The sequence below is a fragment of the Oscillospiraceae bacterium genome (assembly GCA_035380125.1).
Taxonomy (GTDB): domain Bacteria; phylum Bacillota; class Clostridia; order Oscillospirales; family JAKOTC01; genus DAOPZJ01.
Window position 1 is genome coordinate 1 of the sequence record DAOSWV010000009.1, and the last position, 57,671, is coordinate 57,671.

44 protein-coding genes and 1 tRNA gene (1 of these 45 running past the window's edge) are annotated in these 57,671 nt (G+C 50.8%); 27 read left to right on the forward strand and 18 right to left on the reverse strand.

Going from position 1 to position 57,671, the window contains the following annotated elements; genetic code table 11:
- Nucleotides 1–415: 415 nt before the first annotated feature.
- The 5 genes from PK629_04550 to PK629_04570 all read right to left on the reverse strand — a co-directional run bounded on the left by PK629_04550 (nucleotide 416) and on the right by PK629_04570 (nucleotide 6,956).
- Nucleotides 416–1,396, reverse strand: a complete 981-nt coding sequence (locus PK629_04550; GenBank protein HOP10740.1) for a metallophosphoesterase — start codon at nucleotides 1,394–1,396, stop codon at nucleotides 416–418.
- Nucleotides 1,397–1,416: 20 nt separating this feature from the next.
- Nucleotides 1,417–2,985, reverse strand: coding sequence for a hypothetical protein (locus PK629_04555; GenBank protein ID HOP10741.1), 1,569 nt, complete (start codon nucleotides 2,983–2,985; stop codon nucleotides 1,417–1,419).
- 72 nt (nucleotides 2,986–3,057) lie between these two features.
- Nucleotides 3,058–3,360, reverse strand: coding sequence for an MGMT family protein (locus PK629_04560; GenBank protein HOP10742.1), 303 nt, complete (start codon nucleotides 3,358–3,360; stop codon nucleotides 3,058–3,060).
- Entirely contained in the window at nucleotides 3,357–4,304 is a 948-nt protein-coding gene (locus tag PK629_04565) for a glycosyltransferase family 2 protein (protein HOP10743.1), read from the reverse strand. The genes PK629_04560 and PK629_04565 overlap by 4 nt, the downstream gene beginning before the upstream one ends.
- Before the next feature lie 30 nt (nucleotides 4,305–4,334).
- On the reverse strand, nucleotides 4,335–6,956 hold the full coding sequence (locus PK629_04570) for a YfhO family protein (protein ID HOP10744.1): 2,622 nt from the start codon (nucleotides 6,954–6,956) through the stop codon (nucleotides 4,335–4,337).
- A gap of 202 nt (nucleotides 6,957–7,158) precedes the next feature.
- Between PK629_04570 and PK629_04575 the strand changes: the two genes are divergently transcribed.
- Both PK629_04575 and ispF read left to right on the forward strand, forming a co-directional pair.
- Entirely contained in the window at nucleotides 7,159–7,842 is a 684-nt protein-coding gene (locus tag PK629_04575; protein ID HOP10745.1) for an IspD/TarI family cytidylyltransferase, read from the forward strand.
- Nucleotides 7,839–8,315 (forward strand): 2-C-methyl-D-erythritol 2,4-cyclodiphosphate synthase, encoded by a 477-nt coding sequence (gene ispF, locus PK629_04580; protein HOP10746.1) that lies wholly within the window; start codon nucleotides 7,839–7,841, stop codon nucleotides 8,313–8,315. The genes PK629_04575 and ispF overlap by 4 nt, the downstream gene beginning before the upstream one ends.
- A gap of 153 nt (nucleotides 8,316–8,468) precedes the next feature.
- Here the strand turns inward: ispF and PK629_04585 are convergent, their stop codons facing one another.
- The 4 genes from PK629_04585 to PK629_04600 form a co-directional block, all read right to left on the reverse strand.
- Nucleotides 8,469–9,131, reverse strand: a complete 663-nt coding sequence (locus PK629_04585) for a rubrerythrin family protein (GenBank protein HOP10747.1) — start codon at nucleotides 9,129–9,131, stop codon at nucleotides 8,469–8,471.
- Between the two features lie 122 nt (nucleotides 9,132–9,253).
- Complete coding sequence (locus tag PK629_04590; GenBank protein HOP10748.1) at nucleotides 9,254–11,071, reverse strand: hypothetical protein; 1,818 nt, start codon at nucleotides 11,069–11,071, stop codon at nucleotides 9,254–9,256.
- 19 nt (nucleotides 11,072–11,090) lie between these two features.
- Nucleotides 11,091–11,426 carry a cell division protein ZapA gene (gene zapA / locus PK629_04595; GenBank protein ID HOP10749.1) on the reverse strand — a complete coding sequence of 112 codons (336 nt, stop codon included), beginning with the start codon at nucleotides 11,424–11,426 and terminating at the stop codon, nucleotides 11,091–11,093.
- 93 nt (nucleotides 11,427–11,519) lie between these two features.
- Nucleotides 11,520–14,552, reverse strand: coding sequence for an alpha-mannosidase (locus PK629_04600; protein ID HOP10750.1), 3,033 nt, complete (start codon nucleotides 14,550–14,552; stop codon nucleotides 11,520–11,522).
- Nucleotides 14,553–14,826: 274 nt separating this feature from the next.
- On the opposite strand from PK629_04600, the gene PK629_04605 reads away from it, so the two are divergent.
- The 7 genes from PK629_04605 (at nucleotide 14,827) to PK629_04635 (ending at nucleotide 21,961) form a co-directional block, all read left to right on the forward strand.
- Nucleotides 14,827–14,903 (forward strand) — tRNA-Arg (locus PK629_04605).
- 345 nt (nucleotides 14,904–15,248) lie between these two features.
- Nucleotides 15,249–16,172 (forward strand): hypothetical protein, encoded by a 924-nt coding sequence (locus PK629_04610; protein ID HOP10751.1) that lies wholly within the window; start codon nucleotides 15,249–15,251, stop codon nucleotides 16,170–16,172.
- Nucleotides 16,173–16,208: 36 nt separating this feature from the next.
- Nucleotides 16,209–17,027: a glutamate racemase gene (gene murI / locus PK629_04615; protein HOP10752.1), complete on the forward strand. Its 819-nt coding sequence runs from the start codon at nucleotides 16,209–16,211 to the stop codon at nucleotides 17,025–17,027.
- Nucleotides 17,028–17,067: 40 nt separating this feature from the next.
- Nucleotides 17,068–17,484: a DUF1934 domain-containing protein gene (locus PK629_04620; protein ID HOP10753.1), complete on the forward strand. Its 417-nt coding sequence runs from the start codon at nucleotides 17,068–17,070 to the stop codon at nucleotides 17,482–17,484.
- 211 nt (nucleotides 17,485–17,695) lie between these two features.
- Nucleotides 17,696–19,471: an arginine--tRNA ligase gene (gene argS / locus PK629_04625; GenBank protein ID HOP10754.1), complete on the forward strand. Its 1,776-nt coding sequence runs from the start codon at nucleotides 17,696–17,698 to the stop codon at nucleotides 19,469–19,471.
- 122 nt (nucleotides 19,472–19,593) lie between these two features.
- The gene (locus PK629_04630) at nucleotides 19,594–20,979 is read left to right on the forward strand and encodes a hypothetical protein (GenBank protein HOP10755.1); all 1,386 of its coding nucleotides are present in this window, start codon (nucleotides 19,594–19,596) and stop codon (nucleotides 20,977–20,979) included.
- Nucleotides 20,969–21,961 (forward strand): hypothetical protein, encoded by a 993-nt coding sequence (locus tag PK629_04635; GenBank protein ID HOP10756.1) that lies wholly within the window; start codon nucleotides 20,969–20,971, stop codon nucleotides 21,959–21,961. Before PK629_04630 ends, PK629_04635 begins: the two co-directional genes overlap by 11 nt.
- 84 nt (nucleotides 21,962–22,045) lie before the next feature.
- Here PK629_04635 and PK629_04640 read toward each other — a convergent pair whose 3' ends face one another.
- From PK629_04640 to mnmG, 7 genes are all read right to left on the reverse strand, one after another.
- A complete protein-coding gene (locus tag PK629_04640; protein HOP10757.1) occupies nucleotides 22,046–23,401 on the reverse strand; it encodes a helix-turn-helix domain-containing protein in 1,356 nt (451 codons plus the stop codon).
- A gap of 244 nt (nucleotides 23,402–23,645) precedes the next feature.
- On the reverse strand, nucleotides 23,646–24,929 hold the full coding sequence (serS, locus tag PK629_04645) for a serine--tRNA ligase (protein HOP10758.1): 1,284 nt from the start codon (nucleotides 24,927–24,929) through the stop codon (nucleotides 23,646–23,648).
- An 18-nt stretch (nucleotides 24,930–24,947) separates the two neighbouring features.
- Nucleotides 24,948–25,835, reverse strand: coding sequence for a ParB/RepB/Spo0J family partition protein (locus tag PK629_04650; GenBank protein ID HOP10759.1), 888 nt, complete (start codon nucleotides 25,833–25,835; stop codon nucleotides 24,948–24,950).
- Nucleotides 25,832–26,623, reverse strand: coding sequence for an AAA family ATPase (locus PK629_04655; GenBank protein HOP10760.1), 792 nt, complete (start codon nucleotides 26,621–26,623; stop codon nucleotides 25,832–25,834). Before PK629_04655 ends, PK629_04650 begins: the two co-directional genes overlap by 4 nt.
- A 351-nt stretch (nucleotides 26,624–26,974) precedes the next feature.
- Nucleotides 26,975–27,739 (reverse strand): ParB/RepB/Spo0J family partition protein, encoded by a 765-nt coding sequence (locus PK629_04660; protein ID HOP10761.1) that lies wholly within the window; start codon nucleotides 27,737–27,739, stop codon nucleotides 26,975–26,977.
- Nucleotides 27,740–27,833: 94 nt separating this feature from the next.
- On the reverse strand, nucleotides 27,834–28,523 hold the full coding sequence (gene rsmG / locus PK629_04665) for a 16S rRNA (guanine(527)-N(7))-methyltransferase RsmG (protein ID HOP10762.1): 690 nt from the start codon (nucleotides 28,521–28,523) through the stop codon (nucleotides 27,834–27,836).
- The gene (gene mnmG, locus PK629_04670; protein ID HOP10763.1) at nucleotides 28,516–30,411 is read right to left on the reverse strand and encodes a tRNA uridine-5-carboxymethylaminomethyl(34) synthesis enzyme MnmG; all 1,896 of its coding nucleotides are present in this window, start codon (nucleotides 30,409–30,411) and stop codon (nucleotides 28,516–28,518) included. The genes rsmG and mnmG overlap by 8 nt, the downstream gene beginning before the upstream one ends.
- 284 nt (nucleotides 30,412–30,695) lie before the next feature.
- Here mnmG and PK629_04675 point away from each other — a divergent pair, with 284 nt between their 5' ends.
- On the forward strand, nucleotides 30,696–30,872 hold the full coding sequence (locus PK629_04675; GenBank protein HOP10764.1) for a hypothetical protein: 177 nt from the start codon (nucleotides 30,696–30,698) through the stop codon (nucleotides 30,870–30,872).
- Nucleotides 30,873–30,909: 37 nt separating this feature from the next.
- Here the strand turns inward: PK629_04675 and mnmE are convergent, their stop codons facing one another.
- Nucleotides 30,910–32,262 carry a tRNA uridine-5-carboxymethylaminomethyl(34) synthesis GTPase MnmE gene (gene mnmE / locus PK629_04680; GenBank protein HOP10765.1) on the reverse strand — a complete coding sequence of 451 codons (1,353 nt, stop codon included), beginning with the start codon at nucleotides 32,260–32,262 and terminating at the stop codon, nucleotides 30,910–30,912.
- Between the two features lie 291 nt (nucleotides 32,263–32,553).
- Between mnmE and PK629_04685 the strand changes: the two genes are divergently transcribed.
- From PK629_04685 to PK629_04705, 5 genes are all read left to right on the forward strand, one after another.
- Nucleotides 32,554–34,032 (forward strand): rhamnulokinase family protein, encoded by a 1,479-nt coding sequence (locus PK629_04685; GenBank protein ID HOP10766.1) that lies wholly within the window; start codon nucleotides 32,554–32,556, stop codon nucleotides 34,030–34,032.
- 44 nt (nucleotides 34,033–34,076) lie between these two features.
- Entirely contained in the window at nucleotides 34,077–35,093 is a 1,017-nt protein-coding gene (locus PK629_04690) for a sialidase family protein (GenBank protein HOP10767.1), read from the forward strand.
- Between the two features lie 49 nt (nucleotides 35,094–35,142).
- Nucleotides 35,143–36,159, forward strand: coding sequence for a sialidase family protein (locus PK629_04695; GenBank protein HOP10768.1), 1,017 nt, complete (start codon nucleotides 35,143–35,145; stop codon nucleotides 36,157–36,159).
- Between the two features lie 23 nt (nucleotides 36,160–36,182).
- Nucleotides 36,183–37,517 carry an L-rhamnose isomerase gene (locus PK629_04700; protein HOP10769.1) on the forward strand — a complete coding sequence of 445 codons (1,335 nt, stop codon included), beginning with the start codon at nucleotides 36,183–36,185 and terminating at the stop codon, nucleotides 37,515–37,517.
- Between the two features lie 119 nt (nucleotides 37,518–37,636).
- Nucleotides 37,637–39,580, forward strand: a complete 1,944-nt coding sequence (locus tag PK629_04705) for an SDR family NAD(P)-dependent oxidoreductase (protein ID HOP10770.1) — start codon at nucleotides 37,637–37,639, stop codon at nucleotides 39,578–39,580.
- A 292-nt stretch (nucleotides 39,581–39,872) separates the two neighbouring features.
- Here the strand turns inward: PK629_04705 and PK629_04710 are convergent, their stop codons facing one another.
- Nucleotides 39,873–40,043, reverse strand: coding sequence for a hypothetical protein (locus tag PK629_04710; protein HOP10771.1), 171 nt, complete (start codon nucleotides 40,041–40,043; stop codon nucleotides 39,873–39,875).
- 58 nt (nucleotides 40,044–40,101) lie between these two features.
- Here PK629_04710 and PK629_04715 point away from each other — a divergent pair, with 58 nt between their 5' ends.
- From PK629_04715 to dnaN, 12 genes are all read left to right on the forward strand, one after another.
- Nucleotides 40,102–41,505 (forward strand): hypothetical protein, encoded by a 1,404-nt coding sequence (locus PK629_04715; GenBank protein HOP10772.1) that lies wholly within the window; start codon nucleotides 40,102–40,104, stop codon nucleotides 41,503–41,505.
- 8 nt (nucleotides 41,506–41,513) lie between these two features.
- A complete protein-coding gene (locus tag PK629_04720; protein ID HOP10773.1) occupies nucleotides 41,514–43,685 on the forward strand; it encodes a hypothetical protein in 2,172 nt (723 codons plus the stop codon).
- Nucleotides 43,686–43,694: 9 nt separating this feature from the next.
- Nucleotides 43,695–45,308, forward strand: a complete 1,614-nt coding sequence (locus PK629_04725; protein ID HOP10774.1) for a hypothetical protein — start codon at nucleotides 43,695–43,697, stop codon at nucleotides 45,306–45,308.
- Nucleotides 45,309–45,312: 4 nt separating this feature from the next.
- Nucleotides 45,313–46,587 carry a PHP domain-containing protein gene (locus tag PK629_04730; protein ID HOP10775.1) on the forward strand — a complete coding sequence of 425 codons (1,275 nt, stop codon included), beginning with the start codon at nucleotides 45,313–45,315 and terminating at the stop codon, nucleotides 46,585–46,587.
- A gap of 116 nt (nucleotides 46,588–46,703) precedes the next feature.
- Nucleotides 46,704–47,969 (forward strand): zinc-binding dehydrogenase, encoded by a 1,266-nt coding sequence (locus PK629_04735; protein ID HOP10776.1) that lies wholly within the window; start codon nucleotides 46,704–46,706, stop codon nucleotides 47,967–47,969.
- Nucleotides 47,970–48,130: 161 nt separating this feature from the next.
- Nucleotides 48,131–49,402 (forward strand): dihydrolipoamide acetyltransferase family protein, encoded by a 1,272-nt coding sequence (locus tag PK629_04740; GenBank protein HOP10777.1) that lies wholly within the window; start codon nucleotides 48,131–48,133, stop codon nucleotides 49,400–49,402.
- A gap of 209 nt (nucleotides 49,403–49,611) precedes the next feature.
- Nucleotides 49,612–50,979 (forward strand): dihydrolipoyl dehydrogenase, encoded by a 1,368-nt coding sequence (gene lpdA, locus PK629_04745; GenBank protein HOP10778.1) that lies wholly within the window; start codon nucleotides 49,612–49,614, stop codon nucleotides 50,977–50,979.
- A 198-nt stretch (nucleotides 50,980–51,177) separates the two neighbouring features.
- Nucleotides 51,178–53,646 carry a thiamine pyrophosphate-dependent enzyme gene (locus PK629_04750; protein HOP10779.1) on the forward strand — a complete coding sequence of 823 codons (2,469 nt, stop codon included), beginning with the start codon at nucleotides 51,178–51,180 and terminating at the stop codon, nucleotides 53,644–53,646.
- Nucleotides 53,647–53,925: 279 nt separating this feature from the next.
- Entirely contained in the window at nucleotides 53,926–54,900 is a 975-nt protein-coding gene (locus PK629_04755; GenBank protein HOP10780.1) for a lipoate--protein ligase, read from the forward strand.
- 8 nt (nucleotides 54,901–54,908) lie between these two features.
- Nucleotides 54,909–55,487 carry a GNAT family N-acetyltransferase gene (locus tag PK629_04760; GenBank protein HOP10781.1) on the forward strand — a complete coding sequence of 193 codons (579 nt, stop codon included), beginning with the start codon at nucleotides 54,909–54,911 and terminating at the stop codon, nucleotides 55,485–55,487.
- Between the two features lie 112 nt (nucleotides 55,488–55,599).
- A complete protein-coding gene (gene dnaA, locus PK629_04765; protein HOP10782.1) occupies nucleotides 55,600–56,895 on the forward strand; it encodes a chromosomal replication initiator protein DnaA in 1,296 nt (431 codons plus the stop codon).
- 276 nt (nucleotides 56,896–57,171) lie between these two features.
- Nucleotides 57,172–57,671, forward strand: the 5' portion of a protein-coding gene (dnaN, locus tag PK629_04770) for a DNA polymerase III subunit beta (protein HOP10783.1). The gene runs 616 nt beyond the window's last position; the window shows 500 of its 1,116 coding nt (coding positions 1–500); it begins with the start codon at nucleotides 57,172–57,174; its stop codon lies off the right edge, out of view.

The following is a 57,671-nucleotide window of genomic DNA, read 5'->3' on the forward strand; positions in this document are numbered from 1 at the left end:
ATTTATTGACAGTTTTGCGCTTCGCTTTTTCAATATCGTTTAATTTTCAAGGTCCTAACATCTTCTCGGCTCTGCGCCTCGAAGCTGTATGAAGAATTTCTTTGACAAGAAATTCTTCTCACCCGGTGCTTTCCATCGAGCTGTTTTCGCGTTCTTTCGGACGGGTTTTTCGCCTTTCGGCGTGGCACTCGTCCTCGGGGCGCGGATTTGAATTATACAACATGCCCCACGGATTGTCAAGAGCTTTTATAAGAAAAATTTTAAAATCTTTCAAAAACATTTTCCAAACAATTTTCCACATCAAGAACCGCCGAAAACATTCCGGCGGCTCTTATCATTCCCGTTATAACGCCCTATACATTATATATAATATTGGGTTTTGACCGAAACCGAAAAAATTGCGAGTCGTAATCGATCAGCCCTTCTTCAACATTTTAAAATCAAACTTGTTTTTATTATCGGTCTTATACTCATCAAGAAACGGCGAATAGGTGCTCACAGATACCCGGTTTTGTTTTGGAAAAAACCGAAGAACCCTCATCCACCCGTTGCCGTAATACGGTTTTTCCAATTCATAATCGCTGAGCATCGCATAGATCTCTCTGCCCTCATTTTTCAACGTTACAAACCTTTGATCGGCAAAATGACCGCACAGCACCATAAAGACGTTTTGATTCGGAATCACCAGTTTTTCAAGAATATCCGTTCCGGCATTGTCGCCTTCTCCGGCCATATTCTCCTGATAAGAGGACAATCTGGAGTTTCTTGTTGTAACGCCAAACTCCTCTTCGGGTGTTATAAAATTATGCGTCGTTATAATTGCGGGAATATCTGCGTATTTTTTCAAGATGCCGTCAGCCCAATCCACGGTATGATCTGACGGTGAAAATTCAAGATGAACGATAACATATTCCTGGCCCAATGCCTCAAATTTCTGCGCGTTACTCTGACAGTCGTTGCACGAATCGATCCAGTAATCATATTTTTGATATTTCTCCTGCGAAAAAAAGGCGTCCCGAACCCTTCTCACATTGGGCTGGTCGAAAATTTCGCAACCAAAAACTTTCCCTCTTCCGTCCAGCACCTCTTTTGAACGCTCCCCGAATAAGAGGTCGTGATTCCCCGCGCAAATTCCGAACGGAACGATTCCGGTGAGCCGATCAAACACCTCAAAAAAAGCGCGCCTTTCGGTGACACTTTCCCTGTGATGCACATAGTCCCCCACGTGGGACACGAATTTGATGTTTTCTTTCTCCCGGTTTTCCAATATCCAATCTGTTTGCTTTTGCAGACAACCGATCCGCTCTTCCCTGTATCCGTCCTCGACATACCGCTGAGAATCCGGTAAAATAACCACGGAAAACCATTCTTCGGATTTATGAATTGCGTTTTTCATTTTATCACCCGATATGCACTTCAGTCAATCGCATCAAAAAACGTATGATCCATGCCGAAATTGTCCATGGCGACAACACGGTCTCCCAGCATCCGGACGCGAATATCCCTCGTCCTGTGACGGAGAACCATTTCGCTTTTAACCAATTTAAAATGAATCGTGACAAGTTGATTTACGGCTGTTTTTGAAAGGAATAAATACCCGTTGTGAAAACCGCCCGGTTTCGCTCCGTCAACAGTTATTCTCTCCCGATCAACCCATGACGGTATGCGCACAAAAAGCGCACCCGGTTGTTTCAGAACGATCTTCAGCGAATCGTGTGTATAGAGCGATTGAACGGATATGTTTTCGTTGTCAAGATCGAACAGCAGATTGACCCGATGAACGCCGTCCTCATACGTCACCGCGCAGTGATACGCTTCACATAGAGAGCCGACCGTTCCGCCCACGATATCCATATTGAATTTGACTTTGCCCGCATCCGCCGGAAAATGCCCATAAGGAGCCGGAAACCCGTAAGCACCGAAATGGCGTTTTGCCACATCTCTTAACCCGTCTTTATTCTGCGGGTTTTTCGGATCGCGGATAAAAGAGACGTCCCGTAACTGGCTGGGCAGCAAATGCCCCCGCAAAATACGTTCCGCGTCTTGATAATATTGCGGATATCCCCATTTCCCCAAGATCAGTGCGGTCTCGACAATGTCGCCCGAAGAATTGGTTTCGCCGCGGTCGGGATTTTTTTCGGAACCGTACGCCTCCACCGCCCAACCCAGTTCGTCGCGCAGTTTCCACAGCCCGTTGTCATAAAACGCCCGCACCCGCTCGATCAATTCGGCATCCTGCAGCAAATCACCCAGTTGTGCCAGCGACGACATCACGCAGGTCACCGAGTGCGTGTGCGTTGTGCCGAACAATTTCGGATCGAAATCCCCGTCCGGTTTATAATATTCCGTAATCGCCTTTTCTTTCAATGTTAACGCAAGTTCCAAAGCCGGTGCGTATCCGGTTGCTCGGTAATATTTCACCAGCGGCCCTATCGAGCGCCCGAGTTCCTGAATAAAACTATTTCTCGAAACGACCGTCACGCCGCATTCTTCCAGCCGTTTTATATCCCAATCGGTATCGGGGTTCCAGAAGCGATGGATTTCCGCGATGCTCTTCTCGGCCAGTTCTTTTGCCCGTTCACTGCCACGGTATTTCACCAGCGCGTAAAGTGCGTGAAAGCCCTCGCGGATATTGTGAATCAACAATCTGTTGGGGATCGATTGCCCTTCGATCTCGCGGTTGAGCGGCAATAAAACGGGGCCGCTGTATGAAAAGAAAGCGGCCTCGGCATGTTTCGTAATATTCTCTTCTCCAATCGGAATTCCCAACAGGTCCTGTGCCGTAAGCAGCGCATTCAGATGCCGCCCCGGAACGTGAGACTCACTCAAACTCGGATGAAACGCCATATAAACTTCGGGATAGACCTCCGTCGTAAAAAACGGAATGTTGTTGTCGTCGGCATTAAACACGCTGCACATGGTTTTGCAGCTCGCTTCTATCGCTGCGCGCAGATCCGTCGTGTTGACGTCGGCAAGTTTGGACATATACCGGGTCTCCTTTTTTGTGTTTATCGAGTTTGAAATTTGACGTTAGGTTAAAACGTACCGTAAAGATATTCAAATCCCGTACTTTTTTAAATCCACAAAATAGTCGTCACTGACCTCGACGCCCTCTTCTTCAAGAAGACGCTTCTGAACCTCGGGTCCGCCGAACGCAAATCCCTCGCAGATTTTACCGAACCGGTTGATCACCCGATGGCATGGAATATAACCCGGCTTGGGGTTGACATGCAGTGCCCAGCCCACGGCTCTCGCAGCGCGCGAATTACCTGCAATCGCCGCAATCTGCCCGTAGGTGGCCACTCGGCCTTTCGGAATCAGCTTCACAGCGTTATAAACCCGATCGTAAAACCCACTCATTTGACTTTGATCTCCGAAATCACAAACCGCGGACGCTGTTTGGTCTCCAGATACGCCTTGCCGACGTATTCGCCCACAACGCCCATAGCGATCATCTGCATGCCGCCCAGCCAGAACAGCGCCGAAACGACCGCCATCATACCGGTTGCCAACACGCCGCAAAGATACAGCACCAACCCGACGATAAACGCAATCAACGCCAAAATAACGATCCAAACGCCCGTCCAGAACACCATGCGAATCGGCTTGATCGAAAATCCCGTAATACCGTCCAACGCCAGCGCCAACATCCGTTTCAGCGGATATTTCGATTCGCCGGCAAGACGCGGGCTGCGCTCGTATAACACTTTGTCGGTCTTAAATCCGAGCATCGGCACCATGCCGCGCAGATAGAGGTTGACTTCTTTAAATTCCCGCAGCGCTTCGATCGCACGGCGGCTCATCAGGCGGAAGTCGGCGTGATTGTAGACCGTCTCGACGCCCATTTTCGCGAGGAATTTATAAAATTCCTGCGCGGTGTTGCGTTTGAAAGCGGTATCGGTCTCCCGTGCGCCACGGACGCCGTAAACGATATCGGCTCCGGCGTCGTATTTTGCGACCATCTCGTCGAAAACGTTGATGTCGTCCTGCAAATCAGCGTCGATGGAGATCGTGAAATCGCAGTGTGCGGCCGCCGAGAGCAATCCGGCCAGCAGCGCATTCTGATGCCCGCGGTTGCGCGACAGCGACATCCCGCAGACCAGCGGCTCTTCCTCGAACGCCTCGGCAATCAGATTCCAAGTCGCATCTTTGCTGCCGTCGTTGACGAAAAAGACGCGGCTTTGCTCCGACACCTTATTTTCCGCGATCAGCGTAGCCAGTTTTTCACACAGCCGTTTTTTGGTCTCGGGAAACACCTCCTGCTCGTTATAGCAGGGGACGACGATATACAGCGTCTTTGCCATTTTACAGACATCCCTTTCCCGTTTTTAAAATTATTTTTGTTCCTCTTGATCTTCGGGGTTCTGTTTCGGTTCTTCCTGCGCAATTACTTCTTCCTGTACAGGTGCTTCCGGCTGTTGTGCCGGGACCTGCTCTTGCGTGATGACTTGCGATACCGTCGGTTCGGTTGCAAGCGGTTCCGGATTTGCCGATTCCGGCACGGCAATTTCCCCCGTCAGTTCCGGCATAATGGCGTTTTCAGGTGTAAAAGCGGGTTCCGTGATCAATTCCGCTTCAACCGGACGTCTCTTCTTCACGACCGCGCCGACAACGAACAGACCGGCCAGCAGTACCAACCCGACAGCGCTGATCATCACGCCTTTTTTCAGACCCGGCGTCTCATAAGTGAATTCGATGTGGTTGTGTCCGGTATTGGCCAACACCGCCGTCAGTCCGGCATTGGCTTTTTCAACCGTAACGGACTCTCCGTTGACCGTGCAGCTCCAACCCGATTCATACGGCACGCTGAAGAACACCAGATTGTCTTTTGTCAGATCGATGTCCACTGAATAACCTTTGTTCGTGCGGTTGTAATTATATGCGGTTTCGGCTTTGCGCTCCTCGACCGCAGTGTTAAATCCGGCGGAAGTCAGATTCAACTCCTCGCTCGGATAATAAATCTGGCTGTCAAACAGATAGGAATACTTGGCTGCCGTTTCATCATCCAGCACAAGGGCATACACCATCAAATCGCTGATCTTGCTGCTGTCGACTTTTTTGGCGTCATACTCAAGAACGTAATCGTTATAAGTGAATCCGAACGGAATATAGTTGTTGTTGACATAGACGTCATACCCGTTCATGTTGGTCAGGTAAGAGGTATTGTAAAGCGATTGATAGGAAGTCTTTGTCTCCTTTTCAAAGATATATTTGACCGAGGTGACCGAACGCAGACCGTTCAGAGAAGCGGCCGGGCGGGAAGCGACGTTGCGTTCCTCGCCGATAAACTCGTAAAATTCCATGATCGAGGGTGAGACAACGCTGTGGAAAAAGTTGATTGAAGACTTTCGCCAATAAAGCCCCTGGTTATCGAGGCCGTCAAGCACATCGATGCGGTAAAACTCATCTTCCGGCGCGCCCGGAATCTCCAGATTCGCCGCGTTCAGGGAATTGTCGATCATCACTTGCGAACTCTCGGAAGAGACTTTGCCCGCAGTCAGAATGAACAGTGAATAAAGGCAGATGACCAGCACCAGTGACAGTGAGACATATTTCTTGAACACCGCCACTTTGCCCTGTTTCAGCAGCCGGTCATACAGCAGATAGAGGATCACCATGCAGGCAACGGTGATGCAGGCGCTGATGGCAAACATGATCGGCGCGCCCCAGTTTTTTACATAGAGTCCGATCTGTGAAATCGTGTTGTCACCGGAGACCACCGGCAAAAACGCAATCGGTATCAATAGTAACAGGGTGAAGATGGCATTCCACTTCATACCGAGTTTCAAGTCGTATTCCTCGTAGTTTTCAAGCACCTTGACCGTTACGAGCGCCATCACCATAACCGCCATATACAGCCAGCGGGAGTAATAGACCGCTTTCATCAAATAGAAGATACTGCCGACGCCCGGCATCAGCAGCGCCACGCCGAAGCAGATCAAAACCCGTTTCTGCCAGCTGCCCTTGGACTTTTTCGCGGCCAAAAACGCAATCACCATCGACAGCGCAAACAGCGGCAGCCAAGCCGCAACCGACTGCCAGCGGGTGTTGGAATTTTCGATAAAATAAGTGAAGTGCGGCAGTTCGGGCGGGAACAACAGCGCATGCAGAACGCCCATGTACCGTCTTGTCTCACCGTAAATGTAAAAGCCCCAGCCGTTAAACACCGAATCGAGCCGCGGATTCGACATCAGCTCCAAAAAGCTCGGCAGCATCATGAACGCCGCAATCGCAACGCCGACCAAAGCCTCCAAAATCCCGTGCAGCAGTTTTTTGAAATTAAACTTCCAGTCGTCCGGACAAGTGACGCGAATCACATAATACAGGATAAAGAAGACGACCTCGCCCACAAAGAAGAAATAGTTGGTCAGCAGGTTCACCGCCGTAAACAGCGCAAACCAGCCCCATTTATTGTCCTCAAACAGCATGTCGAAGGCCAGCAGCATAAACGGGAAGACCGCCACGACATCAATGAAGTGGTTGAAGAATATATTATAAATGGTATAGGACGAGAAGGCGTAAAGCAGCGCGCCGATCATCGCGTAATCCGGATCCTTGATATAGCGGCGCATATACAAGAACGCGCCCACCGCCGCGACGGCCATCTTGAGCATCATCAGCGGACCCATCAGCGCGGGCATCCAAGAGGAGGGGAAAATCATTGCCAGCCAGAAAAACGGGCTTCCGATGGTATAAAAGCTGTAGGCGCTGATAAAGTCGGAGCCGAGGTCGGTCTCCCAGCTCCAGAAGAAATTCCCGCTCTTGACCTGTTCGGCGCAGTACTGCCAAAACGGCACCTGCTGCACGTTGTAGTCGCCGTAGTAAAAGAAATATCCCCCGTCCTTGATGATGAACGGCAAAATCATCACAATGCCGATCCCCAGCGCGGTCAAAAAGACCTTCCATACCATCAGGTTCTCCCGTTTCTTAATCAACGGATTTTTCAATTTTATCATTTTTACCTCCCGAAAACGCCGCCGTGCGGCGCCGGCGCGTTTTTATCATCTCCACGCGCTTTTTGTCAAACATATTCTACCACAATTTCAATTGCGTATCAACAGGGATTGTGTTAAAATAAAAACGGGCGGAATAAACTTCGAAAACGGCGCTGTTCGCCTGAATTTTAACGCTGATTTCCTGAAACGGAGGGCCGATTTCATGAAAAAAACCGCTTTCATCATTGCCGCCGCCGGCAGTGCCAGCCGCATGGGACGTGACAAAATCTTTTTATCTCTCGCGGGGCGTCCGGCAGTATCGGGGCCGCTACTCGCCGCCCAGTACTCGGAATCTATCACCGAAATCATCATTTCGGCCAAACAGACCGATGTGTTGGCCTTTTGGAATCTGGCCAAAACCCTCGGCGTGACCAAGCTCAAAGCCGTCGTCACCGGTGGAGAGACCCGTCAGCAGTCGGTCACCGCCGCGCTCGACCAGACCGATGCCGAAATCGAACTGATTGCGGTTCACGACGGCGCAAGACCGCTTGTAACAACCGAACTGATCGACTCCGTCTGTGCCGACGCCGAAAAATACGGCGCCGCCGTTCCCGCGCTCGCCGTCACCGATTCATTAAAGGAAGCCTCCGACGGCTTCGTCGTGCGCACTGCCGACCGCGACCGCTTTTTCAGCGTCCAAACCCCGCAGGTCTTCGACGCGGGGCTTTATCGCGGGGCCATGTCGGTCGCCGCTTCCGCCGGAAAGGATTTCCGGGACGACTGTCAATTATTCGAATTCATGGGTCATTCGGTCTATTTAAGTGCCGGAGACCCCCGGAACATCAAACTCACCGGCCCGATTGACATCGCGGTCGCCAAAATACTTGCGGAAGGGGAATTTTCATGAGAATCGGCCACGGTTATGATCTCCACCGTCTCGAAGAAGAGCGAAAGCTTGTCCTCTGCGGTGTGACGATCCCGTTTGAAAAGGGCTTGCTCGGCCATTCCGACGCCGATGTGGCCGTCCATGCATTGATTGATGCCCTGCTGGGCGCAGCGGCACTCGGCGATATCGGCAAACATTTTCCCGATACCGACGAACAATACCGCGACGCAAACAGCATAGAGCTGCTCAAACACGTCGTGGGTCTGCTTGCGGAAAAAGGCTATTGGCTGGGCAACGCCGATGTCACCATCATTGCACAGGCGCCCAAACTGGCTCCGCATATTTTAAGAATGCGCAAAAATCTGGCCGAGGCCTGCGGTGTGGAACTCGATCGCATCAGCGTCAAGGCCACAACCGAAGAAGGTCTCGGCGTCACGGGCGACCGCCGTGCCATCTGCGCCCATGCAGTTGTTTTATTGGAAGAAACAGAATAAGCAAAGTTAACAGTTCGCAGTTAGCAGTGAAAAGTGACATTCCCCACAGCCGCATGGCGACGGAATGTCACTTTCTGTTTTACGACGATCCCCCGGATATGTCACTGTACACTGTCAACTGTTCATTATCAACTAAAATATTATTTGGGATTATTATCTATATTCCACCCACTTCGAACCCGGTGTGTCGCAGATCGGACACCGATCGGGCGGCGCACCCTCATATACATTGCCGCAAACCGGGCAGACAAAATAGACCACTGCATCCGTGGCACTACCCGTCTTTTCCAACTTGGTCAGCATCTCCCGGTAAAGCTGCTCGTGAACCGCCTCTGCTTTTCCGATCTCACCGAATGCATCGGCCGCCGTCGGATAATCTTCCGTTTCGGCGGTCCGGGCAAACTGCGGATACATCAACGCGGTCTCGTAGTTTTCATTCTTGATGCAGTCCTCGAGATTTTCCTCGGTATCCCCGATGATCACACTGCCGGACGGCGGCATCTCCAGCGGAGCCACGTCATTTGCCAGCTTATACTCCCGCTCAATATGTACCCGTTCTCCGGCCGCAATTGCCCGAAACAACAATGCAGCTTGGGTATTGCCCTCACTCTCGGCTTTTTCGGCGTACAGCAGATACTTTTTATTAGCGGTGTTCTCTCCGATCAGCGCCGTGACCAAATTGTCATAGGTCTTTGGCACCCGCGACAATTTCGGCGGCCTGTCTGCGGCGATCACCGCCCAGATAATTACCCCGCATACCGCCAATATGCCCACGATAAGCAGTATTCTCCAACTCTTTTGTGTGATTTTCGGCATACGCCCACCCCTTTGTATGTTCGGTTCATACAAAGCATACGGGGCGTTTTGCGCAAATATGCCTGAACAACCAAAAAGGAGCGGCTTTCACCGCTCCTTTCCATTGTTCGGATTATTTTATCTTAGCTCATCAGCACATCGGAATCGTCGTCTTCATCCAAGTGCGGTTTTTTCGGGGTCTTTTTACGCGACAGCAGGATGATCACAATGCCGAACGCGGCCAAAACCGCCACGCCGATGCCGACCCAAACCAGCGGATTAAGACCGGTGTTTTCGGTACTGCCGGGCACTGCTGCCGAGTCATACAGCGCCGAGGTAATCACAAACTTGGACAGCGAGTCAAACGATACCGTGGTTCCGGTCAGGTTTGTACCCGTTGTAGCAAGCTGAATGGTGAACACGGCAACCGTATCGGCCGAGAGCATAAACGCACCTTTGGTCGGGGCTGTCGCACCCAGTACTTTGGTAATGGTATAGCCGTCCAGCTCGTAATAGTTCGTCGCCATGATCGGATCGCCGGAGGTCTGTGCGGCATATTTACCGTCGGCATCCTTTTCAAACAACAGCGAAGAGCCGTTGTTCTGCGCTGCATACTGAGCGTACGGCATAATATGATAGGTGACCACAGCCGTGTCCTCGGTCAGCGTAATCGGTGTGAACGGGAAGAAGATAGAGCCGGAGAAACCGCTGAGTTCATCTGCATTGGTCAATGTGATGTCATAACCGGCCACGGCGTTACCGAGCAGTGCTTTAACATAGGCGTCGGTTTCGGTATCGGCGGAAAGGCGGTTGACGGTCAGGGTGGTATTATTCAGGAACGTACCGCTGACCATGATTCCGGTAGCCGGATCGGTGAGCGTCATGCTCTCATAAGCGGGTGTCGAAGCCACCGAAGAAGCTGCGGAACTGGTTTTTGAACTCACAGCGGAACTGGTTTTGGAGCTGGTCTTGGAACTGGTTGCGGAACTCTCCTGAGAACTCTCCTGAGAGCTGGGAACCGAACTCTCGACCGAACTGACAACCGAAGACTCCACCGAGCTGGTGATTTCTTCCCACTGCGCCGAAAGGAAGGTGTCTTCCGTGATTTTCAATGTCGGATACTGTTCGGTGAAACTGGTCGATTTATAGTTCCAGCAGACAAATTTCAATCCCGCAGGTGTAAACGGACAGGGGATCGAATAGATATTGAGTTCGGTGTTCGCGGCATAAGTGCCGTATTCGACCGGCTTAATCGGATTTTCGTCGGTGCTGGCGACGCCCGGGGTCAAATACAGAATATATTCTTTGTTGGCGTTTTCGGTCCAGAATGCCTCGGCATTCAAATAGATATAGCCGTTGCTGTCCATGCTCGAAAGTGAGACGTCACTCAGCGTATAGGTCTCACCCGGCAGATAGACATGGCCGTTAAACAACCAACCCGCAAACGTATAGTTACGGCGTGCGAGGTCCGTCGTCGGGAATGTGAAGGTGCCGTTCGGCGTTGTGGTAATCGGGGTGGGAAGTGTGCCCGTGACCGTTGTGCTCAGATTGCTCGAGCCGGCAGTAAAACCGATCACCACTTTCGGTGTCTTAAAGACCGCATAAGCGATGTATCCGGACTTATAAACCGTCGGATTGAAACTGGCGCCCGCCGCATAAAACGTGCCGTCGATCGTCCAACCCGTGAACGTGTATGTAGACGCAGCAGAAGCGCCTAACGTGTTTACAAGAATGGGATTGACCTGTTCAGCACCGTAAAGCGTGGTTGCAGTGCCGAAAACACCGGTGTCGGACATGGTCTGAAGAACCGGCGGAATGGAGTCGGCGATTTGGACTGAATACGTCATGCTGTATGTAGTTCCTACATAGGTCGACGATGTGGCGGACACGGCCGTGCCGAACAGCGACACCGCCATCACCAGTGCCAACAGCAGTCCGGTAAACTTGGATATGGTTTTCATTGTGTTTCCCCCTGTCTTTTTAGCGGTTTTTGGTGTCTAATTCCGCACGCAGCCGGTCATTTTCACGTTTTGCATCCTCAGCGGCACTGCGGTACTTGTTGACATCTTCCAAATAAGTCTTGAGCAGACCACGCAGGTTGTCTGCGGCGTCATTCGCTTTTTTTACGCTGTCCATCGCATCGAGCGAAATCAATGCCATCGCCTGCGCCAAGGTCATGTTGGGATTGGAGTTCATCATGGCGGTCAGGCGGGAATCAAGCTCAGCCGCAAGCGTTTGGGCATATTGAGCCGTATCGTTTGTTGTCAAATTTAAAATCAGCGGTCCGATTTTCAGCGCAACCTTATTGTTCTCCAAAATAACACCACCTTCCTCAAAAACATATTATATCACAGCTTTTTCCCAAATACAACTCTTAAATTTTCCGTACACAGAGCGCTTTTAAGAGGCTTAACGTTTCGCGCGGACCTTCAGCGTGATGATCTGAAAATTACTGATTCCGAGCCTGACTTTTCCGTCTCTCACGGTCAGTTCTCTGATCTCGTTTTCAAGCAGATCGCACAGCGACACACGCTCAACCCCGAATCCGAATTTCACCGTCGTGTTGCAGCGTTTGCCGAAACTCTCATAAAGACGCACAATCACGCCGTCCCCGTCCTCGGCCTTCTTGACTGTCTCTATAACGACGTTTTTACCGTCGCAGGAGGCCAATGAATAATCTTCCGCCAACTTGCCTTTCTGCTTTCCGAGTTTGACGGCTTCAAACGGGCAGTTGAGCAGATAGGCCTGTTTAATTGTGCCGGTATTGCGGAGATTGCTGACGTGCGGCAGCAGTGAATAGGTGAACTCATGATGTCCCTTATCGGCTTGCGGGTTCGGACTGGTGGCGCATTTCAACAGCGTCAGCTTGAGTGTGCTGCCCTCAGCGTTATAACCATATTTGCAGTCGTTGAGCAGCGAGACGCCGTAACCCACCTCGGAGATGTCCGCCCACTTGTGCGCGCAAACCTCAAATCTGGCCTTATCCCAACTTGTGTTCTCATGGGTCGGACGCTGCAGATGGCCGAATTGGATCTCATAGGTCGCCTTGTCGGCCAGCACATCAATCGGAAAAGCCGCCTTAACCAACAGGTGTTCCTCGTTCCAATCCATCACAGTCTCAAAGTCGATGCGCGGGTTGTCGGAATACAGCCAGATGTTCTGCTCAATTGTCGAAGTCAAAATACGCTTTTTAATTCTAAATCCGGCGCGGCAGCCATCGGTGATCTGCTTGATCTCAAGCACCTCGTCGGGCTTATACATCTTCTGCTTGTAATAATCACTGATCTCCCATGCGTCGTACTGGCGCGGCAGATCCTCAAAGATCTGAATTTCGTTGCCCACTTCGCTGCGCTTAAAGACCTCGCGTTTGTTTTTCTTATCATACAGCCGGGAGATATTTCCGTTGATGTCAATGATCATCTTATAATATTTATTATCGGCAGTCCGCCCGTCGAGTTTGACCTTGCAGTCAAAATCGGGCTCGGTCACCTTCCATCCGTGCGCGGGAATGCCCTTGACGCTGCCGGTCTTTCCGTCGACTTGAACTTCTCCGTCCGTCGTAAAGCCGGTCGGATTAAAGACCGCAACGCCGCCCTCGGTGCCGATGTTGGCCGCAATGTGCGCTTTGGCGTCTTCGGCTGCCTTTTCGCCGATTTTTTTAACCTCGGCATACTGTTTGTCGCTGTCCTCATAGACCTCAAAAATCGAAGAGCCGGGAATGATGTCATGGAACTGGTTCAGCAGAATCGTACGCCAGCCGTCCGCAAGTTTTTTCTGCGGATATTTGCCGCCCAAAAGCAATTCGTCTGTCACGGCAAGCGTCTCGGCTTTTTGATATAAAAACTCACTTTTTCGGTTGTTTTTCTTGTTTTTGGCGATGGAGGTATAGGTGCCGCGGTGGAATTCGAGGTAGAGCTCGCCCACCCACAGCGGAAATCGTTTGAGCTCTTTTGCCGTCTTGTCAAAATTCTTTCGGGCAGTCGCAATTGCCTCACCGGCAAAACTCATTTCGGTCTTCGGGATGCCGGGCAGTCCGTAGGAGAGCCGCCGCTGTGTCTCGAGCATCTCCTTGGTTGGGCCGCCCCCGCCGTCACCATAACCGAACGTGGTCATTGTGCGGTTGTTGAAAGCCTTCTGCTGATACCGCTCCCAGGTACCGAGAATCTGTCCTGCGGTCAAACGGCCGTTGTAAGTACAGGCGATCTCGTTTTTGCGCGGCTGCGGACGATCCTGCGTGGTTACGAAGAACGAGAACACCCGACTGCCGTCGATGCCTTCCCAATAAAAGGAATCATAAGGCAGCATGTTGCGCTCATTCCAGGCGATCTTTGTCGTCATAAAGTTATCAACGCCGCTCTTTCTCATAATCTGAGGCAGTGCCGCGCTGTAACCGAAGACGTCGGGTAGCCACAAAATTTTGCTGTCAACCCCGAACTCCTCTTTCATAAACCGCTTGCCGTAGATCATCTGGCGCACCAGCGATTCGCCGCTGACCAGATTGGTGTCCATCTCCAGCCAGGTCGCGCCCTCAACTTCCCAGCGTCCCTCTTTAACCAGCTTTTTGATCTCCTTATAAAGTTCCGGTGCCTGTTCTTTGACGAACTGATACAGCTGCGGTTGCGAGGACATAAACTTATATTCGGGGTATTGTTTCATCAGGTTGACGACGGTGGCAAAACTGCGCTGTGCCTTTTCGACAGTTTGGCGCAGCGGCCACAGCCAGGCCACGTCGATGTGGGTATGTCCGACGCAGGCGACAATCGCGTCTCCTTTGCCGCAAAGACCCTTGTAAAAAGTCTTTTCAAGCTGCCCGCGCGCAACCGTAATCGAGGCATAATATGTCGGGCTCTTGGGCTGATTCAAATCCAGCAGATTTACCGCCAGTTCCAATTGTTTAAGCGTATTGATGTGCCTCTCGCTTTTGGGATCAAAACAATCCAGCGAAGAATACGGCACATACAGATCGTAATACATGGCCTCGGACGTGAGATCGATGCCCTTGTATTTGGCGGAAAAGTCGAATTTCGCCTCGTTCATGCTGGAATAAATGTAGAGCAGCAAATCGGCGGAAGTACCACCCTCAAGCAGCACTTCGGTGTGATTGACATCAACGCCCTGCACCATATGTCCGTCGAGATAGACAATCATCTGTGGATTGAGCGCGTCCCAACCGCTCGAACTCGTCAGAAGTTCCAGCGCAATCTGTTTTCCCTCGCCGACTTCGGGGACATGGAGTTTGGTACGCATCCACCAGTGTTTTTCGCGGCCGCCCAAACGGTCATTCTCCGGTGAAAACGGTTTCCATCCGGATTCCGGCGGCGTATTGCCGTCTTTATATTCGCTCTCAACGAATTCGAGATTCTCCACCGTCCCGAGGTCTTCATAGGCATATTTTTTCAGCTGTTCGCAGGTAACTCTGATCTTGTCCTTGATAAAATCCATCGTTACGCCACCCCTTATAATTTTCACTTTATTATCACCGTCGACAGCAAACAATTTACGGCGCGCAGCGACATGTTTCCGTCTTTTACGGCCACTGCTCACTTCTTTTGCACACTTTGTTCCCGAAAGTGACGGTTTTATTATATCAGCGGGTATTCAAAATCGCAATATAATTCGGATGAAAATTTACATGATATTTCGGCGAGTCACGGTGTTATTATTAAATATTGAATGTTGCGTCAAACCCGATGTTGTGCTATAATGACGCTTGTCTCTGCCCGTAGCTCAGCTGGATAGAGTGTTGGACTCCGACTCCAAAGGCCATGGGTTCGAATCCCATCGGGCAGGCCAAGAAAAAGCATTCACTGTCTTGTGGGTGTTTTTTTATTTAGGTGCTTTTTCTTCGAAGGGGGGATTCGGGACTATCCCCCCTTCGCGCTTCGCTAGCCCCCCTAACCAAGGTACGCCTGCAGGCGGAATTAGATTTTTCTTCTGAGGATAGGTGTAGAACAGTGCAAACCTAAAATATTAACTAGATGCCGCTCACAAACGCGTCGGATGACGACGCGTTTCGAATAAAACGCCTCCGGTGTTGGCGTGGGATTGGCCTTTCGACCGTTTCCGCCTTGACTATTTGACGAAAATCCTGTATAAATATATTGTGGCTTTTTATGCAGAGCCGCAAGCGGAAGGGTTGTGATTTTTGTGGTCGAAAAGCGGATGTTGACCGTCGCCTTAACGGCGGCGTTTCTTGTCTGCTGCGCAATTTCCGGCACAGCCGGCTGCGCACCGCCGCCCGATCCCTACAGCGCACCCGCACCCATTGACAACTCCTCTCAAATCGACACAACCGTCCGCAACGTCACGCTGACCGAGTCCGAATATAAAAAAGAAGCTCAAATTCTCGCAGTACGTCTGCCCGACCTCATCGGCTCCTCGGCAGAGATTACCGAACTTAACGAGATGTATGTCGGCCCTTACCGATACGCTCTCGCCCGCTGTCAAACCCTATCGCACGAAGATCAGTGGCTGCTTTTCTGTTTCGACACCGGGTCGCTCGAGCTGTTGGCGCAAAACGCGACGCTCGTCTCCCACGACGGCATCAACGAATTTTACTTCAACGTAACCGAGACCGAGAACGGCATTTTAAAATTACCCCGCTCGGTGCAGTTTCTGCGTGTCTCAGATCATTTGCTTGAATATACTATGGACGACGGCTTCCTTTCAGCCGATATCGCAGGCCGAACCGGCCCGGTCGACGTCGACGGCAGCCCCGTCAATTACGATCCCCTGCCCTCACTCGACCTACTGACGGTTACCGCCTCCGGAATCGAGATGGGTTTTTCCCGCGCAAACGGCGACGGCCTGTTTTATCCGTTCACCGATATCGCCTATCACAACGGTGCTTTTACGATTTCACTCTCCGGGTGTCTGCTGTCGGGTTCTGTGTCCGAGACCTTCACGCCGTCCGATTTTTCGGCCATCGAATCCGTTGAAATTCAACAGATCGGTATCAACATCGAAATCACCGTCAAACTCTCTCTCAAGAACCCGCATTATTCCTTCTCAGCCGCCGAACGCACGCAAAAGCATTCGGTAACCACTTTAAACTTTTCTTAATCTTTGCGCCTTATTCGGCGCGGAACGGAGTTTTGCATGCGCGTTGAAAACCCCATCGGCATTTTTGACTCGGGCCTCGGCGGGCTGACCGTTCTTCGGGAAGTGGTTCGATTGCTCCCCCATGAGAACATTGTCTATTTCGGAGACACCGCGCGCGTGCCTTACGGTTCCCGACCCGAAACCACAATCAATAAATATGCCGCCCAGGACGCCGCCTTTTTAATGACCAAAAATATCAAAGCCATGGTCGTCGCCTGCGGAACCGTCAGCTCCGTCTCGGGGAAAGCGCTTCAAAGCAGCGTCGGCATTCCGTTTTTTGATGTCGTCTCGGCAGGTGCTGCGGAAGCCGTAAATTTTGCGGACAAAGGTGAAATCGCCGTACTCGGTACACTGGCAACCATCCGAAGCCATAGCCACCGCTCGCTGATCACCGCCGCAAAACCCAACGCACAAATCGTCGAGCAGGCCTGCCCGCTGTTTGTTCCGCTGGTTGAAAACGGCCATACCGACCCGGACGACCCGATTGCCAATGAAGCGGCGAACTTCTATCTCAAAAAAATCGCGGAACGCAGACCGGCGGCGGCGATACTGGCCTGTACCCATTATCCCCTGCTCCGGCAGACCATTCAAAATCACCTGCCCGGCATCATATTGATTGATCCTGCAGTAGAAGCCGCCAAACGAATCGCCGCTTTCTTAGCGGGAGAACATCTGAATAATCAAAACGGCGGCGCGCTTGAATTTTACGTCTCAGACCGACCCGAAGCTTTCGAGCTCTTTGCCAAAGACACTTTAAATGATCTGCCTCACATGGGCAATCACTCCTGTACCTTGGTCGATATCGACCAATACTAAATCCAAACACATTCTAAACTTCCGAAAAGGGGGTACTGTTATGAAAAAACAACCCGTCAAACTGCATATCACCGGCACCCAGTTCACCGATCCCGATCAGACGGTCAGCGACTTTTTCGTCGAGGGCAAGATGAAAAACGAAAACGGCGAGCTCTATCTGGAATATCCCGAACCCGTCGAACACGGGTTGGGTGAAGTCACCACCGTGCTGCGCTACGACGGCAAACTGCTCAAACTTGAACGCGACGGCGAGAGCGGCTTACTGATCGAAAAAGGGCGACGACATATCTGCCAGTATCATACGCCGCTCGGCGATGTCTACATAGGGGTTAACGGCGGCGATATCAAGATCACCGACAGCCCCGACCGGTTGGACATGGAGATTGACTACGCCATCGACATCAACACCTCTCTCGCCAGCCGCAACAACATCAAAATCAAGGCCCAGCGCCTTTAATGTAGGGGCGGATATCATCCGCCCGCAACGCCTTTATTGTGGGGCGAATCGTATTCGCCCGCCTTTTCTCAGTTAACAGTTGACAGTGAACAGTGACATACCCGTGAACAAAATCAATTGCAACGCAAAACACCTTAACTTTTCACTTTTAACTGCCAACCGTTAACTCTTTCTCCGAATCTCGAATTAAAACTTGAAGGATGTTTAAAACATGAATGATTCCGTTTTCCTGACCGCAAAACAACAAGCCGACGAGTTGGTGAAAACCGCTCTTTATGCCCTGACCGCCGAAGGCACCCTGCCCGACTGTCCCGCGCCGCGTTATACCATCGAAGTCCCCGCAGACCGCAAAAACGGCGACTTCGCAGCCAACGCCGCAATGGCCGGCGCGAAGGCCTACCGGCTGCCGCCGCGAAAACTGGCCGAACTGCTGGTCGGAAAATTTGATTTTGTCAATACTTTTTTTGCCCGCGCCGAGATCGCCGGCCCCGGTTTTATCAACTTCTTTTTGTCCGACGCGTTTTATGCCGCGGCGGTCAATGAGGTGTTGTCCCTCAGCAGCAAATTCGGCGGCACTTCCTTCGGTGGCGGCAAAAAAGTTCTCATTGAATTCGTCTCGGCCAACCCGACCGGCCCCGCGCATATGGGCAACGCCCGCGGCGGCGCTTTGGGCGACTGCCTCGCCGCGATCATGCAAACCGCCGGTTACGAGGTCGGCCGCGAGTTTTACGTCAACGACGCAGGCAACCAGATCGCCAAATTCGGCCTGTCGCTCGAGACCCGCTACTTGCAGCTTTTTGAGGGCGAGGACAAGCACCCCATGCCCGACGATTCCTATCACGGCGCAGATATCATTGAACACGCCAAGTCCTTCGCCGAACAAAACGGCGAAAAATACGTCAACGCAGATCCCGCCGAGCGTAAAAAGGCGCTGGTCGCGTTCGCGCTGCCCAAAAACGTCTCTTACCTGCGCGCCAATATGGACAAATACCGCATCCGTTACGATCTTTGGTTCTACGAGAGTTCCTTATATAAAATGGGCGAAGTCGAGCGCGTGATTGAACTGCTCAAAAACAGCGGTAAGACCTATACAAAAAACGACGCGCTTTGGTTTATGGTTGGGGACGAACCCGACTGTCCCGATTCAGACCCCAACGCCGAAGACGAGGAACTGCCTGCCGAAGAAACCTCCGGTGAAACCGGAAAAGTTTTTCATAAAGATTTTGTACTGGTGCGTTCCAACGGCTATCCGACCTATATCGTGCCGGATATCGCCTATCATTATAATAAACTGGTCACCCGGGGCTTCGATCTCGCCATCGACGTGCTGGGCAGCGACCACCACGGCTATGTCAAACGCCTGAAGCAGATTCTGCCTGCCGTCGGCGTCGCAGAAGACCGGCTCGAGGCGATCTTGATGCAGATGGTCAAGCTGACACGGGGCGGCGAACTCGTCAAGATGAGTAAACGCACCGGCAACGCCATCACCCTGACCGACCTGCTCGACGAAATTCCCACCGACGCGGTGCGTTTTCTGTTCAACATGCGCACCCCAGACAGCCAGATGGAATTCGATCTCGACCTTGCGTTGGAGCAAACCTCGCAAAACCCGGTATACTATACCCAGTATGCCCACGCCCGTATCTGCAGCATCATCAAGAATCTGACCGCCGAAGGCATTACCCACCACGAGCCCACGGCTGCCGAACTCGCCCTGCTGATCACCGAAGAAGAGCGCAATCTGATTGCCTTTATGACCACACTGCCGTCGGTTGTCATCGATGCAGCCGTCACCCGTGACCCGTCCAAAGTTACGCGGTTTGCGGTCAGCCTTGCCACTTTGTTCCATAAATTCTACACCGAGTGCCGTGTCAACACCGAGGACAGAGCCCTGACCAACGCACGGTTGTCTTTGTGCCTCGCCGTCAAGACGGCGCTTTGCAACATTCTCGAAATGCTCAAAATCTCGACGCCCGAGTCGATGTAATCCCTTTTACCGCCGTCAATATAGACCAAATCATTGACTTTTCGAACGCGGTTGTTATATAATTGTCGTCGACACATTTTGGTGTTGACCAAACAAATTTTCTGCAAAGGACTGTAAGAAGGATGAAAAAAGCAAAAGGCCTTGTTTTTTTCGTGATCGCCCTGCTGATCCTCGGACTGGGCTACACGGCGTTTGCCGGTGTGTATACCTGGTATGGCGCGCGTGAAAACACGATAATCAGAGGCACCAAGAGTTTATTAACCGGTATTGATCTGGGCAAAACGGCCCAAATTGTTTTGACTCCGGAAGAGGGTTCCGAAGTCACAGCCGATGCACTGGAAGAAGCCAGAGATCTCATTGAAGGCCGGTTGAGTATTGCACAATACAACAGCGTAAGCCTCAATATCGACTATACCAACAATCAAATTGTTCTCACCATTCCCCTCACAGAGGATTATTCCGTATATCAAATCCAATCGCTGCTCGAAGATATCCGCGGTAAGGGTGTTCTGACTTTCCGCAACGGCGATGATGTCGATGAGAATTACCTTCCCACCGGAGATATCATTCTCAGCAACGACGGCGTTTCCGGCGCTATTACCGGCAGAACCACCGACGAAAATCAGCCCGCTGTTCAGATTTATCTGAATGATGACGGCACGTCCGCACTGACCTCTGCCACCTATCAGATGTCCGGCGGCACGCTCTCGGTCTGGATGGACAGCACCATGTTGACCGCCTATACCATTGATTCCGCCATCACAAACGGCAAACTGGTCGTCACCAGCGACAGCATGACAATGGATTCAGCCAATGAGCTGGCCTATAAAATCAATTTGGGACAAATGCCCTTCGGCTTCACCTATGAAAACATCATCGAGATGTCTCCGACCGAAACAAATACCTTGCAAAACATCCTCCTCTATACCGGTTGTTCCTTTGCCGTTATATGCATCCTGTTGATTGTTTTCTATCGTCTCACGGGCGTTGTCATTTCGCTGGGATTGATTCTGGAATCTACGCTCTCGGTTATATTATTCACCCGTTATTTCCCGGCATTTGATCTCACTACGGTAACGGTCCCGGCCATTTTCACGATCATTCTGCTCGGCGTTATTACCGTTGCTTTGGGCGTTTGGCAGGCCGAACGCATCAAGAGCGGGTTCAATGAAAAAGCGTCGTTCGATATGACCGTCAGAGGCGGCTTAAAAGGCATGTCGGCTGCCACCGTCGACGGCGTCATCGTCGCCGGCATCACCGCGTTTTTCGCGATGGCCGCATTCGGCACTTCCAATTACCATCTCGCCTGGTTCACGAATTTCCTGTCCTGGATGGGCGTAAATCCCGGCGGTTATACGATCTATCCGTTGGTTTCCTCATTATTGTATGGACTTATCCTCACGATGCTGGTTGTCCTTTTGGTCCAGCGCGTGATGATAAATATGCTCTCCGGAATCAATGCTTTCAAAAAACCCTTCTTATTTGGAGGAAAAAAAGATGTATTATAAAAAAGCCAAGTTTTACGCCATCCTCTGTGCAGCGCTCGTCGTTGTTGCCGCTGCCCTTGTCGTTGGCATCGGGCTCCCTGAGAAAGCCCCGTTTTCCGACAGCACGGTTTTAACGGTTAAATGCGTGGATATCCCGCTGGATTATTCCAAGCTTGACACCGAATTGGCTGCGGCAACCGATCTGCCCTACACCGTTGTCACCGGCAATGAAATCTCGGGAAACTTTGAAGCCGCAAACGTCACCTTTGAAGGCACCGATTTCAATTCGGTCGATGCACAGACATTGGTCTCGACACTCGGCGCCAGCTACTCCGTGCTCTCACTCAATACAATCACCGGAAAAAGCACTTCGGGCATGACCATGTTCCTGATCTTTACCGGAGTGGCGACCCTGTTGGTTGCAGGCCTTTACCTCGCATTCCGTTACGGCCTCAAGACCGCGCTTTCCGCCTTTGTCCCGGCTTTTGCCGCAGTCGGCGGCGTGTTGATTGTCGCTGTTGTCATCGGCGCGGGATTCTCTTATCCGCTGGCTGTCGCTTCGGTTTGTTCCTTCGCAGTGGCTCTGTTCTTCTCGGCGATGGCATTCGGCCAGGCCCGCGAGATGCATGAATCCAAACATGTTCATGATCACGACGATGTGGCGAACGAGACCGGCGCAGTCCTGATGTCCAGAAATATCAAGATCGCCGCCGCAGCCGTCATTATCTTAGGCACAGTCGCCGTCACCGGTGTTCTTGTCAATATTACGGACCTGACCTATACGGCCATTCCGCTGCTGATCGGAACGCTCATCGGCCTGTTCGGCGCTCAATTCTGTGCAGTACCGCTGTGCATGGCATGGCAGGACGCGGAAGACGCGACCGCCGCCAAAAAAGCACACGCGAAAAAGCCCGTTAAGAAGACGCCCGCCAAAACCGCTTCAAAGATCAGCGCGAAGTCGTCGGCGAAAAAAGCCCCTTCCAAATCGAAATCCAAGAAATAAAAAGCATTCATCTCATAAATAGCAAAAAACTCCGGCGAAATGATTTTCACCGGAGTTTTTTCTTGCAATTAACCGTTAGAAAATTTATTTCAATGAATCGGAAAGCACATATGTTTCATAGGCCCTGATCGCCTTGTCTCTCATGGAAAAATCGTAAATCCCCCGGTTCATCAGCCGTATCGGGAAAAACATACTTTCGGCAACGGATAATTTCAAATCCCTGATAAACATCTCATATGAATAGTTTTTTACAGTCCCGGACAATCTTTTGTAATACCGGTCAATAAGCGGTTTCGCAAGTTTTTGATCCGGCTCGATATGAAGCGCCAACAGCATTGCCAAATCCTCGGTACACAATCCGATACGGATTGCCTGTAAATCGATAAATTTCACTGTCCTGTCGGGCGTTTTTGCAATGAAAACGTTCCCCGGATGTAAATCCCCGTGAATAATCGTCACATTGCTTCCGACTTGATATCTTTCAAGCGTGTTTTTATAATTCTTCTTTAAATAATGAACGGCATCCTGAAAATAATGAAGCTTCTTAATATCCAACTCATTGACAAAGCATTCCCATTGATGGGGTATTAGGTGTTTCTCCTCTTTTTCTTTGTATTTTATGAAATCCTTTTCCATCCCGAACAGATGTGCCGCCAAATTTTCTGCGGACTGATAGCGCCAGTCAAGCCCGATTTGTTCAAAAGTAGCGAAGTCTTCCCAAAAAGCCGCATGAAAATCCGCCGTTGCATCTAACAGACGGTCGTAATGTCTCCTGATGATTGTTCCGTTTTCATTTTCCTCATCATAATAAAACCCCTGAATATAACCATCGCTTAAGTCTTCCATCAATATCGTTTTTGACGAATCGTCGATATGATAAAGATTGGGGATGGAAAAGGTGTGGTTCCCAACCAAGCGATATCCCGATAATTCTTTATCGTGATCGGAATAAATTCTCTGGAGCAATTTATAATCTTTTTGCGGCGTGGAGACTTTTATATATGTATCCGTGTAGCGCGGTTTCTTTTCCTGCGGATTTCTGCTGATTGTATAATTACCGAGATTGGGATTGGATCTTGAAACCGCCTGAATGATCGTTTGATCATCCAAACCGGGCATTTGATCCGGCGTTTTGACCTTTTCAAGTTGTTGTAAGACGCATTTGGCTATATGCTCGGCCTGTTGCTGCAGAATGTTCGGCTTTTCGTCTTCGATTTTCGCATCCGACAGATAAGCCGGCATAATCAGCTCGTCGATGGTACAGCTAAAAATTTGTCCTAACACCGGCAGCAGTGCGGTGTCCGGCAAGGAATGCCCGTTTTCCCATTTACTGATGGCCTGCGGCGAGATGTTTAACAATTCGGCCAGTCGTTCCTGCGATAATCCGTTCTTTTTTCGATATGAAGCGATGATCGACCCGGCTATTTTATAATCAAGCATAACAATTCCCTCTCGTTTGTTTTATATATTTAATTATGGCATTATTAATAATCTTTTGACCATACGGAATACATCAAATCAACTCAACTTTTAGTTAACTTAAATGATATTTTCGCTCTTTTCGATTATTTTTATCCTCTGAAATACAAATAAACTGGTGGCATTTTCTCTGTGATTTATAAAACGCACGCGGTTTTCATAAATACCGTGTGCGTTTTAAATATCAGATCCTACAAAAATCCGATTAACCCAACTTCGTCTTCCCGCCCATATAAGGTCTCAGCGGTTCCGGAATCACTACACTGCCATCTTCCTGCAGATTGTTTTCCAAAAACGCGATCAGCATGCGCGGCGGGGCGACTACGGTGTTGTTCAGCGTGTGTGCGAAATAGTTGTTTCCGCTGGCCTTGTCGCGCACCCGGATTCCGAGCCGTCTGGCCTGCGCGTCGCCGAGGTTCGAACAGCTGCCGACCTCAAAATATTTCTGCTGACGGGGCGACCACGCCTCGACGTCGATGCTCTTGACCTTTAAATCGGCCAGATCACCGGAGCAGCACTCCAGGGTGCGTACCGGAATGTCCAACGAACGGAAAAACTCTACCGTAAAGTTATACAGCTTTACAAACCAATCCGGACTCTGCTCGGGTTTGCAGACCACGATCATCTCCTGCTTTTCGAACTGATGAATGCGGTAGACGCCGCGTTCCTCAATGCCGTGCGCACCGACTTCCTTGCGGAAGCAAGGCGAATAGCTTGTCAGCGCCTGCGGCAACGAATCTTCGTCAAGCGTCGTGTCAATAAACTTTCCGATCATCGAATGCTCGCTGGTTCCGATCAAATAAAGATCTTCACCCTCGATTTTATACATCATGCCTTCCATCTCGGCAAAGCTCATCACTCCACTGACCACGTCGCTGCGGATCATAAACGGCGGGATGTAATAGGTGAAGCCCTTATCGATCATAAAATCGCGCGCATAGGACAAAATCGCCGATTCCAGCCGCGCGATGTCGCCGCACAGATAATAAAACCCGTTTCCGCTGGTCTTGCGGGCGCTGTCGAGGTCTATTCCGTTAAACCTTTCCATGATCTCGACGTGGTACGGCACCTCAAATTCGGGTACCTTTGGCTCGCCAAACCTTTCGACCTCGACGTTTTCGCTGTCGTCATGCCCGATCGGCACCGACGGATCAATGATATTCGGAATCACCAGCATCCGTTTCCGGATTTCCTCCGAGAGTTCGGTTTCGGCGGTCTCGAGCGCGGCCAGTTCGTCCGCCATATCGCTGACTTGCTTTTTGGCTTTTTCGGCTTCGTCTTTTTCACCGCGCGCCATCATCCCGCCGATGGCCTTGCTGATGCTCTTACGCTGCGAACGCAGCCAGTCGCCGCGAGTCTTGGATTCGCGGAATTTTTTATCCAGCTCCAGAACCTCATCCACCAATGGCAGCTTTTTGTCCTGGAATTTCTTTTTCATATTCTCCCGAACCAAATCGGGATCGTTTCTGAGCAGTTTAATATCAATCATTTTATAAAATCCTTTCGGTCATTCATCGTTTTCGCTGTTCTTATTTTGGGCGCGTTTTTCACCCGTTAGAACCATCGCCAGATCCAATAAATCCTCTTTCGAGAAAAATTCGATCTCGATACAGCCGGGCTTGTCCCCCGCAGGCGCTTTCGCAACCCGAACCTTACGTCCCATCTCTCCTTTGACGGCGATCTCAAATTCGTCGTAAAAGCTCTCGCGCGTTTTCGGAATTACTTGTTTTTTCGGTTTTTCCACCGCGACAGCGGCTTTTTCCAGGTCTCTGACGCTCATCTTTCCGTCGGCACTCTCTTTTGCCAATTCAACACAACGCTCGATATCGGAAATGCCGCCCAACACTTTTGCATGACCTGCCGAAAGTCGGCCTTCCCGCAGCAGCACCTGAACCGGATCGGGCAAAGTAAGCAGCCGCAGCGAGTTGGCCACACTAGATCGTGACTTCCCCACACGCTGCGCGGCGCTCTCCTGCGTAAATCCGAACTCCTCAATCAAATTGCGATAACCCGCCGCCTCCTCGATCGGATTCAGGTCGGCGCGCTGCAAATTCTCAATCAGCGAGACCTCGGCCACCGTCTGGTCGTCGTAATCCCGAACCAAAACCGGCACTTCGGTCAATCCGGCCATGCGTGCGGCCCGCCAACGGCGTTCACCCGCTACAATAATATACCCGCCGTCTTTTTCACAGACCAAAAGCGGCTGTAAAACGCCGTGTTCTCTGATCGAATCGGACAGTTCCTGCAACTGCTGTTGGTCAAAATCCTTACGCGGCTGTGCGCGGTTGGGTTCTATCTGAGAGATGCGCAGCGTGGTTACGCCGCTTTCTTCCGAAGTGTTGTCATCAAGTAATGCATCCAATCCTCTGCCGAGGGATCTTTTCTTCGTACTCATTTTGCATCTCCGTTTCTTTTGTTATTCTTTATAAACTCCTTGCAAAACGCCTCATAGGCCATCGCTCCCCGTGAAAGCCGATCATAATACATAATCGGTTCACCGTAACTCGGCGCTTCCGAAACGCGGACGTTTCGCGGAATCGTGGTTGCATATACCTTTTTAGGAAAGTATTTCTTAATTTCCTCAACCACCTGCATGGTCAGATTCAACCGCCCGTCAAACATCGTCAGCAGAACGCCCTCGATATCAATGTTCTCGTTATAACGGCGTTTGACCTGCCGAATCGTGTTCATCAGCTGCGAAAGACCTTCCAATGCAAAATATTCGCACTGAATCGGCACCAAAACGGTGTCTGCCGCACATAAACCGTTCAGCGTCAGTAGTCCCAACGACGGCGGGCAATCAAAAAAGATATAATCAAAATTTTGGCGCTGCCCGGTGATCCCCAGTTTTAAACGACTCTCGCGGTTCTCGACCTCAACCAGTTCCACTTCCGCGCCCGCAAGCGCCATTCCCGCCGGAATCACACTGACACCCTTGAACTTCGTCTTAACGATGACGTCGGAAGCTGTACTCTCGCCGATGATCAAATCATACGAGCTGCCGGTCATATTTCTTTTTTCGATGCCGAATCCACTCGTCGAATTACCCTGTGGGTCAATGTCGCACAACAACACGCTGTATCCATGCGCCCCGAGCGCCGCCGCCAGGTTAACCGTAGTCGTCGTTTTACCCACGCCGCCCTTCTGGTTGGCGATTGCTATAATTTTTCCCTTCTTTTCCACGCAGATACCGTCCTTCTTTTGGTATGGGGACATTTTATCATGTTTCGACAGTGTTTTCAATACGAAAACATATACTAATCTGTTTTGTCCATATAAAAATGTTCCACGTGGAACAATTAAAAGCATACAACCAGCAGAAATAAAAAAACATGACGCTTCCTTTGTAAATCATATTAATATAACCACCCCGCCCGCTGGTACCCGTCTACAGAGTGGAATTAAAGACCACACCCCGAAATGTTCCACGTGGAACATTTCGGGGTGTGGCATACAGCAAAGAACTCAATGGTTGATTATATCAATTGTCTTTGATTGAATAACTTTTCATTCAAATTGTTCCACGTGGAACATTTAACTCTTTTTTACCCAGATCATATATTCAACCCGGTCTTCGAATTCGTTCATCGAAAATCGGGATTCGATACCGCACTTATTCAGGGAACTCACCGCGCTCTTGATAGAATTGTTGAATAATCTTAAATCTTTGGGCGCGCCTCGGATGATTCGTTTCGGGTGTTCGACATTTAACCGTTCGATCAGTTCTTCTGTTTGTGCCACATTAAGACCGTGTTCGATGATCTGGTTCAGAACTTTTTGTCTTAATTCCGGTTCGACGCATAACAGCGCACGCGCATGTCGTTCAGTCAACCCCGCAGATAGGATTCTTGAACGGATGCTCTCTTCCAACAACAACACCCGCATCTTATTTGCGATCGTTGGCTGGGTCTTCCCCAGCAGCCGTCCGGCGTCCGCTTGTGAGATACCGGCATGTTCGATCAGAGAACGAATTCCTTCGGCTTCTTCGAAAAAATTCAGATCTTCGCGCTGTAGGTTTTCCAGCATTGCCATCACGCCGCTGCCGACTTCGTCGGTGTCGACCAACATGCAGGGAATCTTTCCGATGCCCGCCAATTTTGAAGCACGCAGTCGGCGTTCTCCGGCAATCAATACATATCCCTGCTGTGTCTTTCGTACCGAGATCGGTTGTATAACACCGTGTTGTGAGATACTCTCGGCTAAATTACGTAATTTTTCGGAATCAAATTTCCTTCTGGGTTGCAACGGATTCGGTGAAATCTTATAGGTCTCGATCATCGCATATCTCTGTTTTTGCATAATAATCCCCCTTTTCAAGAATAAATCTTAAAAAGAGGGTTGTCCACTCATTTCATGCGACACTTTTCGTCCATTTCCGGTTTTGTTCGGGGTTTTAAAGCGGTTTTTTTGAAATCTTTGCGCCGATGCGGGGGTAATTTGTCGGTGTACGCGATATTTTCTCTAACAGAATAATACCGCGACGGCTCCCGTCGGGTAAAGCAAATTCTTTAGTTTCTTTAATTTTGCCGCCGAGAATTTTGATCGCGTTTTGTGCGCCGTTGAGTTCTTCCTGCCAATTTGAGCCCTTCATGGCCGCGAATGTGCCGCCCGTTTTGACGAACGGCATGCAGTATTCGCACAGGACGTTACATTCGGCGACCGCTCTTGCACAGACCAAATCATACTTTTCGCGGTATTCTTGTTTGTTGCCGAGATCCTCCGCCCGACCCAAAATGATATTTCCTTTTATTTCCATTTCTTGGCAAAGCAATTCAAGAAACTTCGCTTTCTTTCCGTTGCTGTCCATCAGTGAAAGTTCGATGTCCGGACGAAACAGTTTTAAGACCACACCCGGAAATCCCGCGCCGCTGCCGATGTCCAAAACGTTTCCTTTGACCTCGGTCGCCAATAATAATGTAATTGAATCGATAAAATGTTTGACCTCGATATCCTCCGGGGTCTTGATGGCCGTCAGGTTGACTTTTTGGTTGTAGTCGATCAGAAAATCCGCATAATGATGCAGTTTTTCGTCGATTTGCGGGGTGTATTCTATGCTGTGTTCGGCGCAATATTTTTCAATCATCCGCTTTTTCCTCCTTGCTGCGTTTGGTCAGCCAGACCGACAGCACCGCCAGATCGGCGGGTGTCACGCCGGAGATGCGCGAGGCCTGACCGAGGTCGCGGGGTCTGATTTTATTCAGCTTTTCGCGGGCTTCGAGCCGCAGCCCGTCGACTGTTTTATAATCGACATCGAGCGGCAGTTTTTTGACCGCGATGCGGCGCAGTTCGTCGATGCGCTCCTGCTGGATGCGGATATAGCCCTCATATTTATATTCAATATCGATTTCGGTTCCGATATCGGCGGGCAGATCGGGTCGGGTCGGGTCGAACGGCGCAAGGTCGGCATAGGAGATCTGCGGGCGTTTCAACATTTCCGACAGCCGGATTCCGCCCGTGAGCGGTAATGAACCGGTCTGTTCGAGCAAAGCGTTCAATTCGGGGCTGTTTTTGATCGTGGTCTCTTTAACCCGTTTTCTTTCGGCTTCGAGCTGCGCCTTTTTGGTTAAAAACCGCTCCCAGCGCCCATCATCGACTAAACCGAGTTCGCGGCCATGCGGCATCATACGCAGATCGGCGTTGTCCTGCCGCACCACAAGTCTGTATTCGCAGCGCGAAGTCATCATGCGGTAGGGATCGACGACGCCTTTGGTCACGATGTCGTCGATCAATGTGCCGATATAACTGTTTTCGCGGGTCAGAATAAATTCGGGCCTGCCCAAAACTTTATGCGCCGCATTGACCCCTGCGACAAAGCCCTGCACCGCCGCTTCCTCGTAGCCGCTCGTGCCGTTAAACTGTCCCGCGCCGAAAATGCCGAGGAATTCTTTAAATTCCAGTGTCGGGGCCAGTTGAAGCGGATCGCAGCAATCGTATTCGATGGCATAAGCCGTTCGCATAATTTTAATATTTTCAAACCCTTTGATGGTTCGCAAAAATTCGAGTTGGACTTCTTCGGGCAGCGACGAGGACATGCCCTGAATATAGACCTCTTTGCTGTCGGCACCGGTCGGCTCGATGAAAATTTGATGGCGGGTCTTGTCTGCAAATCGCACGACCTTGTCCTCGATGCTCGGGCAATAGCGCGGACCGATCCCCTCGATCACACCTGCGAACAGCGGTGAGCGATCGAGGTTTTTGCGGATGACCTCATGCGTTTTTTCGTTTGTCCATGCGATATAACAGGGATAATCGTTTCGCAGGGTCGCGGGATCGGTGTCATAGGAAAAGGCCTCGGGCGGAATATCGCCCTGCTGCCGTTCCAAAACGCTGTAATCGATGCTGTTTCCGTCGGCTCTGGATGGCGTTCCCGTTTTAAAGCGCATCAGTTTAATGCCGAGGGCTTTCAAAGAATCGGAGAGTCCGTTGGCCGCGCGCGTGTTGTCCGGTCCGGCCTCGTAATTGACCTCCCCGATGTGGATTTTTCCTTTTAAATAGGTGCCGGATGCAATGACGACCGATTTGGTATGATATCTCGCGCCGAGAGCGGTTTTGACGATAATATTGTTCTCTTCATCATATTCGACGGCGATAATTTCGGCTTGAACCAGCTGAAGGTGCGGTTGGTTCTCGATGATTTTCTTCATCACGGTTTTATAGCGCGGACGGTCGCTCTGCATGCGCAAACTGCGCACCGCAGGCCCTTTTCCGAGATTCAGCATGCGGCTTTGCAAGCAGACCTCGTCGGCGGATTTGCCCATTTGGCCGCCCAAAGCGTCGAGTTCGCGCACCAGCTGGCCTTTGCCCGTGCCGCCGATCGACGGATTGCAGGGCATGTTGGCCACCGCGTCGAGATTCAGGGTGAACAAAATCGTCTCGCAGCCGAGTCGTGCCGCCGCGAGCGCCGCTTCGATGCCGGCATGTCCCGCACCGACCACCGCAATATCAATTTTTCCGGCGTTGTATTCGATCATGTAATGTCCTTTCGAGGTAAAACGTTTGTTATTTGGTGTAAGGGCGGATATCATCCGCTTCCTACAAGGAAAACGACCACCCCGTCACGGCTTCGCCGTGCCACCCCTCCACAGAGGGGAATTTTTGTTAATTCCATTGGGTTGCCTCTAAGGTTGAATCACGGGCGGATTATATCCGCCCCTACAAGGAAATGACCACCCCGTCACGGCTCCTCCGTGCCACCCCAAAGGTGTCAAAGCCGCCCATAGGGCGGTATAGCGACACCATTATAGAGGGGAATTTATTGACGCGTGCTATCGGGTTTATGGTTCGCAGGTTCTATGACGCGTTTGAAACCGCCATCATGGCGGCGCGTATTGACAGCGGCGTCTCGCCGCCGGGCGGATATTATCCGCCCCTACAGAAAAATACCGGGGTCGGAAGCGCGCGCTATGTGGCTTATGGGCAGATGATTCTATGACGCGTTTGACCGCGGGTTCTACCCGCCCCTACATTGTTTACTTTCCTAAACAGAAACGCGAAAAAATCTCGTCAATCAGCGTTTCGGGGACGTTTTCGCCGGTCAGTTCGCACAGCGCCGCAATTGCGGCTTCGATGCCGATTTGGGATGCGTCGGCGGTGATGCCCGCCTTGATATCCGATAAGGTGTTTTCGATTTCGGTTTTCGCCCGAATCAAACAGTCGCGCTGGCGCGTGTTGAAAATGCCGGTCTGCGGCTCCGATGCGCCGACAACGCTTTTGATCGCCTCTTCGAGCGTTTTGACCGCGTTTTCGTCGAATGCGCTGATATTGACAACCTTTTGAAAGGCATTTTCAAGCTGTTTTTGTTCGATGATCTGCGGAAGGTCGTTTTTATTGACCACACACAACACAGGCAGGTCTTTGCACAATGCGATGACCTCGCGATCGCGGTCGTCCAGTTTTTGTGCGCCGTCGAAAACCGCCAATACCAACTGTGCTTCGGCAAGTTCCTGTTTGGTCTTTTCGATGCCGAGCTGTTCGATCTCATCGCCGCTCTCACGAATTCCCGCGGTATCAGCCAGATTCAATAAAACACTGCCGAGTCGTACGCTCTCTGTGATCACGTCGCGGGTCGTGCCCTCGGTCGCCGTTACCAGACAGCGCGGGCAGCCGGCCAGCAGATTCATAATGGCGGATTTGCCGACGTTGGGTTTTCCGGCGATGACGGTCTTCAAGCCCTCGCGCCAGACCCTGCCGTTATCGAAATTTTTGATTAGTTCATTGCATTTTGTGATTGCCGAAGCAAGTTTTTTATCGACGCCGTCCGGTTCCGGAACATCGTCGTCGGGATATTCTAAAAAAGCTGCGACATCCGCCGCCGCGCTGATGCAGTCGGCTTTGATCGCATCCAATTTCTTTGCCAGCATGCCGTCTTTGGCGGCTTTGGCTTCCTTTAAAGCCGATTCGCCCGCCGCATAGATCAAATTCATTACGCTTTCGGCCTGTGTGAGCGAGAGTTTTCCGTTTTCAAACGCCCTGCGGGTGAATTCGCCGGGCTGCGCGGGTTTTGCGCCCGCTTCAAGCGCGGATTTCAGCACTTTCTGCGCCAAAAACACGCCGCCGTGGCAGCAGAGTTCGGCCACGTCTTCACCCGTGTAACTATGGGGCTGTTTATAAATGATCGCTACGCCGTCATCGAAGGTTTCTCCGTTTTCGGTAAATCGGCCGTAAGCGGCGCTGTAACCGCTGAGTTCGTTCAACGGCTTTGCTGCGGACAAGAAAATTTTCTGAGCCATTTCGATAGCATTTTCGCCCGAAATTCGGATCATGGCTATGCCGCCGGCTGCGAGCGGTGTGGATATCGCCGCAATTGTGCTGTTTTTGCTCACCGTCCCGCCTCCTTGTCCGTTTTTGCGATCTTTGTGGGTGATTCGGGGACGATTCGACCCCGAATCGTCTTGAATCGCTCAAAAATTATACCGTTTGTATTGCAGATTGTCAATTCCCCTGCCGTTTGGGAAATCGGTTTCCGTTTTACAAAGACCGCGTCTGTTAACACAACTCTTTCGCATTACCGATCTTAAACCGTTTGTTCTTGATTTTACCGCTCTTTTTGATTGCAATAGATAATTTGCTGTGATAAAATAAAGATTGTCTAAAAATGTTCTTCGGAGGTATTCATGTCCAAAAAAGTTCTCGCGTTCGATTTCGGCGCATCAAGCGGAAGGGCTGTCATCGGTTCTCTGGTCGACGGAAAAATTACGCTTGAAGAAATCCATCGGTTTTCGAATGACCCGGTCACCGTAAACGGCACGCTTTATTGGGATTTTTTGCGGCTCTATCACGAAATTCTGAAAGGGATTTCAAAGGCTGTCATCGGCGGTCACAACTTTGTCTCGCTCGGTATCGACACCTGGGGCGTCGATTTCGGTCTGCTTGACAAAGACGGAAAACTGCTTGAAAACGTGGTGCATTACCGCGACACCCGCACCGACGGCATTCCCGACCGGGTTTTTGCCGTTACCGGCAAAAAAGACCTCTATGACCGCACCGGTATCCAGTTTATGTGGTTCAACACGATCTTTCAGCTCTATTCGATTGCCAAAAAACGACCGGAACTGCTCAAACACGCTAAAACGTTTTTATTGGTCCCCGATCTGCTGTGTTATTTCCTGACCGGAAACATGACCAACGAATTCACCATGGCGTCCACTTCGCAGCTGCTGAATTCTAAAACCGGCGACTGGGATAAGGAACTGATGAAAAAGCTGGGGATTCCGGCTGATATATTCGCGCCGCTGGTCGAACCCGGCACCTCGAAAGGCGTTTTGAATGAGGACGTCTGCGGTCAGACCGGCTGCAAACCCGTCAAGGTCTGCGCGGTGGCCGAACATGACACCGGTTCGGCAGTGCTTGCTGTCCCCGCCGCAAAGGACGAAAAATTCGCCTTTATCTCCTGCGGCACCTGGTCACTGCTCGGCGCCGAACTGCCCAAGCCGCTGATTTCCGACGACACCTATAAACTCAATTATTCCAATGAGGGCGGCGTCAACCGCACCGCCCGTTTCCTGAAAAATATCATGGGCCTATGGCTGATGCAGGAATGCCGCAACCAATGGAACCGCGAAGGAAAGAATCTGTCATTTAAAGATATCGACACCTACACCGTCTTGGCAGAACCGCTGCGCCGCTTTGTCAACCCCGACGACGAGATGTTCAAGACCCCCGGTGATATGCCCGCCAGAATTAAACAATACTGCGAGCGTACCGGTCAGCCGTTGCCCGAGGGTATCGGTGACTATTCCCGCTGCATCACAGAATCGTTGGCTCTGGCTTACCGATATGCTATTACGAATCTCGAAAAACTGCTGGGATATAGGCTCGACGTGATTCACCTGGTCGGCGGCGGCGTCAAGGATAAGCTGCTGTGCCAGTTCGCCGCAAACGCCATCGGAAGACCCGTCGTCGCCGGCCCGATTGAGGCCACCGGCATCGGAAATGTCTGCATGCAGTTGATCGCCGAGGGCGAATTCACAGACGTTCATGAAGCGCGCGAGTGCATCGCCCGCTCGTTCGACGTCACCACCTATGAACCTGCCGACACAGCCGTCTGGGATGAGGCCTACAATCGCTTTTTGGACGTCTGCGGATTGGAATAAAAAGCCCCATAAACTTTATCTGCTGCGAAAGGAAGACATTCTTCATGAAAAAATTCACCGTCGCCCGTAATGACAACTTCTATCAGGCGTTCCCGGACGTCACCCTTTTCGGCAACACGCTTTACTGCGTCTTTACCCGTACAACCCACCACGGCGACCGCACCGATTCCCGCATCATGCTGACCACGAGCGTTGACCGCGGTCAGAGCTGGAGCGAACCGGAAGTGTTGCTCGGTGAAGGCGATCATGAAATCAAAGATGGATTTTTTAACTGCGCCCGTATCTCGATCGTCAACGGCGAACTGGCGGTCATTTCCGACCGGATCTATGGCCGCGAATCCGAAGATAAAGCGGAAAATTATATCCTGTTCTCCAAAGACGGCAAAAAATGGACCAAACCCCATAACACCGGCTGTCAAGGCATCGTGCCGGATAAACTGCTCGAATACAAAGGAACCGTTCTGCTTTCCGCTCAGCGCAAAATCGACGGGTATTCGCGCCAGTTTTTGTGGATCAGCAAAGACGGCTGTAAAACCTGGGGTGACCGCATTACGTTGGGCTGGGTTGACGGGCTGAATCTTTGTGAGGTCTCGATTCTGCCGTTGGGCGACGATCTCGTCGCCTTTATGCGCGAAAACTCCGGCCTCGGCTATGACTGTCAGAAAGCTGTCTCCCATGACGGCGGCAAGACCTGGGGTAAGGTCAGCTGCTTCCCGCTGCCCGGCTGCCACCGCCCCGTCAGCGGCGTTTTGAACAGCGGAAATATTTTGATTACCCACCGCTTTATGCAGGGCGGCAAGGGTTGGGTCGGTTTCTGGACTCAAAACTTCTTCGCGGGCCTGACCAACAAAGAATCCGCGCTGGCCGAGGAACGCAATCAATGCGCCACCCGCATTATGCCGATCGACTATGACCGCAGCGCGGTTGCCGACATCGGTTACTCGGGCTGGGTACAGTTCCCCGACGGCGAAATCGTCATCATTTACTACCTCGTGGACGACGCGCCGAAAGGTCAGATCCGGGGCTGCTCGCTCTTTGAACACGAATTTTTGATCCAATAACCGAACGATTAAGGATTAAAATAACAGCTGCGAAAGGAAGTCATTCACCATGAAAAAATTCACTGTTGCCCGTAACGACAATTTCTATCAGGCGTTCCCCGATGTCACCCTCTTCGGACAGACGCTCTACTGCGTTTTTACCCGTACCACACACCATGGTGATCGCCTTGATTCGCGCATCATGCTGACCACCAGCGTTGACCGCGGTCAGAGCTGGAGCGAACCGGAAGTTTTGATGGGCGAAGGCGATCATGCCATTGAAGACGGTTATTTCAACTGCGCCCGTATTTCGATCGTCAACGGCGAACTGGCTGTCATCGCGGATCGGGTCTTCGGCGGCGAAGCGAAAGACATGGCGGATAACTATATTATGTTCTCCAAAGACGGCAAAAAATGGACCAAGCCCCACAACACCGGCTGCAAAGGCATCGTACCGGATAAACTGCTTGAATACAAAGGAACCGTGCTGCTTTCCGCACACCGCAAAGTTGACGGTTATCTGCGCCAGTTTTTGTGGATCAGCGAAGACGGCTGCAAGACCTGGGGCGACCGTATTACATTGGGTTCGGTCGACGGTCTGAACCTGTGTGAAGTTTCGATTTTGCCGCTGGGCGATGACCTTGTCGCTTTTATGCGCGAAAATTCCGGCCTCGGTTACGATTGCCAGAAAACCGTCTCCCATGACGGCGGCAAAACCTGGGGCAAGGTCAGCTGCTTCCCGCTGCCCGGCTGCCACCGTCCCGTCAGCGGCGTTTTAAACAGCGGAAACATTCTGATCACCCACCGCTTTATGCAGGGTGGTAAGGGCTGGGTCGGTTTCTGGACTCAAAACTTCTTCGCGGGTCTGACCAACAAGGAATCCGCACTGGCCGAGGAACGTAATCAATGCTCCACCCGTATCATGCCGATCGATTATGACCGCAGCGCCGTCTCCGATATCGGTTACTCGGGTTGGGTACAGTTCCCCGACGGCGAAATTATCATTATCTACTACATTGTAGACGACGCGCCGAAAGGTCAGATTCGGGGTTGTTCGCTTCATGAACATGAATTTTTAATCAAATAATCAAGAAATTAAGGAGAATGACAATGAATACTGACGAACTGGAAAAGAAACTGCGCGATGCGGCAAATGAGATCGCTGTTTTCGTCAAGGACGGCACCGCGGAAGCCAAAATTTACGGCGCATACAAACTGGCGAAGGATGCTTACGCCGCCATCGGCGTCGATACCGACGCCGCCATCGCCAAAATCGATACCGTTGACCTGTCCCTGCACTGCTGGCAGGGCGACGACGTATCCGGTTTCGAACACGAGGATACCGCGCTGACCGGCGGCATTATGGCCACCGGCAACTACCCCGGAAAAGCGCGCAACTCCGAACAGCTCTTCGCCGACCTCGAAAAGACCATCTCGATGATCCCCGGCCCCAAAAAGGTCAATGTCCACGCCAACTACATCACCTCCAAAGAAAAACCCGACCGCGACGCCATTGAGCCGGAGAACTTTTCCGGCTGGGCCGACTGGGCTGTCGCCAACAAGGTCGGTCTCGACTTCAACTCGACGTTTTTTTCCCACCCCAACGCAGACAGCGGTTACACGCTGGCCTCGGCGGACGACAGCATCCGCAATTTCTGGATTGAACATGCCATCCGCAGCCGCCGCGTAGGTGAATATTTCGGGCGGAAAACCGGCAAACTCTGTATTGTAAACCACTGGATTCCCGACGGCAGCAAGGACAACCCCATCGACAAACTTTCTCCGCGCGAACGGTTGATCGACTCCTATGACCGCATTTTCCGCGAACATTTGAATCCGGCCTACACCAAGGACTCGGTCGAGTCGAAACTCTTCGGCATCGGCAGCGAGGCCTATGTCCCCGGGTCGCACGAGTTTTATATGGGCTATGCGCTCTCGCGCAAAAACACGATGGTCACGCTCGACACCGGACACTTCCATCCGACCGAATCGGTCGCGCAGAAGCTGTCTTCCCTGCTTTGCTTCCTGCCCGAAGTGCTGCTGCACGTCTCGCGCCCCATCCGCTGGGACTCCGACCACGTGGTCATCATGGACGACGAACTGCGCGCGCTGATGAGCGAAATCGTGCGCTGCAACGCGCTCTCCCGCACTTATATCGCAACCGATTATTTCGACGCCTCCATCAACCGGCTTGCCGCCTGGATTGTCGGCGCGCGCAACACCAAGAAGATGCTGCTCAACGCACTGCTCGAACCGGTCGCCGATTTGAAAGCCGCCGAACTCGCCGGAGACAACACCGCGCGGCTGGCGCTGACCGAGGAATACAAATCCTATCCGCTCGGTGCCGTCTGGGATTACTATTGCCTGACCAAGAATGTGCCGGTGCGCGGCGCGTGGTTGGAAGAAGTCAAAAAATACGAGGCCGACGTGTTGGCGAAGAGATAAGTGCCATATCACAGGATTCATCGGTTGTATACCTGGGATGATTCCCGAATAATACGCGGGCGAACGCAGTTCGCCCCACGGTTTCCATGAATTTTCACACATAAGAAAGGTCGAATATCATGTCACTTGAGACCATTGCAAAGATTTCAAACAAATACGGGGCAAATCCCGAATATGTGCTGGCCGGCGGCGGCAACACGTCGTTTAAAGATGCCGACTTCCTCTATATCAAGGGGTCGGGCACTTCACTCGCCACGATTAAGCCCGAGGGTTTCGTCAAGCTCGACCGCAAGGCGCTGGCGGCAATTTTTGAAAAGAAATACCCGACCGGTCGTGACGAGCGTGAAGCCGCGGTGCTGGCCGACATGATGGCAGCCCGTGTTCCCGGCGAGACCAAACGTCCCAGCGTTGAGACGCTGCTGCACGACGCGATTCCGTCCAAATATGTGCTGCATCTGCATCCCGCCGAAATCAACGGCATGACCTGCGGCAAAAACGGCAGCGCGATTTTTGAAAAGCTCTTCGGCGACCGGGGTATCTGGGTGCGTCCGATCATGCCCGGCTATATTCTCGCAACCGAGATTGCCGGGGAAATCAAGGCGTTTGCCGAGAAAAACGGTAAAAACCCTGATTACATCCTGCTTGAAAACCACGGGATTTTCCTCGGCGGTGAAAGCGAAGACGAACTCGACCGCAAATTTTCCGACTTCCTCTCCGTGCTGCGTACCGCGATTGTGAAAAAGCCGGATTTCTCGAAAATTTCGTTTGATCTCGAGACGGCCGCCATGTTGGGCGCGGCGATCCGCGGAATCACGGGCGGAGACGGTTTCGCGGTCTTCTGCACCGATTTCGAAATCGCAAAGTTTGTACAAAACAAAGCTGAATTTTCGAAAATTTATACCTCCTTTTCACCCGACCACATGGTCTATTGCAAGGGTGAAACCGTTTTCTGCGCGCCCGATGCCGATTCCCTTTCTAAAGCCATCGGCGATTATCAGAAGCGCACAAACGGTATGCCGAAAATCGTGGGCGTTGAGGGACTTGGATATTACGCGATCGGTCCGACCAAAAAAGAGGCCGACATTGCGGCGGCGGTCTTCAAAGACGCCATCAAGGTCGCGGTGTTCGCCGAGAATTTCGGCGGCGGAAAACCCCTGCCCGAGGAACTGATTCTCGCCATCAGCGGCTGGGAAGTCGAGCGTTACCGCAAGAGCGTGGCGTTTTCCGGAGCGCAGCAAAAACGCGCACAGAATAAAATCGTGCTCGTGACCGGCAGCGCGCAGGGATTCGGCAAGGGTATCGCCGAGGATTTGGCCAAAGAAGGCGCGGTGATCGCGGTGGCCGACCTCAACTACGAGGGTGCCTGCGAAGTCGCGGAAGAACTCTGCCAAAATTACGGCGCGGGTACCGCCATCGGCATCTCGGCCAACGTCGGCGACGAGGACAGCGTGCGTGAGATGATTTACAAGACCGTGTGCGAATACGGCGGTCTCGATGCGCTGGTTTCTAACGCGGGCATCGTGCGGGCGGGTTCGCTCGACGAGATGACGCTGGCCAACTTTGAGCTCAGCACCAAAATCAACTACACGGCGTTTTTCCTGTGTTCCAAGTACGCTTCCAAGGTCATGAAAGCCACAAATAAATACGCATCGTATAAAATGGCAGATATTATACAAATTAACTCCAAATCCGGACTCACCGGCTCGAATAAAAACTTTGCTTACGCGGGTTCCAAGTTCGGCGGTCTCGGACTGGTGCAGAGCTTCGCGCTCGAACTTGCCCCCGAACGCATCAAGGTCAACGCCATCTGCCCCGGCAACTTCCTCGACGGGCCGCTTTGGACCGATCCCGTTAAGGGGTTATTCGTGCAGTATCTGGCGGCGGGGAAAGTGCCCGGCGCGAAGACCGTGGAAGACGTGAAAAAGTCCTACGAATCTAAGGTACCGCTCGGACGCGGCTGTCTGGTGAAAGACGTCGTGCGCGCCATCCTCTACATCATGGAACAGGAATACGAGACCGGTCAGGCCGTTCCCGTCACCGGCGGTCAGGAAATGCTGCATTAAAAGCTCATGGTAAGACATTAGGCGTTGGAAGCTGTTCCAACCTTCGATCTCTTATCACCGATATCCCAAAAAATTTGTCCGCACCGTCGCGAACCTCGCCTGAAACTTCAAGGCAGGTCTTGCGTCGGTGCGGTTTTTTGTGTTATGATGGGAATATTAGGTTTACATTTGTCGGAAAACGGGAAATCGGTGATTGAAAGGGAACCATTGCTATGGTTAAGGGGAAACGGATTGTTTCGCTGGTTTTGGCGCTCGCGTTGTTTGCCGGGCTGTCCGGGTGTGCGGAACAAATTCAGAGCAGTGAGATTGAATCGGCGGTTTCGGATGAGAGTTCGGCGGTAAGCTCAACGAACTCATCTGTTTTGAGTGCGGTTTCCTCAAGCGAACCGCTCTCGGAAACAAGCGAATCCGTTTCGGAGTCATATATCTCCGAAGACGGATTCGAGGACAGTCGAATTATCAATACCGTGTTTACCAGAGAAGCTCTTGCAAATAATCCTTTGACTTCAACGGAGGGCGGTATGGAAGCATCGAAGAAATGGGCCGCTTTGTTTGTTGAAGAAAATTATAAGGATTTTGAACCGTACGATATCACAATCAAATACAGATTCTATTGGGATGAAATTTATATTTTATACACCGTATCTGGAGATAAAAAATGCTTTGCAATTATTTATTATACTATCAATTTTAACACAAAATTGGATTTGAGAGAATCGGGTTTATCTTGGCCAAACCCTCATTTTCATTTACAAGTTGTGATGAAAAACGATAGCGATCAATATTCATTAATCGGGTTTGTGACCAACCAAGATAAAAGTGTTGAAAATTCTTCTGAGCTTGTCGATTTTATATCGGGAGTTCCGGGCTATGAGTCAACAGTATTTTCTTTTCTTGACTCGCCGGATCCGATTGATCTAAATACTCTCGGTACGGATTTTATTGAAAAGTCCATCGGCGAATCCGGCCTTTCGGTGATTAATTTATCCGCATTTGTCGGAGATTTGAAAATTCGCGATTTGCATTATTTCCCCGACAACGTTTTAGCGGTTTTGGTTTCCGATGCAAATGAGCAAAAGAAAATCATGGTTTTCGCCGCAGAGGAAATGGAGTTTTTATACGAAATAGCGATTGAAGACTCTAATCCGAATTATTTATCGATACAAAAAATCAACCAAGAAACAATTTTACGGCTTGAAATCGATGGTGCCGATCATTATTATACGATTACGCAGTCAGGCCTATCGGAATTTGCACAGGATCGGTTTACCAGATATCGGTTGTCATATAATGCTTATATTATCGAAGAGAAAAACAATCTTGTTTTAGAACAAAACGGTAAAAGGGAAATCCTCCTTGAAGGCATTTATCCCGAAGATGACGACGATGATACGACATGGAATTGTTATTTTTATTATTGCCGGATTAATAACACGCGGTTCATCTATAAAAACAACGGTTATGAATGGTTCAATGAATGTGGAGTTTTTGACATCGCAACCGGAGAGGCCACTGTTTTTACGCATAAAGACGCCCCTCGCTTATATATAAAAGCTTATACAGACGGAAAAGCAATATTGATTCCCGATGACTGGAGCTATTTTCTCTCAATTGGGCCTTATTTGTATGATGAGTCCACAGGGGAATTAACCGACTTGCATTGGCTCGATGGAACTTATTCCGATGGCTATTATTCATCCTTTGCCCTTTCCGGAAATCTGCTTGCGGTTGTAATTGAGGATTATCCTCTGGATTCGTTTCGCATTTTTGATTTGACCACTCAAACAGAGATTCTGAATATTCCGTTTATACAAACCCAAAACAATTACTTGGAAGCATATTCTTTTTGTGCAACCGAGAATTATTTTTGGTTTTCTTCGGAATATTCGAATTATTATCTTTTCCGTTTTCCGATTGAGAGGTGACGTATTATATGTCGAATTTCAAAAAGATTGCTTCGGTGGTTTTGGCGCTCGCTTTGTTTGCCGGGTTATTCGGATGTGCGGAGCAAATTCAGAGTGGTGAGATTGAATCGGCGGTTTCAAGTGAAATTACATCCGGCGAATCAACCTCTTCGGTTGAATATGTCCCGCTGGATCGATTTGAGGACGAAAATATTATCAATACCGAATGCACGCGGGAAAAACTTGCGCAAACTGTGGTTTCCGCAAAATCCGCCGAATCCGAGTATTGGACGATAAAATTTGTCAGCAGCAATTTTCAGGCCTATTCCCCTTATTCTATCACCGCAACATCTGCTTTCAATAAGGATAATCCCGTGCTCAAATTTTCATTTCTCAACGGTCGGGAATTACACCGATTTATAACCGAAACTTATTCGGTTCGGTTTAAGACCTTAATTCCTTATGAAGGACTGCCCTTAGACGAAAAGGGTTATTACAGCTTTGAGATTCAGCTCGTTATGGAACAAAGTGATGACTGTACAAAACTTTTAGGGTATGTCACCAGCCGGACAGATCAAATAAAAACCCCCTCGGATGCAGTGGATTTTCTGAGCATGATACCCGCATATCGGGAATTGCAGTATCCTCCGAAATCGTCCGGGCAGGAAAGCGGTTGGTTTGGAGAAGGGTCGATTATAAACACCGTATACACAAGGATGTCTCTTTCTGAAAATCCCGTGACTTCGTCTTATGGTTATAGTTCGACGATTTTAGATTGGATCGATTTGTTTATCATTGGGAACTACAATTCTTTTTCGTCACGTTGGGCTACCACTTTTTCAGAGCAATTTTTTACACTTGATACAATAACCGGCGAAAAAGAATATTTTACAACTTTGAATTGTGTCACCGAATTTAAATCCGATATTGAACCGGTGGGGTTGGAATATGACGACGGCAGCTATGAGATCAGTTTTCAAATGGTGATAAAAACGAGCGAAATTTACTATAAAGGGCCTTTTACGCTGATCGGATTTGTGACCAATCAAGAACGACAGATCATCGAGCCGCTGGAATTGTACGATTTTATAAAAGATGTACCTCGTTATAAAGACACCGACTTTATTGTTCCCGAACCGATGAAATTTGTTAAATTGGATTCTCTGGGCTATGACTTTACCGAAACCATTGTGGACGAAGCTACCGGACTTTCGGTTGTGAATTTACACTCGTTAACCGGCGGGTTGAAGGTTGATGATTTTACGTTCTTCCCCGGCGATTTATTGGCGGTTTTAGCAGTGGATCCCGAAGTTCAAAATGAAAAAGTGTTGATGGTATTCAATGCTGATGATCTTCAGCTGCTTTACCAAAAGACCTTTTCTTATCCTTCTGGCACCTACCCGGCCGGCGGTCATGCGGAGTTTTATAAAATCAACGGAACGCTCGTTTTAGAGCAAAAACTTGGCAATGAGAATTATAAATATTTTATCCCTGAAAAGACCGGTGTTTCGGAAATACCGAAACCGATTGCAAGATATAGGCTGTCTGATTCCGCTTTTATCGTTGAGGAAAAGAATTGTCTCTATCTTGAACAAAACGGTAAACAAAAACTTCTTCTTGAAGGTATTGATGAAGATAGCGTTGACAGCGAGGGTTACAGATTTATACACCGAATCAGCGATACGCGGTTTATTTACGAATTAATGGGCTATGAGTGGCTCGTTGAATGCGGTATCTATGACATAGAAACCGGTGAAAAGACGGTTTTCACACACGAAAATGCCCCGTTGTTGGACATCGAGGCCTATAACGACGGTAAAGCGATTTTAGTTGCAGATACCTGGTGTGGTCCCGAATATGAGTCATACGGACCCTATTTATACGATGAGTTATCCGGGGAACTGATTGATTTGGCTTTGCTGAATATCCAGCCCGATGAGACCATGATAAACCCGCTTTTCTATGTTCTCGGAAATACTCTTGTGATTTTTATAAAGAATGATCCTGTTTCAACCCTTTGTTTTTACAATCTTTCTTTAAAAACACAGATCGTGCAATTCGGTATTTTCTCTAGCCAAGAATATGCATTGAATTATTCCCACTACAACAGCGGGTTATATACCACTGAGAATTATATTTGGTTTAATTCGGTCTATGATTTCCCGGCGGATTATCTCCTGCGAATTCCGATAGAGAGGTAACGAATTAATATGATTAAAAGAAAAAAGGTTGTTTCGCTGGTTTTGGCGCTCGCGTTGTTTGCCGGGTTATTCGGGTGTGCGGGACAGGCGCAAAGCAACGAGGTTGAATCGGCGGTTTCGGAGGGAAGTTCGATGATATCGAGCGAATCAACCTCTTCGGTTGAATATGTCCCGCTGGATCGATTTGAGGATGCAAATATTATCAATATCGTTTATACGAGAAAATATCTTAAGGAAAACGAGATGATAATAAATCATGATGCCGCATATGCCTCAAATGAATGGTCATTAATGTTTATTAAAGATAATTATAAGAATTATTCTCCGTACAATATCAGCTGTGAATATAAAGCTTTGGAATCATATAGTCCATATGATTATAATAATTGTGACGCCGAATTTACACTCTTCGTCTACTATATTGAGTTTCATACCAAAACAGCTCTTAAAGAGCTGTCACCGGATGAAAGCGGGGGTTATAGTTTTTATTTACAGGTTGTAATGAAAAAAATTGATTTCTATAAGCAATCACTTTTGGGCTTTGTCACCAGTCAAACGCGGCAAATTGACAATGCCAGGGATTTGGCAGAGTTTTTAAAGAAAATTTCAGGATATGAATGCTTAGAGCTTAAAAGACCTGTAATACCGGAAACCTTACCAGAAAATATAGAAATTATTTATTCTGCCGATTTTACGAATCTCCATATTACAGATAAATTTATCGTAAAGGATACCATTTACTTTTTTGGTATGGAACCCTGTTACTGGCTCACCGGCAAAACGGATTTGATTTTACAAACCTTTTCTTTGCCTGATTTTCGGTTTCTTTATGAATACCATTTTTCTTTTTACGATGACAGAATTAATTCAATGGATGATGAGGGTATCATTATTAAACGCAAGAATGAACAAGGAAATATCTATTTCCATGCTACTGAAACCGGAGTTTCGCAGCTACCACCTACGCCGGACAGTGAAAAGGACTTATACCGTCTCTCTGAAACTGCAGCAATTCGAGAAAATGATGATGGTGATCTTTTGCTTGAACAAAACGGAAAAACTGTTATTTTGTTCGATGGTACCCCCTATACAGAGAACGCTTCTTCGGATATCTGCACTTATTATTTTTATTATCGCGTGAACGACTCCGCTTTTATTTATATGAGCTATGGTTACGAATGGTGGATAAATTGCGGTATTTATGATATAGCGACAAGAACCAACACCGTCTTTTCTCACGAAAACGCGGCTGATATTTGGCCAATTGCAGTAGGAAATAATAAGGTTATACTTGCCGCAGACGCCTATGAGTGGTATACTTCATATGGGCCGTATGTCTATGATGCGGTAACCGGAGAAATTTCCGATTTAAATTGGTTCTCAAAAAAATTTGAGGAGGATTACGAACCGGTCATTGATCTTTTCGGCGATAAATTAATCGCATTTTCAGAGGAGAATTCAGAATATGTCATCCGGGTTTGTGATTTGAGCACCGATACAAAACCCACTGTTTATCGGTTTTCGAGAGAAAGGGTAGGTTTGCCCTTAGGGATATATCAAACCGAAGATTCGTTATGGTTTTTTATTCGTTCATGTATTTTCCGAATGAAATCAGAAAGGTAATAAAATGCTTCAACTCAAACAACTTTCCGATGAGAAACGGGTCGTGCGCCTGACCGCGCTGGCGACGCTTCTCGAACTGGAACGGTCCGGTGCGATGAAAGCGCCGGAGACGGGACACTTTGTCAACAACCACATCCACACCAAATTCAGCTTTTCGCCCTACTACCCGACCGGGGCGATTTGGTACGCCCGGGCAGCCGGACTTCAGACCGCGGGCATTATGGATCACGACTCGGTCAGCGGTATTGACGAGTTTTATGTCGCCGGTGACCTGTGCAAAATGCCGGTTACGAGCGGCTTTGAGGTGCGTGTCAATCTGGCGGACTCCCCGTTCGGAGACCGCCGCGTCAACAACCCCGACCAAAACGGCGTCGCCTACGTCGCCTGCCACGGCATTCCGAAAAACCGTACCGCTCAGGCCGAGGCGTTTTTGGGTCCGATCCGCGCCGCACGCAACATTCGCAATCAGGCTATGGTCGTACGGCTGAACGAACTGCTTGCGCCCGCCGACATCTTCATCGATTTCGATAAAGACGTCGCGCCGCTTTCCAGATTCAAAGAGGGCGGCAGCATCACCGAGCGCCATCTGCTGTTCGCGGTCTCCATGGCGCTTGTCGAGCGATTCGGCAAACGCGGCGACGTGGTTCCGTTTTTATCGGACAAACTGGGTGTGCAGTGCAGCGACAAGGTGAAAGCGCAGCTTTCCGACGTCGATAACCCCTTTTATGAATACGACCTGCTCGGACTTTTAAAGGCGTATCTGGTCAAAGATTTTTATATTCCGGCCAAAGCCGAACTGCCCGAACCGCGCAAGTTTATCGAATTTGTCCGCTCCATCGGTGCGATTTCGGCCTACGCCTATCTCGGCGACGTCGGCAGCTCGGTTACGGGCGACAAACAGACCGCCAAATACGAGGACGATTATCTCGACGATTTATTCGACTATCTGAAATACACGGGGTTTGACGCGATCACCTATATGCCGTCGCGCAACACCTCCGAACAGCTTTCGCGCGTGATGGCGTTATGCGATAAGCACAACTTCTTCCAGATCAGCGGCGAGGACATCAACTCCCCGCGTCAAAGCTTTATCTGCCCCGCGCTCTCAAAACCCGAATACGCACATCTTTACGAGGCGACCTGGGCGCTGATCGGACATGAACGCGCCGCCGCCAAAAATCCGGCCGACTCGTTCACCTCTCCGCAGACGGCGGAAAAATACCCGAAGATGGCGGAACGTGTAAAAGCGTTTGCGGCTATGTGTAGGGAACGGTCTTGACCGTTCCGCATAAAAAAATCAACCGTTTCTTTAATCAATCTTCTAAGTCAAAAAATCCCGCGACGGAACGGTCAAGACCGTTCCCTACATCACCATTATAAGGAGCGTAAATTACCATGAAAACCAAAGCCATGCGCCTTTACGGCAAAAACGATCTGCGGGTCGAAGAATTCGAGCTTCCGCCGATCAAGGAAGACGAGATTTTAGCCAAAATCGTCTCCGACAGCGTCTGCATGTCGTCTTATAAGGCGGCTATGCAGGGCGCCGACCACAAGCGCGTCCCCAACGACGTCGACAAGAATCCGATCATCATCGGGCATGAATTCTGCGGCGAGTTGGTCGAGATCGGCAAGAAATGGGCCGGAAAATTCAAAGCCGGACAGAAATTTGTCCTTCAGCCCGCGCTGAATCTGCCGGAAAATCCCTATCTGGCACCCGGTTATTCGTTTCAATATATCGGCGGCGACGCGACCTACGTCGTCATTCCCGCCAGCGTGATGGAGCAGGACTGCCTGCTTTCTTACGGCGGTGAGGCGTTCTTTTTCGGCTCGCTTGCCGAGCCTGTCAGCTGCATCGTCGGCGGTTTCCATGTCAACTATCATACGCAGAACGGTGTGTACGAGCATAAAATGGGCATTATAAAGAACGGCAAGATGGCGCTGCTCGCCGGCGTCGGCCCGATGGGCCTCGGCGCGATCGACTATGCCCTGCACTGCGACCGCAAACCGTCTCTTTTGGTCGTCACCGACATCGACGACGCCCGCCTTGCGCGTGCAAAATCTTTGTACAGCGAAGAAGAAGCCGCGAAAAACGGTGTAAAGCTGATTTACCTGAATACCGGAAAAGTTGAGGACCCGGTCGCTGCTCTGCGCGAGCTCTCCGGCGGCACCGGATATAACGACGTATACGTCTACGCGCCGGTGGCCTCGGTCGTCGAACAGGCCGATAAAATCCTCGGACACGATGGCTGCCTGAACTTTTTCGCGGGCCCGACCAATCCCGAGTTCCGCGCGCAGTTCAATTTCTACAATGTCCATTATCTTTATACCCACGTCGCAGGCAACAGCGGCGGCAACACCGACGACATGCGTGAAGCTCTTGCGATGATGGAAAAAGGTCTGTTGAATCCGTCGGCTATGATCACTCATTTCGGCGGTCTGAATGCGGCGCCCGAAACCACACTGCACCTGCCCGAAATCAAGGGCGGCAAGAAACTGATCTACACCCACATCAGCTACCCGCTGACCGCGATTGCCGATCTGCCCGAGTTGGGCAAAACCGATCCGCTGAGCAAGAAACTCGCCGACATCGTGGCAAAAAACAACGGACTGTGGTGCGCCGAAGCCGAAAAGGTGTTGTTGGCGGAGGCGCCTGAGATTTAAATTGGCTGGGGAAGACTTTCACGTAAGGGAAATTCTTCGGGAGAACTGCGTTGCGTTTCTCTGTAGGGGCGGATATCATCCGCCCGTTGCGGTAGTATCGATTTATTCGGGCGGATATTATCCGCCCCTACATTGTGAGAATATTGAAAAGAGGTTATTACATGGCAATCGGAATTTTGATGCCCAAGCAGGGCATTACGGTGGAATCGTGCATTCTCACCGAGTGGAAAAAGAAAGTCGGCGACGAGGTTAAGGTCGGTGACGTGCTGTTTGCGTACGAGACCGACAAGGCATCGTTCGAGTGCGAATCCACCGAATCCGGCACGATGCTTGCGCAGTTTTTTGCGGACGGAGATGAAGTCGCCGTTTTGACCAATGTCTGTGCGATCGGCAAACCCGGTGAGGATTTTGCGGCTTTGGCGCCCCAAAAAGAGGGGGAAACCGCAGCAACGGCAACTGTTGTTGCTACCTCGACTCCCGAGACGGCGACGGTTCAGGTGTCCGACGTGAAACCCGAACCGGTTCAGACCGTTGCTGCGGCAGGCGGCGAACTCAAGGTCTCTCCGCGCGCAAAAGCGGCTGCGGAACGGTTGGGCATTGATCTCGGAACCGTGACCCCGTCGGGTCCGGAAGGCAGAATTATCGAGCGTGATCTGGCTTCGGTCAATACGTTTGCGAAAGAAACTGCGACAACTGCACCGGCTGCTGCGCCGACTCCTGCTGCATCTGCTCCTGCTGCGGAATTTGAAGACGTCAAGCTCTCCGGCGTACGCCGTTCGATTGCCAAGGCCATGGTCAACTCGCTGTCTTCGATGGCACAGCTGACCCACCATTTCAGCTTCGACGCGACCGAGATCATGGCGCTGCGCGCCAAGCTCAAGGCCTCGGCCGAAACACTGGGCCTGCCGAATATCACCCTGAACGACATCGTGATGTATGCGGTTTCGCGCACGGTCAAAAACCATCCCTACTGCAACGCACACATGATGGGTGACTCGATTCGCCTGTTCAAACACGTCAATCTCGGCATGGCGGTCGACACCGAACGCGGTCTGCTGGTGCCGACGATTTTTAACGCCGACACCCTGTCGCTTGCCGATATTGCAAAGCAGTCCAAAGCACTGGCCAAAGAGGCGCAGGGCGGCAGCATCAGCCCGGACAAACTCTCGGGCGGCACCTTCACCGTCTCCAACCTCGGTTCGTTAGGCGTGGAGATGTTCACCCCGATCATCAACCCGCCGCAGACCTGCATCATCGGCGTCTGCAACCTCCAGACCAAGGTAAAACTGGTCAACGGCCAACCGGTCTATTATCAGGCGATGGGGCTTTCGCTGACCTACGACCACAGAGCGGTCGACGGCGCGCCGGCATCGAGATTTATGCAGGAACTGTGCAGGAATTTGGAGAATTTCAACGCGCTGCTGGCGATGTAAGCGTTTTTCGGAGGCTCAGTGGTACCGAGATCCTTCGACTACGCGCGTCCCGCGCTGCGCTCAGGATGACATAGCGGGCGACCACATGGGGTCGCCCCTACGATGAACCACCCTGTCCGCTTCGCGGCCAACCCCTAAGGCGTCAAAGCCGTCCACAGAGCAGCATAGCGACGCCATGCAGAGGGGAATTTATTGAAGAAGGTTTTTAAATGGATTTATTTGATCTGATTGTCATCGGCGGAGGTCCGGGCGGCTATTTGGCCGCTGAACGGGCCGGACATGCCGGTTTAAAAGTGGCGCTGTTTGAAAAACGCTCCTTGGGCGGCGTGTGCCTGAACGAGGGCTGCATCCCGTCGAAAGCGTTATTGTATTCGGCGAAGGTCTTCGACTACGCAAACCACGCGTCGGCCTACGGTGTGACCGTAAAAGGCGCAACGATTGACCAAAACACCGTGATTGACCGCAAAGACGGCGTTGTCAAGACGCTTGTTTCCGGCGTCGGCGCAACCATGAAGAAAAATCACGTCACCGTGGTAAATGCGGCTGCCGTCATCAAAGGCAAAACCGCCGACGGGTTTGAAGTTGAAGCGGACGGGAAATCCTATACCGGTAAAAAGCTGATTATCGCGGCGGGTTCGGAGGCCGTTGTGCCGCCGATTCCGGGTGCAAAAGAGGGTCTTGCCGCCGGGTACGTGATGACCAACCGTGAGATTTTGGCACTGCGCGAAATACCGAAGGCGCTGGCCATTATCGGCGGAGGGGTCATCGGGCTTGAGATGGCGAGTTATTTCTGCTCGGTCGGCTCCAAAGTCACCGTGATTGAGATGCTCAACAAGATCGCGGGTCCGACCGACGACGAAATCTCGACGATTTTACAGAAAAACTACGCCAAAAAGGGCGTGGACTTTAAACTGGGCTGCAAGGTTACAGGTTTTGAAAAAGGCAGCGTCTCTTATACCGACCCAGAGGGTAAAGCCCAAACGCTTGCCTGCGATTATGCGCTGATGTCGATCGGCAGACGGCCTTCGAGCGCCGGTTTGGGGCTTGAAGCCATCGGCGTTTATATGGAACGCGGCGCGGTCAAGACCGACGACCATCTGCTGACCAACGTCCCGGATGTGTATGCGGTCGGCGATATCAACGGAAAACTGATGCTGGCGCACACGGCTTACCGTGAGGCTGAAGTCGCCGTCAACCACATTCTCGGCAAAAAAGACACCATGCGTTACGGCGCGATTGCGTCGGTCATTTACACCAATCCCGAGGTCGGCTGTGTCGGCGAGACCGAAGAGAGTGCAAAGCAAAAGGGCTTTACGGTCAAAACCGCCAAACTGCCGATGATCTACAGCGGCCGGTATCTGGCCGAAGGCGGCGGAGACGGTATTTGCAAAATCATCGCCGACGCCAAAACCAATAAACTGCTCGGTGTGCATATGATCGGCAGCTACTGCTCCGAAATTATCTACGGCGCGGCTCAGATGATCGAGTCGGGTATGAAAATCGAAACCCTTAAGGAGCTGGTTTTTCCGCACCCCACGGTCAGCGAGATCGTGCGTGAAGTCCTGTTTGAGCTTTAAGACCACAGAAGTGAGAAGTTAGAAGACAGAAAGGATACGGTTCTAATTATTTCGCTTTATTCCGCTGCCTTTTCGTAGAACGCTTTTCATACGGGCGATTACGAATCGCCCCTACTGTTTATTTTTGACGATTTTAAAAGAAAATGGTATAATACGATATACCCTTACCGCAACCATAAGAAAGAAGGATAACACCCCATGCCGAAATGCGAATTCATCGACCCCAAATTCATCCGCAAGCCCGGAAAGATCACCTTTACCGATATCCCGGTGAACGCCTATAAGAAAACCGTTTCCGAGGAACGCAAGAACTTCTCGGACAAAAAGCTGATGCAGATTTATACCGACATCTGCACCCTGCGCGAATTCGAGAGCATGCTGTTTTCGATTAAAACGCAGGGCGAATACAACGGCTTCAAGCAGTCCTACCCCGGTCCGGCGCATCTGTCGCTCGGACAGGAAGCCGCCGCTGTCGGACAGGCCTATCTGCTGACCACGGACGACTACGCCTTCGGTTCCCACCGCTCCCACTCTGAGATTTTGGCTAAAGGCCTTTCGTCGATTCACCAACTCTCCGACGACGAGCTGATGGAGATTATGGAAAACTTCCTCGGCGGCAAGACGCTGAAAGCGATTCAGGGTCATCAGAAGACCAAATCCGTCAAGGAACTGGCCACCGACTTTTTGATCTACGGCGCACTGGCTGAGATTTTTGCCCGCCAAAACGGCTTCCATCACGGTCTCGGCGGCTCGATGCACGCGTTCTTCCTGCCGTTCGGCATCTACCCGAACAACGCCATTGTCGGCGGCTCGGGCCCCATCGCACTCGGTTCGGCTCTTTATAAAAAATGCAACGATAAAAAAGGCATCGTCGTTGCCAACATCGGCGACGGATCACTCGGCTGCGGTCCGGTGCTCGAATCGCTGAACTTTGCGGCGATGGATCAGTTCACCCAACTCTGGGAGAAAAAAGGCGGCCTGCCGATTCTGTTTAACATCTTCGACAACGGCTACGGCATGGGCGGTCAGACCCGCGGCGAGACAATGGCGTATGACTTCGTCGCAAGAGTCGGCGCAGGGGTTTCCCCGACACAGCTCTATTCCGAGCGTGTGGACGGCTACAATCCGCTGGCCGTGATCGACGCGATGAAGCGCAAACTGAAGCTTTTACACGAGGGCAAGGGTCCGGTTATGCTCGACGTGATCACCTACCGCACCAGCGGCCATTCGCCGTCCGACAGCGGCTCCTACCGCACCAAAGAAGAACTCGACTGCTGGGTCGCCGAAGACCCCTGCGTGACCTGGCGCAAAGACCTGGTTGACGCCGGCGTCGCGCCCGACAGCGCGTTCGACGAGATCTGGGCCGACATCAAAGAGCGCACGATGAAAATCTGCAAGCTCGCCGCCGATCCCGCCGTCAGCCCGTATATCGACATGGCAAATCAACCTGACACCATCGAAAAACTGATGTTCTCGAACCTGCACGTCCCGTCGATGGACACCACCCGCAAACCCGACGTGCTGCTGCCCAAAGAGGAAAACCCGCGCGTTAAGTCGCTGGCGACCAAAGAGCGTTTCTACCTCGACGCCAACGGCCAGCCGGTCTCCAAGACCAAACAGTTCGGTCTGCGCGACGGTCTGTTCGAGGCGATTTTGGACAAGTATTACGAAGACCCGACCCTGATTTCCTACGGTGAGGACGTCCGCGACTGGGGCGGTGCGTTTGCCGTCTACCGCGGTCTGACCGAGGCCCTGCCCTATCACCGCTTATTCAACTCCCCGATCTCCGAAGCCGCAATCGTCGGCTCGGCGGTGGGTTATGCCCTGTCCGGCGGCCGCGTAATCGTCGAATTGATGTACGCCGACTTTATGGGCCGCGCCGGAGACGAAATTTTCAACCAACTGGCCAAATGGCAGGCGATGAGCGCGGGCATTTTGAAGATGCCGGTCGTGCTGCGCGTGTCCATCGGCAGCAAATACGGCGCACAGCACTCCCAGGACTGGGTGGCGCTGGCCGCGCACATCCCCGGCCTCAAAGTCGTGTTCCCGGCGACCCCGTACGACGCAAAAGGCCTGATGGCCGCTGCGCTGAACGGCACCGATCCGGTTGTCTTCTTCGAGAGCCAGCGCATCTATGACATGCCCGAAAAGTTCCACGCCGGCGGCGTTCCCAAGGAGAGTTATGAAATCGAACTCGGAAAACCGGATATCAAAAAGGCCGGTTCCGACATCACGATTTTGTCCATCGGCGCGACATTATACCGCGTGATGGATGCCGCGAAAGAACTTGAAGAGAAATACGGCATCTCGGCGGAAGTCATCGACGCGCGTTCGATCGTACCGTTCGACTACGAGCCGGTGCTGGAATCGGTCAAGAAGACCGGCAAGCTCGTACTCTCGTCCGATGCCTGCGCACGCGGCAGTTTCCTCAACGACCTGGCACGCAACATCAGCGAGATGGCGTTCGATTACCTCGATGCGCCGCCGGTCGTCGTAGGCGCACGCAATTGGATTACCCCGCCGTTCGAATTCGACGCGGACTTCTTCCCGCAGGCCGATTGGATCATCGATGCGATTCACGAAAAGATTATGCCGATCGCTGGCTATACCCCGAAGACCAACCTGACTACGGGTGAGGAAATCCGCAGGGCAAAGAAAGGGGTCTAAAAGCGTTTACTGCGGTAACCGCTCAAGAAGAATTTCTCTTACGTAAAATTCTTCCCCTCCTATTTTGCACTCTGCAAGAGCGTTCGGTAAGCGGACGCAATGCGTTTACTGCGGTAACCGCATTCTCAAAAACGTCGGTTTAAAGCGACGCCACACAAGTATATATCCCAAAAGCGCGAGTAAAGATTCTTTATTCGCGCTTTTGGCTGAAATCAGGGATACTATATTCTGGGTGTGATATTAAGGAAAATGCCATTAATTGAAAGGAGCACCAACACCGTGAAACTGATTGTCAACCGAAACACCGACCCCGCCTATAACCTCGCGTTTGAGGAGTATTTTCTCACCGAGATGCAAGGAGAGTTTGTGCTGCTGTGGCAAAACCGCCCCACCGTTGTCGTCGGCTGCAACCAGAATGTCTACAAGGAGATTAACTTTACGGCCCTTGAGCAACGGGATATTAGTCTTGTGCGGCGGCAAACCGGCGGAGGCGCGGTTTACCACGACCTGGGCAACGTCAACTTCTCGTTCATCACCCCCTATCATGACGGCGACTTGTCGGATATGAAAAAATTCTGTGAGCCCGTTGTCGGTTATCTGGCCACCCTCGGCGTCAAGGCCGAAGTCGGCGGCCGCAACGACATCCTTGTCGACGGCATGAAGTTCTCGGGCAATGCGCAGGCCGTGCGTAAAAACCGCATTCTGCACCACGGCACACTTTTGTTCGACACCGATCTCTCGGTGCTCTCGAATGTTTTGTCGCCCGACCCGAAAAAATTCACCGGAAAAGGGATTGACTCGGTTCGCAGCCGGGTGACCAATCTGCGTCCTCTGCTCAAAACCGATATGACCACAGACCAATTTTTTGAGGGTCTTTCATCGTTTTTCATTCAATCGGGCTGTGAGACGGGTGTTCTCGGAAAATCGGCGCCCGGGTACATTTCGGCGCTTCGCCGCGAAAAATATTCCGCCCGTCTTTGGACCTACGGTGAAAATCCCGCCTATAAGTTCTTTAACGAAGGGCGGTTTTCCTGCGGGGAAGTTACGGTCGGTTTCGACTGCGACGACGGACGCATTTCGAGTTTGAAAATCGGCGGTGACTTTTTGCTCAAATGCCCGACAAGTGAACTCTGCACTGCAATCAACGGAACGCTGCACGAGCGGAAAGCCCTTCTTGAACGCATTTCGGCGCTTCGTTTGGACGATTATATCACAGGCATTACGCCCGAGGAACTGTGCTCTCTGTTTTTTTAGGAGATCGAATGAACTTAACGGGAACAAAGCGACTTGAGACCGAGAGATTGATCTTACGGCAAATTTTGAAGGACGATACCGCTCCTTATTATAAAGAGATTTTGAGTGACGCGCAACGCCTTTACTATTTGGATCGGGACTGTGTCGCAAATATCCGGGAAGCGGAGGTTTTTGTCGAAAACATCCTTTCACGCTATCGGGAAGGAGATTATTTCTTTTGGGTGATTGAAGAGAAAAGCACCTCGGAAACGGTCGGATATGTTTGGATCAGTCACACGGAGAACTTCAGGCGATTGGCAGAGATTGAATATGTGACCTGTAAAAGCGCCGAGGGACACGGTTATATGACGGAAGCGGTGAAACGGGTATTTGATTATCTGCTTTCGGAGGTCGGTTACTTTCGCGTCGAGGCCGTTTGCAATGTTGAAAACACTGCTTCCGCCAGGGTGATGGAGAAAGCCGGAATGGTCTTCGAGGGTGTTTTGAGAGGTCGGGCGAAAATTAAAAACGCAGACGGAAACCCCGGCGATCTGCGTCTTTATTCTGTTTTGCCCACCGATTTGAAACAGAAAAAACAGAATTTTTGAAAACAACACAAAAGATCAAAAAAACAATAAACAGATGTGGAAAAAACCCCGTGAAAACTTGATTTTCACGGGGTTTTGTGGTATAATTTTCGTTAGGAAAGGTTGTGATTTTGTGGAGAGTTTGCAGCAGGTTTGGGACGCCGTCTGTAACATGATCAAACAGAAAATTTCCACCGTCGCTTTCAACTCCTGGATCGGAATTATCAAACCGATCTTTCTCGAGGAAGACCGTCTTCATCTGTCGGTACCCTCCACTTTCCAAAAGAATATCATCGAGACCAACTACACCAAACTGATTGAATCCACCTGCGAAGAAGTGATGGGTTTTAAACTCCATGTCGTGTTGCGCTCCGAACAGGGCGAGCCCGAAGCCGCCAGCGTTAAGAGCGCCCTCGATACACAATATACGTTTGAAAATTTTGTTGTCGCTGCCTCGAATAAGTTCGCCTTTGCCGCTGCACAGGCCGTGGCCAAAGCGCCGGGCAGAACCTATAATCCGCTGTTAATTTACGGCGAATCGGGTTTGGGTAAAACCCATTTGCTGACTGCGATTAAAAATACGATTGCAGAGAATTTTCCGTCCTATAACATCGTAGCGGTTCAGGGCGAGGACTTCATTAACGACTTTATCGAGTCCATCACCCACAATTCCCAGCCCGACTTCCGCAAAAAATACCGCTCCTGCGATGTGCTGCTGGTCGACGACATTCAATTTATCGCCAACAAGACCGCCGTGCAGGACGAGTTTTATTCCACCTTCGACAATCTGCACCGCGCCGGAAAACAGATCGTACTCTCCTCCGACCGGCCGCCGAAAGACATTTTATCACTCGACTCCCGTTTGCGCTCACGACTCGAACTCGGCCTTGCCGACATCGGTGCGCCGGATTACGAGACCCGTGTGGCCATCATCCGTAAAAAAGCCGAACTGGCCAGTTTGGAACTTTCGGATGACGTGGTCGACTATATTGCCGACAAAATTAAAGTCAATATCCGTCAGATTCAGGCGGTGATCACAAAACTCTCGGCAAAATACATTATGAACGGGCAGGTTCCGACCCTCTCATTGACCATCGAGACCTGCCACGACATCATCAGCGACATCAGCCGCCCTGCGATTACGGTTGATATTATCAAGGAAGAAGTCAGCCGCGTCTACCAAATTCCGCCCGAAGACATCTCCTCCGAAAAACAGAGCGCCCAGATTTCGCTGGTGCGCCAAATCGCCATGTACGTTACCCGCGAACTCACCGGTCTTTCGCTCAAAGAAATCGGCGCAGAATTCGGCGACCGACATTATTCAACGGTCAATTATGCCATTGCCCGTACCGCCAAAGAAATCCGCAAGAACCAGAAACTCTCAGAGACCATTGAAGATATTATTAAAAATATCAAAAGCAAACAGTGAGGAAAATCGAAGTTTCAAAAGTGCGGTTTCATAAAATTAAAAAGATTGTGGAAAGTTTTTTTCTGTATTAAAAAATGCGAAAAAAATTCCAAAGTCGGATGAGGACGGAAAAAGGGCTGAACGATCAAGCAAAAACGGAATTTCATAAAGATAATAACCCCTACTGCTACTACTAAAAATATAAACATACATTTAAGTAAATTAATTCAGTTTTTTTAAGATGGCACGTTTGAAAGATAAATTTTTTAAATTAACTGCGGAAGGGCGGTCATAAAAATGAAAATTATCTGCAGCAAGGAAGTATTGTTGGAAGCCTTGTCTAAGGTCTCAAGAGCCGTTCCGGCACAGTCGCCGATCAAAGAGACGACCGGTGTGCTGGTCTGCGGTAAAAAAGGCACCGTCACGCTGACAGGATATGACCTTTCAATCGGAATTGTCTGTGACGTCGAGGGAGATATTGTCGAAGAAGGCAGTGTAATTATTCCGCCGCCGTTTTTGGAGATTGTCCGCCGTTCGAGCGGAGAAGAGATTACAATCTCAGTCGGCGAAGACAATATGATTTTAATAGAGAGCGGATTTACTAAGTTTGATCTGTTCGGACTCCCTTCCGATGGGTATCCCGAACTTCCGATTTTCTCTGATGAATTTGCGTTTGAGCTGCCGCAGTCGGTGTTGCGCCGTCTGATTCGTCAAACCGTGTATGCGGTTTCCCAGACCGAGGCCAGACCCGTTCAGCAGGGTGTTTTATTTGAGATTGAAAACGGGATTTTGACGCT

What these genes read in the sequence shown, in the direction of transcription:
- PK629_04550 (HOP10740.1), bottom strand. Translation starts at nt 1,396, where the DNA reads ATGAAAAACGCAATTCATAAATCCGAAGAATGGTTTTCCGTGGTTATT.
- PK629_04555 (HOP10741.1), bottom strand. Translation starts at nt 2,985, where the DNA reads ATGTCCAAACTTGCCGACGTCAACACGACGGATCTGCGCGCAGCGATA.
- PK629_04560 (HOP10742.1), bottom strand. Translation starts at nt 3,360, where the DNA reads ATGAGTGGGTTTTACGATCGGGTTTATAACGCTGTGAAGCTGATTCCG.
- PK629_04565 (HOP10743.1), bottom strand. Translation starts at nt 4,304, where the DNA reads ATGGCAAAGACGCTGTATATCGTCGTCCCCTGCTATAACGAGCAGGAG.
- PK629_04570 (HOP10744.1), bottom strand. Translation starts at nt 6,956, where the DNA reads ATGATAAAATTGAAAAATCCGTTGATTAAGAAACGGGAGAACCTGATG.
- PK629_04575 (HOP10745.1), top strand. Translation starts at nt 7,159, where the DNA reads ATGAAAAAAACCGCTTTCATCATTGCCGCCGCCGGCAGTGCCAGCCGC.
- ispF (HOP10746.1), top strand. Translation starts at nt 7,839, where the DNA reads ATGAGAATCGGCCACGGTTATGATCTCCACCGTCTCGAAGAAGAGCGA.
- PK629_04585 (HOP10747.1), bottom strand. Translation starts at nt 9,131, where the DNA reads ATGCCGAAAATCACACAAAAGAGTTGGAGAATACTGCTTATCGTGGGC.
- PK629_04590 (HOP10748.1), bottom strand. Translation starts at nt 11,071, where the DNA reads ATGAAAACCATATCCAAGTTTACCGGACTGCTGTTGGCACTGGTGATG.
- PK629_04600 (HOP10750.1), bottom strand. Translation starts at nt 14,552, where the DNA reads ATGGATTTTATCAAGGACAAGATCAGAGTTACCTGCGAACAGCTGAAA.
- murI (HOP10752.1), top strand. Translation starts at nt 16,209, where the DNA reads ATGCGCGTTGAAAACCCCATCGGCATTTTTGACTCGGGCCTCGGCGGG.
- PK629_04620 (HOP10753.1), top strand. Translation starts at nt 17,068, where the DNA reads ATGAAAAAACAACCCGTCAAACTGCATATCACCGGCACCCAGTTCACC.
- argS (HOP10754.1), top strand. Translation starts at nt 17,696, where the DNA reads ATGAATGATTCCGTTTTCCTGACCGCAAAACAACAAGCCGACGAGTTG.
- PK629_04630 (HOP10755.1), top strand. Translation starts at nt 19,594, where the DNA reads ATGAAAAAAGCAAAAGGCCTTGTTTTTTTCGTGATCGCCCTGCTGATC.
- PK629_04635 (HOP10756.1), top strand. Translation starts at nt 20,969, where the DNA reads ATGTATTATAAAAAAGCCAAGTTTTACGCCATCCTCTGTGCAGCGCTC.
- PK629_04640 (HOP10757.1), bottom strand. Translation starts at nt 23,401, where the DNA reads ATGCTTGATTATAAAATAGCCGGGTCGATCATCGCTTCATATCGAAAA.
- serS (HOP10758.1), bottom strand. Translation starts at nt 24,929, where the DNA reads ATGATTGATATTAAACTGCTCAGAAACGATCCCGATTTGGTTCGGGAG.
- PK629_04650 (HOP10759.1), bottom strand. Translation starts at nt 25,835, where the DNA reads ATGAGTACGAAGAAAAGATCCCTCGGCAGAGGATTGGATGCATTACTT.
- PK629_04660 (HOP10761.1), bottom strand. Translation starts at nt 27,739, where the DNA reads ATGCAAAAACAGAGATATGCGATGATCGAGACCTATAAGATTTCACCG.
- rsmG (HOP10762.1), bottom strand. Translation starts at nt 28,523, where the DNA reads ATGATTGAAAAATATTGCGCCGAACACAGCATAGAATACACCCCGCAA.
- mnmG (HOP10763.1), bottom strand. Translation starts at nt 30,411, where the DNA reads ATGATCGAATACAACGCCGGAAAAATTGATATTGCGGTGGTCGGTGCG.
- PK629_04685 (HOP10766.1), top strand. Translation starts at nt 32,554, where the DNA reads ATGTCCAAAAAAGTTCTCGCGTTCGATTTCGGCGCATCAAGCGGAAGG.
- PK629_04690 (HOP10767.1), top strand. Translation starts at nt 34,077, where the DNA reads ATGAAAAAATTCACCGTCGCCCGTAATGACAACTTCTATCAGGCGTTC.
- PK629_04695 (HOP10768.1), top strand. Translation starts at nt 35,143, where the DNA reads ATGAAAAAATTCACTGTTGCCCGTAACGACAATTTCTATCAGGCGTTC.
- PK629_04700 (HOP10769.1), top strand. Translation starts at nt 36,183, where the DNA reads ATGAATACTGACGAACTGGAAAAGAAACTGCGCGATGCGGCAAATGAG.
- PK629_04705 (HOP10770.1), top strand. Translation starts at nt 37,637, where the DNA reads ATGTCACTTGAGACCATTGCAAAGATTTCAAACAAATACGGGGCAAAT.
- PK629_04715 (HOP10772.1), top strand. Translation starts at nt 40,102, where the DNA reads ATGGAAGCATCGAAGAAATGGGCCGCTTTGTTTGTTGAAGAAAATTAT.
- PK629_04720 (HOP10773.1), top strand. Translation starts at nt 41,514, where the DNA reads ATGTCGAATTTCAAAAAGATTGCTTCGGTGGTTTTGGCGCTCGCTTTG.
- PK629_04725 (HOP10774.1), top strand. Translation starts at nt 43,695, where the DNA reads ATGATTAAAAGAAAAAAGGTTGTTTCGCTGGTTTTGGCGCTCGCGTTG.
- PK629_04730 (HOP10775.1), top strand. Translation starts at nt 45,313, where the DNA reads ATGCTTCAACTCAAACAACTTTCCGATGAGAAACGGGTCGTGCGCCTG.
- PK629_04735 (HOP10776.1), top strand. Translation starts at nt 46,704, where the DNA reads ATGAAAACCAAAGCCATGCGCCTTTACGGCAAAAACGATCTGCGGGTC.
- PK629_04740 (HOP10777.1), top strand. Translation starts at nt 48,131, where the DNA reads ATGGCAATCGGAATTTTGATGCCCAAGCAGGGCATTACGGTGGAATCG.
- lpdA (HOP10778.1), top strand. Translation starts at nt 49,612, where the DNA reads ATGGATTTATTTGATCTGATTGTCATCGGCGGAGGTCCGGGCGGCTAT.
- PK629_04750 (HOP10779.1), top strand. Translation starts at nt 51,178, where the DNA reads ATGCCGAAATGCGAATTCATCGACCCCAAATTCATCCGCAAGCCCGGA.
- PK629_04760 (HOP10781.1), top strand. Translation starts at nt 54,909, where the DNA reads ATGAACTTAACGGGAACAAAGCGACTTGAGACCGAGAGATTGATCTTA.